This window comes from Brachybacterium sacelli, assembly GCF_017876545.1.
Taxonomy (GTDB): Bacteria; Actinomycetota; Actinomycetes; order Actinomycetales; family Dermabacteraceae; genus Brachybacterium; species Brachybacterium sacelli.
Genome location: NZ_JAGIOD010000001.1, coordinates 1,197,361 through 1,253,582, shown reverse-complemented (window position 1 = coordinate 1,253,582; position 56,222 = coordinate 1,197,361). Strand labels below are relative to the sequence as shown.

Sequence of the window (56,222 nt, the reverse complement as noted above, 5' to 3'; positions counted from 1 at the left end):
CAGCCGTTCCCCACCCTGCCCTTGACGGACCCCGACCTCCTCGCCCTGCGCGACGTCGGGTCCCTCGCCGACGTGAAAGCCGGAACCATGACTCAGGAAGCACTCGCGAGCATCATCGCCTCGCAGGACCGCCCCCCGCGACCCGACCGGGAACCGCAGCCGCGCACCGTGCACGGCGACACCGTCGTCACCGATCACGACTGGCTGCGCGCACGGAGGTCCCCCGACGTGGCCGCCCACCTCGAGGCCGAGAACGCGTACACCGATGCACGCCTCGCCCACCTCGGCCCGCAGATCTCGGAGCTCGCCGGGGCCCTCGCGGCGCCGCGCACCGACCTGGAGTACGAGGTCCCGGTGCGGTCCGGCTCCTGGTGGTACCTCGACCGACCGCTCCAGGACGAGCACGGCGCGGACCTGTCCCTGTCGCGGATCGCCGTGGAGCACGTCCGGATCGGCGCCGACGGAACCCCTGTCGTCCCGCTCGGCGAGCCCCTCGAGCACGAGGAGCTGCTCCTGGCGAGCCGCCGCCGCGTCCCCGGGTTCGCACTCAGCACCGCGCAGGACGTCCTCGCCCGAGCCGAGCTCTCCACCGGCGGCTGCCATGTCATCGTCACCGATCTGACCAGTGGTGACGTCATCGATCGTGCAGTCCGTGAGGCCGGGGCGGACCTCGTCCTGTCCCGCGACGCGCAGTGGCTGCTGTACACGCACCTCGACGACATCGGCCGCAGCCACCAGGTCCGGCGCCATCGGATCGGCACCGCGTGGGAATCGGACGAGGTGCTGCTGGAGGAGACCGACCCCTGGGCCGTCCTGGAGATCGGCCGGTCCCGGGACGGCTCGAGCCTGATGGTCCGCTCGCAGTCCCTCGCGACCACCGAGACCTGGCTGCTGGACCTGGCGGCCCCGACCGGCCCCCTCCACAGCCTCACGGGCCGCCGCGACGGCGCGCACCCGATCCTCGAGCACGCCGGCGACCGGCTCCTCGTGATCGACCAGGACGAGAGCGGCCGCGACGTGCTCGGAGTCGCCTCCGTGCCGGGGTCGGGCGGCTCCCCCGCCCCGCGGACCCTGCTCACCGCCCGCGACGGGGAGCAGTTCGAGGCCGTCGAGGCCTTCGCGGGGTTCGCCGCCCTCCAGGTGCGCGCGGAGGGCCTGCCCGGGGTGCGGATCATGCGCCGACGGGCCGACGGCAGCTTCGACACCCTCGACGTGCGGGAGCTCGGCCATGGCGGGCAGCTCGACGCGGTGCGCCTGGACGCCAACCCCTCCTGGTCCCAGAGCACGGTGCGCTACCGGCTGGACAGCCTGCTGACCCCGGCCACCCTCGCCGAGGCCGACGTCGCCACGGGGGAGGTCACCGTGCTGCACCAGGCCACGGTCCCGGGCTTCGACGCGAGCCGGTACCTCGAACGGCGTCTCTGGGCCACCTCGGCCGACGGGACCCAGGTGCCGATCTCCCTGCTCGCGCGACGCGAGGTGCTCACCGACGGCCCTGCCCCCGGCCTGCTGTACGGCAGCGGGGCGTTCGGGACCTCCCTCGACCCGGCCCTGGACCCGGGCGCCCTGGCCCTGGCCGATCGCGGTCTCGTGGTCGCGATCGCGCACGTGCGCGGCGGTGGGGAGATGGGCGAGGACTGGCACCTGGCCGGCCGGCAGCTCGAGAAGTGCGCGTCCTTCGACGACTTCGTCTCCTGCGCCGAGCACCTCAGCGCCACCGGCTGGGTGGCCGAGGGTCGGCTCGGAGCCTCCGGCGTCGGTGCCGGTGGCCTGCTGGTGGCCGCGAGCGCGAACCGGTCCCCCGCCGCCTTCCGCGCGATCGTCGCCGGCACCCCGCTGGTGGATCCGCTGGCGACGCTCCTGGACCCCGAGGTGATGCTCACGCTCGAGGAGTGGATGGAGTGGGGCGATCCCGTCGAGGACGAGGCCGTCTACCGCCGCCTGCGCGGATACAGCCCCGCGGAGAACGTCCCGGCCACCGAGTACCCCGCCGTGTTCGCCTGGACCGCGCTCGAGGGGGCGGACGTCCCACCCGCCGAGGCGGCCGTCTGGGTGGCCCGGCTGCGCGACCGGGTCACCTCCGATCCGGCCGAGCGTCCCGTCCTGCTCCGCTGCCTGCCGACCCTGCGGGGCGAGGCCGTCGAGGTGCACGCCGAGGCGCTGGCGTGGCTGCTCGACCAACTCGACGTGCCCGGGATCCGGGCCTGACCGGCCCACGGGAGGCGGCGCCGACGACGTCGTCGCCTCCCGTGCGGCCCCCCGCGCGCCGCTACGCTCGAATCATGACCGAGCAGACCACCACCGCCCCCGTCCCGCCCCGTCGCCCCCGCGAGCGCACCTTCCACGGCGACACCGTCGTCGACCCCTACGAATGGATGCGGGACACGTCGGATCCCGAGGTGATCGCGCACCTGGAGGCGGAGAACGCCTATGCCGATGCGCGCACGGCGCATCTCGCGGACCTGCGCAGGAGGCTGGTCGAGGAGTTCGTGGGCCACACGCAGGAGACCGACCTCAGCGTGCCCGTGCGGCGGGACGACTGGTGGTACATCTCCCGCACGACTGCCGGCGACGACTACCCCGCCTTCACCCGCGTCCGCGACACCGGGTCCCTGCCCCGGGTGGAGCCGGGCGAGCTGCTCGAGGGCGAGCAGGTGCTGCTGGATGCGCAGGCCGAGGCCGCCGGCTCCGAGTTCTACTCCCTGGGCGGCCTGGCTCCCTCCCCCGACCACGACCTGCTGGCCTACGCGGTCGACACCGCGGGCGACGAGCGGTTCACGATCCGGATCAAACACCTGGCCTCGGGGAAGATCCTCGACGAATCGGTCACCGGCGCCGGCTACGGGATCGCCTTCTCCACCGATCAGCGGTGGCTGTTCTACGCCCGGGTCGACGACGCCTGGCGCCAGCACCAGATCTGGCGCCACCGGATCGGCACCCCCGCCGGGACGGACGAGCTCGTGCTCGAGGAGGCCGACGAGCGGTTCATGATCGGCTTCGATCGCTCCCGTGACGGCTCCACGCTGGTGATCCAGGCCGGGTCCACCACGACCACCGAGGCCTGGACGCTGGACCTGGCGGATCCGACGTCGGCCCCGGTGCCCGCCGGCGGCCGCCGCGAGGGCGTGGACTACACGCTCGAGCACGCCGGGGACCGGCTGCTCCTGGTCCACAACGACGGCACGAGAGGATTCGCCCTCGCCCAGGCGAGCCTCGAGGACCCGTCGACCTGGACGGACCTCCTCGTCGCGGACGAGGGGGAGCGACTGCTCGCGGTCGAGGCCTTCGCCGGCTTCGTGGCGCTCGAGCTGCGCAGCGCGGGACTGGCGAGCGTGCGGATCATCCCACGCGCTGCGGACGGGTCGCTGCTGACCGAGCAGGCCACTGACCTCGACCACGGCGGGGAGCTGGACACCGTGGAGCTCGACGCCAACCCCGGCTGGGACCGCACCACCGTGCGCTACCACCTGACCAGCCTGCTCACCCTCGACACCGTCGCCGAACGGGACGTCACCAGCGGTGAGACCTCGATCCTCAAGGTCACGCCGGTGCCGCGCTACGACCCGTCCCGCTACGTGGAGCGGCGCGAATGGGCCACCGCCGACGACGGCACGGCGATCCCGCTGTCCCTCGTGGCGCGGCGGGACGTCGAGACCGACGGCACCGCGCCGGGCTACCTCTACGGCTACGGCTCCTACGAGGTCTCGATCGACCCCTCCTTCGTCCCCACCCGGCTGTCGCTGCTGGACCGTGGCGTGGTGATCGCGATCGCGCACGTGCGCGGCGGCGGCGAGATGGGGCGCGACTGGTACGAGCACGGGAAGCTGCTGACGAAGAAGAACTCCTTCAGCGACTTCGTGGCCGCTGCGACGCATCTGACGGAGACCGGGCGGGTGGACCCGGGCCGTCTGGCCGCGGAGGGCCGCAGCGCGGGCGGACTGCTGATGGGAGCCGTCGCGAACCTCGCCCCCGGGCGGTTCCGGGCGATCCTCGCGGGAGTGCCCTTCGTCGACACGCTGACCACGATCCTGGACCCCTCCCTCCCGTTGACCATCGGGGAGTGGGAGGAGTGGGGCGACCCGCTGCACGATCCCGCGGTGTACGAGTACATGAAGGAGTACACCCCGTACGAGAACGTGCGCGCCGTGGAGTATCCGGCGATCTTCGCCGCGACCTCGCTGAACGACACCCGCGTGTTCTTCGTCGAGCCCGCGAAGTGGATCGCCCGCCTGCGCGAGACGGTCACCTCCGACCAGGACCGGCGGCCGATCGTGTTCCGCTGCGAGATGGTCGCCGGGCACGGCGGGCGCTCCGGCCGGTACCGCAAGTGGGAGCAGCGGGCCGACGAGCTCGCCTGGCTGCTGGACCAGATCGGGGCGACGCAGCTGCTCAGCTGACCAGGTAGCCCCCGTCGACCGGGACGTCCACGCCGTTGACCATCGAGGCGGCCCCGGAGGCGAGCCAGACCGCGACGTCGGAGACCTCGTGGGGCTGGGCGAAGCGGTCCTGCGGGATGCGCGCCAGCATCGGGGCGGCCTTGGCCGGCTGATCGCCCCAGACCGTCCGCCCCATGTCGGTGAGGACGACGGTGGGGCAGATCGAGTTGGCGCGCACCCCGTGCGGTCCCAGCTCGAGGGCGAGGGTGCGCGTGGCCATCACCAGGCCGGCCTTGGCGACGGAGTAGGCGTAGTGCTCAGGCAGGGGGCGCAGCGCGGCGGCGGAGGCGATCGTGACGATCGCCCCGCCGCCCGAATCCGCCATGGCTGCGCCCGCGCGGGCGGCCAGCAGGGACGGGGCCCGCAGGTTGATCTGCAGGGTCTCGTCGAAGTGGTCGGTGCGCAGCTCCTGGATGCTCTCCGGATGGGAGATCCCGGCGTTGTTGACCAGCACGTCGAGCCTCTCGGGCCCGTCCAGCACGTCAGAAGCCTGCTGCCAGAGGCGGTCGGGCACCTCGGGATCGGCAAGATCCGCCGCCAGTACGGCGGCACGCACCCCGTGCTCCTCGGCGAGCCGCCGGGCGGGGCCTTCGAGCGCCGTGGCGTCGCGGGCGGTCAGCACCAGGTCGGCGCCGGACGCGGCATAGGCCCGGGCGATGTCGGCCCCGATCCCGCGGCTGGCCCCCGTGATGAGGGCGCGACGGCCGGTGAGCGGGCGGGCGGGATCCTCGAGGTGCGACATCGCCCCAGGCTACTCAGAACGCCGGGATGGCGGCGCCGTCGGTGTAGGTCTCCTCGATGAAGGTCCTGACCTCGTCGCTGTGCAGCAGCTCGTCGAGCTTCACGATGCCGGGGTTGTCCTTGTCGGCCTCGCGGCACACCAGCATGTTCGAGTAGGGGCTGTCCTCGCCCTTCTCGAGCACGATGGCCTCCTCGGCGGGCTTCAGCCCGGCCTCGAGGGCGTAGTTGCCGTTGACGACGCCGGCGGCGAAATCGGAGAGGGTGCGCGGGATCTGCGCGGCCTCGAGCTCGGTGAACTCCAGGTTCTTGGGGTTGTCCTCGATGTCCGAGGTGGCCGCCTCGACCGGGTCCACGCCCTCGGCGAGGGTGATCACGCCGTTGTCGCTGAGCAGGCTCAGGCCCCGGCCGCGGTTGGCGGGATCGCTCGCGATCGCGATCTCGTCACCGTCCGCGAGCTCGTCGAGGCTGGTGATCGACTCGGAGTACAGACCCATCGGCTCGACGTGCACGCCCTCGAAGGCATGGAAGTCGTACCCCTTCTCCTCCTCCTGGGACTCCAGGAAGTTCGGGGTCTGGTAGAAGTTCGCGTCGAGGTCGCCGTCGTTCAGCGCCTGATTGGGGATCTGGTAGTCCTGGTACGGGGTCATCGACAGCTCGAGGCCGGCATCGGCGGCGAGATTGTCCTGCACGAACTGGAGGATCTCCGCGTGCGGGGCGGGGGAGGCGCCCACCTCGATCGTGGTGACGCCATCGACCTCCTCGGGGCCCTCGGGCCCGCCCGCGCCGCAGGCGGCCAGGGCGAGGGCGCCGAGGCCGGCGCCGGAGACGGCGAACAGGGTACGACGGGGGAATGCGGTCATGAGGATCTCCTGGGTGCAGAGGGGCGAGGTGTCAGGACTGCCGAGCGCGGTGGTCGACGGCCTTCGCGGCGAAGGAGCCGAGGCCCTGGATGGCGATGACGATGACGATCAGCAGCACCACGGTCGCGACCATCACGACGTTGTCGTAGCTCTGGTAGCCCATCCGGGTGGCGAGGTCGCCGAGGCCCTTGCCGCCGACCACCCCCGCCATGGCGGTGTAGCCGACCACGGCGATCGTGGTGGTGGTCAGCGAGCCGATGATGCCCGGCAGCGCCTCCGGCAGGAGCACCTGTCGGATCACCTGCCAGCGGCTGGCGCCCATCATCTGGGTGGCCTCGATCTTGCCCGCGGAGATCTCCCGCAGGTTGATCTCGATCAGCCGGGCGAGGAAGGGGATCGCCGAGATCGTGAGCGCGAACATCGCCGCGTTCGGCCCGGTCACGCGTCCCACCATGAAACGGGTGACGGGGATCAGGGCGATGATGAGGATGATGAACGGGAAGGAGCGCCCCACGTTCACCACGAAGCCGACGACGCGGTTGACCCAGCGGGCGAGGGCGCCGTGGGACTTCTCCGTCTCGAACAGGAGCACACCCACCGGCAGGCCCACGACGGTCGCGAAGAGCATCGTGCCTGCTGTCATGTAGAGCGTGATGAGGGCGTTGGACCACAGGCTGGTATTGGAGTCCCAGGTCGTGAACACCGGGTTCTGGAGCCACTCCATCAGGCGGTCACCTCCTTGGCCACGACGCCCTCGGCGTCGAGCTCGCGCAGGAAGGCGTCCAGGCCCTCTCTGCTGATGGGCTCGCCGGAATAGTTGCGCAGGGCCAGCTGGACCCGGCCCACCTGCCGGCCGCTGATGGTCTCGATGATCCCGGCGACGATGCTGGCGCGGGCGCCGTGCTGCGCGGCCAGGTGCACCAGGTCCTCACTGGTGCGGAAACGGCCGGTCTCCCCGTAGTCGCAGTTCACCAGGAGGGCGTCGATGCCGGTCGGAGCGGGAGGCAGCGGGATCAGCTCGCCGGCGAGCGGGCCGTGCGGATCGGCCGTGACCTCGAGCAGGTCGCCGCTCTGGGAGACGCGGCCCTCCTCCAGCAGCGTCACGGTGTCGCAGACCTCGCGCACCACGGCCATCTCGTGCGTGATGATCACGACGGTGATGCCGAGCCGCTCGCGCAGATCGCTGATCAGCGTCAGGATCTGGCGCGTGGTGGAGCCGTCGAGAGCACTGGTGGGCTCGTCGCACAGCAGCACCTTGGGCTCGGCAGCCAGGCCGCGGGCGATGCCGACGCGCTGGATCTGGCCCCCGGAGAGCTGAGCGGGATGGTTGTGCTCGCGGCCGGTCAGGCCCACGAGGTCCACCAGCTCCGCGACCCGCTGCTGACGCCGGGCACGGGGCACCCCGGCGATCTCGAGCGGATGGGCGATGTTCTGGGCGGCGGTGCGGGAGTCCAGCAGGTTCGCGTGCTGGAACACCATGCCGATGTTGCGGCGGGCGGCGCGCAGGGCGGTGCCCTCGAGCGCGGCCACATCCGTGCCGTCGACCTCGACCCGGCCCGAGGTGGGCTTCTCCAGACCGGTCAGGCAGCGGATGAGGGTGGACTTGCCGGCGCCGGAGCGGCCGACGATGCCGTGGACCCGGCCGGCGTCGAGGTGGAGATCGATCCCGTCGAGCGCGACGACGGGGTCTCCCCCGCCGGGTGCGGGAAAGACCTTCGTGAGGCCATCGAGAGTGATCACCCCGGAAGTCAAACACCCCGATCGGCCTCTGCCGGAGCAGTTGTTCATCGGGAGAAACAAACGTCACAGGATCGGGACGCCCGGTGTGGACGCGGTCACGCCCGGGCGCGCGTCACCCGGGACTCGTCCCAGACGGGCGCGTCGGACTCGTAGACCTCCGCGTCGCCGCCGAAGACCAGGAACCGGTCGAAGTCCCGCACGAACCAGCGGTCGTGGGTGACGGCGATGACGGTCCCCTCGAAGGTGTCGAGCGCCTGCTGGAGCGCGTCGGCAGATTCCAGGTCGAGATTGTCGGTGGGCTCATCGAGCAGCAGCAGGGTCGCACCGCCGAGCTCGAGCAGGAGGATCTGGAATCGTGCCTGCTGGCCCCCGGAGAGGGAGTCGAAGGTCTGCTCGGCAGCGCGGGCGAGCTCGTACCGGGCCAGCACCCGCGCAGCCTCCTCCCGCGGCCTGCCGGCGCGGTGCTCGTCGCCGCGGTGCAGGATCGACAGCAGGGACCGGCCCGAGAGGTCGGCCCGTCCATGGGTCTGGGCGAACCAGCCGGGGCGCACCCTGGCCCCGAGACGGGCCGTGCCGGTGTGCTCCACGGGGTCGATCGGCACGTCCGAGACCGGCAGGTGCTCGGGTGCGGGATCGGAGCCCCCGGCGGCGAGCAGGCGCAGGAAGTGGGACTTGCCCGAGCCGTTGGAGCCGAGCACGGCGAGGCGGTCCCCGAACCGCACCTCGAGATCGAAGGGGAGCATCAAGTCGGTCAGCTCGAGCCCTTCGCAGATCACCGCGCGCTTGCCGGTGCGGCCGCCGCGCAGTCGCATGCCGAGCTTCTGCTCCCGCGGCTGCATCTCGGGCGGTCCGGCCTCCTCGAAGCGGGCCAGCCGCGTCTGCGCCGCCCGGTACCTCGAGGTCATGTCGGAGTTGTAGGCGGCCTTCTGCTTGTACATCTGCACCAGGGCCCGCAGCTTCGCGTGTTCCTCGTCCCACCGCCGCCGCTGCTCCTCGAGGCGCTCGAACCGCGTCTCGCGCGCTTCCTGGTAGCTCGCGAAACCGCCCGGATGCACCCAGGAGGTGTTCCCGGCGGCGCCCAGCTCGAGCGTGACGATGCCGCTCGCGGTGCGGGCCAGCAGCTCGCGGTCGTGGCTGACGTACAGCACGCTCTTGCCGGACTCCACCAGCTGTTCCTCGAGCCAGCGCTTGCCGGGCACGTCCAGGAAGTTGTCCGGCTCGTCCAGCAGCAGCATCTCGTCCCGGCCGCGCAGCAGGGCCTCGAGGGCGAGCCGCTTCTGCTCCCCGCCCGAGAGCGACTGGACGGACCGGTCCCGGCAGCCCTCGAAGGTGGCGCCGAGCGCCGCGATGGTGCAGACGTCCCACAGCACCTCGGCCTCGTAGCCACCGGCCTCTCCCCAGGTCGCCAGGGCCGTCGCGTACTCCATCTGGGCAGCGGTCGAGGCGGTCTCCGGCATCGCGGCCATCGCGCGCTCGGCCCGGTCCAGGGCCGCGGCGGCTTTCCGGATGCCGGGCGGCGACACCGCCAGCAGCAGGTCGCGCACCGTGCCGCCGGAGAGGAACTGGCGCATGATGCCCAGCGATCCGTTCCGGGTGACGGCGCCGGCATCCGGGGCCAGGTCGCCCATGACGATGCGCAGCAGGGTGGTCTTGCCCGCACCGTTGGCACCGATGAGGGCGATGCGCGCCCCCTCCCCCACCCGGAAGGAGACGTCGCTCAGCAGCGGCCGGCCGTCGGCCAGCGTGTAGTCGATGCCCGCGATGTCGAGGTGTGCCATGCGCCCAGGTCTATCCCATCCTCGCCCGTCACGTCATGGGAATTGTCGGTGCCTCAGGGCTCGTCGGGCCGACGGATGTGCACGTCGAGGCCGCTCTCCCCGGGCCGGACGTGATCGGCCAGCTCCCATTCCTCGGTGTACTCGCCGGTGAACTGCGGCCGGTAGGCGATGGGCGGTTCGGCGTAGAGCCCGTCCAGCCTGCGACGCAGCCGCTCGGCCACCTCGGGCACGTCATCGCCCCTGAGGTGATCGGCGCCGGGGACGGCGAACGGGGCCAGCACGTCCAACCCCGTGTAGGCGAGGGTCCCGTGCAGCAGCCCGAACATGAGCTGGTGGAACTCGCCGCTCTTGCCGCGAGGTCCGATCGCTCCCGGGCGATCGCCGAGGGTGATCGCGGTAAGGGCGCGCACGCCGCGGAAGGGACCGTTCTCGAAGCGCAGACGCTCGCCGCTGACGGGGTCCGTGCCGAAGGCGAACCCGGAATGGAAGACCCGATCGAACCAGCCCTTCATGATGGCCGGCATCCCGTACCACCACAGCGGGAACTGCAGCACGAGCGCGTCGATGCCGCGCAGCTTCTCCTGCTCCTGGGCGATGTCCTCGGGCAGTCGCTGCTCGAGATAGGCGCGACGCACGGAGGAGACGGGATGGAACGGCTCGCCGTCCCGGGCGAACGGCTCCGGTGCGAGGACGGGATCCCAGCCCATGGCGTAGAGATCCGATTCGACCACCTCGACGCCGCGGGCTCGCAGGTGAGCGATGCCCTCCTCGCGCAGATGCACGGTCAGGGATTCCCGCGAGGGATGGGCGCTGACCCAGAGGACGCGGTGCGCGGTCGTGAGGTGACGTGCGGTCTTGTCCGGTTCGGTCATGTCTGGATCGGTCATGTCTCGTGCGGTCATGGCACGAGCGTGACGCGAGATCGTAGACTTGTGAAGTACTGACAATCCGGTCCGGTACGGCCATCCTCGGCCGTCAGCGGCCGTCCCGACCCAGGAGACGACGATGAGACCAGTCGTTCAGCAGGCTCGGCGCGTGTGCCCGGTGGAGGTCGCGGTAGCCGTGCTCGGCGGATCGTGGAAGCTCTCGATCGTGAACGCCCTCCTGGAGCACGGCACGCTGCGAACCTCCGCGCTGCGCCGGGAACTGACCGGTGTCAGCGAGCGCACGCTCACCCGGCAGCTGCGCGAACTCGAGATCGACGGGATCCTCGCCCGCACCGTCCACCCCGAGGTGCCACCGCGGGTCGAATACTCCGTGACCGAGCTCGGTCTCACCCTCGAGGACATCGTCGAGGCCATGAACACGTGGGGCCGGAGGATCGAGGAACGCCTCGAGTCCTGAACCCACCGACGAGCCCTCAGGAGGAGAGCTGGCCGCGGTACCGGTCGGCGAGAGCGGCCGGCCAGTCGGTGAAGGTGATCAGGGTGTCGTCGGCGTGGGTGAGCTGGTCGATCGAGCCCACCCGCGGCAGGTCGCGCAGTGCTCGATCCCCGATCGAGGCGACGCTCGCCTCGATGTACTCGGGAGTGTTCAGCACCGGGTACGGGCGCACGGCGTCGGCGATCCCCACCGCGAACGGCTCGATCCGCGGGCCGACGCGGTCCGTGATGCCGAGTTCGTCGTGCCGCTGCCCGAGGAGCAGGAGTGCCCGGTCCGTCGCCTCGTCGCCCGCGTCCAGGAGCGGGCCGAGGTCCCGGGCGGCGCCGAGGCTCTCGAAGGCGCGACCGAACCACTTCGCATAGGGCCGGTACTGGCGCTCCTGCAGGAACGCCATCTCCATCATCAGCTCAGTCAACCGCGCGGAGAGCAGACGCGTGCCACGGCGGTCGGAGGTCTCCCGGGTGCGGGCGAGCAGCGGGAGGACCTGGCCGATCAGATGCCACTGACAGGCGAGCATCCACCGCCAGACGTCGGTCGGGTACCAGGCGAGGCCCTCGCGCAGCCGCGTCACGTCCTGCAGGTCGTCATGGAACACCTCCCCGGCGATGAGCTGGCGCAGGTGCTGCTGAGGAATGGCGAGCCAGTCCGCGGGACCCGCCGGGGCGGGCGGGACCGCCGGCAGCCGGGTCGACATCCACAGGGCGAGCGTGGTGATCTCGAGGTGGTCGGTGACCCGGCCCGTGTCCAGGGAGAACCAGCTGGTCGGATGCCCCCGGTGCTGCGCGGGCAGGGATGCGCGGACCGCGCGGGCGACCCGGTCGACGTCGGGGACGTCGACGAACAGCTGCAGGCGCGGTCCCCATTCGTGATCGCGTGACCGCTCGTCGTCGAAGCCCTGCACCTCCGAACCCTCCCCGAGGAGACAGGCGGCATGGGGACGGTCGACCAGGGGAGCCACGATCTCCTCGTAGAGGCTCCGGGCCAGATCCAGTCCGGGGACGAAGTCAGCCATGCGGGCGAGCTTAAGCACGACGGCAGACCGGGGCACGGGAATATCGGACGTGCCGACGACCGCTGACATTTCTCATGGGCGACCGATGCCCCGGCGCCCTACTGGTCGGCGACGGATTCCGGGAGGATGGAGGCATCATCCACCGCACGCCCCTCCGATAGGCTCCCGACCAGGTCGTCCGCCGCGCCGGCCTCCGCGAGAGGACAGACGTGAACACCCCCACCGGTCGCCAATGGAGTGCCTTCTACCTCTACACGGCGTGGTCGCTCGTCGGTGTGCTGGTGGTCGTCCCGTTGGCCACGGCGATGTTCCTCGGCATACGGATCCCGGTCGTGCTCGCCGTCCACCCGTTCGCGACCACGGTGCTCGTCGCGCAGATCGCGATCGGAGCCTGGTCGGGCTCGCGGGCGCTCGCGACCTGGTCCGCGGCCGACTCCCCCATCGGTCGGGACCGCTGGGACCTGCCCCGGGTCGGCCGCCTGACGGCGGACGTATCCCTGCTGGTCACCGCCGCGGTCACGGGTGTGATCGCGGTGATGGTGCTGGTGACCGGTGCGGATCTCCGCCTGTTGCTCGTCTCGCTCGCGCTGCTGACCATCGTCGTCGTCATGCGGTGGCGGTGGGAGATCGGATGCCTCGGTGCTGTGCTCCTCGCGGCTCTCGTGCTGCTGCTGGAGCAGGAGGCACCTGCCGCGCTGGGCTGCGGGCTGCTCGTCGTGGCCGCCGTGCTCACGATCCGGCTCTCCCTGTGGCTGGCCGCGATGGTGCGCGAGCTCGATGAGGCCCGTGAGGCCCAGACCCAGCTCGCCGTCGCCGAGGAGCGTCTGCGTTTCGCCCGCGACCTGCACGATGTCACCGGACGAGATCTCTCGGTGATCGCCGTGAAGTCCGAGCTGGTGGCGCAGCTGGCCGAGCGGGAGGACCCCCGCGCCGCCGAGCACGGCCGCGAAGCCGCCCAGATCGCCCGCGCCTCCCTCGCCGAGATCCGCGCTCTGGTGCGCGGGTACCGGGAGGCGGACCTCGCCACCGAGCTGCGCGGCACCGCGTCCCTGCTGCGCTCCGCGCACGTGCGGGTCACGGTCGACGGGGACGCCGAGGACGTCCCGCCCGCACTGGCGGACACCGCCGCCTGGGTGCTGCGCGAGGGCGGCACCAACATCCTGCGCCATGCCGACGCCACCGCCGTCACCATCGCCCTGGACACGCACGGCATCACCCTGGTCAACGACGGAGCCCACGGCACCGGGTCCGTGCACGAGGGCAGCGGCCTGACCGGAATGCGCGAACGCCTCCATGCCGCCTCCGCCCTGACCGTCCGCCGCGAGGACGACACCTTCACGCTCGACGTCCGCTTCGACACCACCGGAGGTCCCCGATGACCGAGAGTCCCGCTCCACTGCGCGTGATCCTCGTCGACGACGAGAACCTGATCCGCTCCGCACTGGCCACGATGCTCTCCCTCGAGGACGACCTCGACGTCCGCGGGGAGGCCGCGACGGTCGCGGCCGGGATCGCCCTGGCGCGCGGCGAACAGCCCGACGTGGCGGTGGTGGACCTGCAACTGCCCGACGGCGACGGCCTCGAGATCTGCACCCGCCTCGCCGAGGTCTCCCCCGCCACTCGCTGCCTGATCCTCACCTCGCACGCTCGCCCCGGCTACCTCAAGCGGGCCCTGGCCCAGGGCGTGCTCGGCTTCCTGCCCAAGACCACCTCGGCCGATCAGCTCGCCCGCGCGGTGCGCTCGGTGGCCACCGGGCGCCGGGTGATCGACCCGGAGCTCGCCGCGGAGACCATCTCCTCGGGGGACTCCCCACTGACCCCACGGGAGGCCGACGTCCTCGAGTACGCGGCCGACGGCGCCGCCGTGGAGCAGATCGCGCGCCGCGCGCACCTGGCCGAGGGCACGGTGCGCAACTATCTCTCCAGCGCACAGGCGAAGCTGCAGGCGGGGAACCGTCACGAGGCGGTAGCGCTCGCACGCCGGCAGGGCTGGATCTGACTCAGCCGGCAGCTCCCTCGGCGAAGCTCGCCGCGACCACGGTGGCGACGTCGATCGGCTCCGTGTAGGTGATCTGGCCCGCCTCGATCCACGCCGACTGCATGGCCGCGAGCTGCTCGGGCTGCGGCGCGAGGTCGGGCAGGTAGGAATACATCGGTGACGCTTTCAGCACCTCGATCTCCTGCCCCAAGGTGTCGGCGAGGATCTGGTAGACCTCGTCGGTCTGCTTCCCGTCGGCAGCGAGCTCCTTCGCCCCCTTGGCGAGCGCGGTAAAGAAGGGCTGGGCGAGGTCGGCGGCCAGGAAGGTCTCGGAGTACAGCACCCCGGTGCCGGTGGTTCCCTCCTTCGGCACCGCGAGCGGGGAGGCGACGCCGGCCTCCTCCATGGCCGTGGAGAACGGGGCCGACGGGGTGGCGGCCTCGACGGAGCCGTTGGTGAGCGCGGGCTCCTGGTCGGGGGTGGAGAGGTTGGAGACCTCGACGTCGTTCAGTGTCAGTCCGCCCTCCTCGAGCATCGCCGCGAGCAGGTAGCCGCCGGTGGCGCCCGGGCCTCCCGCCACAGCGACCTTGCGACCTTCGAGGTCGGCGACCGAGGTGACCGCGCCGTCGTCGATCAGCTCCTGGCTCACCTCGAGCGCGGTGGGCGATTTCTCGGGGTCGCCCGGGGAGATCCCCATGGAGCCGACGACCTTGAAGGTGAGCCCCTGGTCGAGGGCGTTGAACATGCCGGCGCTGAACCCGGCGGCCATCACGTCGAGCTGGTCGTTGGACAGCATCGGGATGCCGTCCTGACCGGATTTCAACGGCGTGAGCTCGAGGGTGATGCCCTCGTCCTCGAAGTAGCCCATCGCGTCGGCGACATACACCGGCGCGAACAGGGAGGACGGCACGTGACCGACGCGGACGGTGCCGTCGCCGGAGCCCGATCTGGTGTCGGACTCCTCGCCGGTGATGGCCGGGCCGCAGGAGGCCAGCACTCCCCCGACGGCGGAGGCGGAGGCGAGGGACAGGAGGGTGCGTCGTCGCATGAGGGGTTCCTAGGACGGAGGGATGGCGGTGGCGGGTTCAGCTGCTGCGGCGCCAGGGCAGCAGCAGCTTCTCCGATCGGCTGAGCAGGGTGGTCAGGACCGCGCCGATGATGCCGATCACCAGCAGGCCCACGTACAGCTTCTCCGGGATGAACAACTGCCAGGAGTTCCAGATCAGATAGCCGAGTCCGGTGGTGGAGGCACCGGTGAACTCGACGGCGGTGACCACGACGACCGCGGTGCCGGTGGCGGTCCTCAGCCCGGAGAACACGAAGGGCATCGCCCCGGGGAGCACCACGAAGCGGAAGCGGGCGAACCCGGTGGCGCCGTAGGCCGACCCGGCCTCGAGCAGCTTCCGATCGATCGCCCAGACGCCCGAGACCGTGTTGATCTGCATGATGAAGAACGTCGTGATGAACACGGCGATGATCTTGGGCAGCTCGGTGGGCCCGAAGATCATCAGCAGGATCGGGAAGATCGCGATCTTGGGCAGCGGGTACAGCGCCGAAAACAGCGGGCCCAGCGCAGCGTTCAGTGCGCGGGAGGATCCCATCAGCAGACCGACCACGATGCCGACGATCGCGCCGAGACCGCCCCCGACCACCAGGCGCATGAGGGTGGGGCCGGTGTGCTTCCACAGCTCGCCGCTGCGGATCATCTCCGCGCCCGCGGCGAGGATTCGGGTCGGCGGCGGGAAGAACCGCGGGTCAATGATCAGGGCCCTGGCGCACACCTCCCACAGCACGATCAGCACGATCGGGGCGGCGATCGAGAGTGCGAGGTCACGGGAGCGCAGGCGCTTCTCCTGAGCCCGATGGGCCCGGGCCGCCTCGAGCGTGCGCTGCTCGCGGTCGGCCGGACGGGACGCGGCGGCGGCGGAACTCATGCGGACTCCTCGGCGGTGCGGACGTCGTCCCGGAGCAGGTTCCAGATCCGCGAGCGCAGCTCGCCGAACTCGCGGGTGCGCTCGATGTCGACGCAACGGGGTCGTTCGAAGGGGACGGTGATGTCCTCGCGCAGGGTGCCAGGTCGTCCGGACATGACGATGATGCGGTCGCCCAGGATGATCGCCTCGTCGATGTCGTGCGTGACCATCAGGACGGTCTTGCGCTCCTGCTCCCACAGGGCGACGAGCTCCTCCTGCATGAGCATGCGGGTCTGGGCGTCGAGGGCGCCGAGCGGCTCGTCCATGAGCAGCACCGGCGAGCCGGTGGCGAAGGCGCGGGCGATCGCGACGCGCTGGCGCATGCCGCCGGAGAGCTGATGCGGGTAGGAGCCGGCGAAGCTCTCCAAGCGCACCCGCTGCAGCCAGTCACGAGCGACGTCCTCTCGCTCCCGTGCTCCCACCCCGGTCATCCGCAGGCCGAAGGCGACGTTGTCCAGCACGGTCATCCAGGGGAAGACGCCATGCTCCTGGAACACGAATGCCGCGGGCACGGGATGCTCGGCGCCGCTCGTGGCGACCTCGCCGACGGTGCGCTCCTCGAGTCCGCCGAGGATGCGCAAGAAGGTCGACTTGCCGCAGCCCGAGGGGCCGACGATGCAGGTGAAGGATCCGGGTTCGAGGGTCAGCGAGAAGTCCTCGAGGGCCCAGACGGGCTCGGCGCCGGAGAAGAAGACCTTCGAGACGTCCTGTGCGACGACGGTCGCCTGGTCGGCTGATTGCATGGGCACTCCTCCACCGTCCAGCGGCGGAGTCGACGGCAGGCGGTGCGGCACTCGGGACGGGTGGGAACGGGACGGCACCACTGTAGGCAAACGGCGACAGATCATCCCGTGCTTCCCACGACACGGACTCCCCATCGGCCGCACGCCACCTCATTTCCTTTAATGCTGAACTATATCTAGGATGGCAAGGACATCCCGGGGCGAGGACGCCCCCGAGGAAGAGAAGGAGTTCCCATGAAGGCATGGCAGTTCGAAGGCACGGGCAAGCCCCTCGCACTCCACGAGGTGGAGGAGCCGACGGCAGGACCGGGCGAGGTCATCGTCGAGGTCAAGGCGACCGGCGTCTGCCACTCCGACGTCTCGACCCTGGACGATCCCGGTTGGATGACGCTCTTCCGGAAGGGCCTCCCCCGCACCATGGGCCACGAGTCCGCGGGCGTCATCACCGAGGTCGGCGAGGGCATGGAGGCGTGGAACGTCGGCGACCGCGTCGGCCTCTCACCCCTGACCGAGGAAGGTGACGCGCTCGGCTACGGCGCCTGGGACGGCGGCTTCCAGCAGAAGATCCGGGCCACCGAGTTCAACCTGGTCGCCCTGCCCGACGAGGTCCCCTTCGACCTCGGCGCCATGGCGACCGACGCCGGTTTGACCGCCTATCACGCCATGGTCGCAGTGGGCGGCGCGAAGGCCGGCATGAAGATCGGGGTCATCGGCCTCGGCGGCCTCGGGTACATCGGCGCCCGCGTGGCCTCGCTCCTGGGAGCAGAGGTGTACGGCGCCGAGGTCACTCCGAAGACCCGCGAGCTGAAGGACGAGATCGGACTGGTCGAGGTCGCCGAAAGCATCACCGCCTTCCGGGACGAGCGCCTCGAGCTCATCGTCGACTACGCGGGCTTCGGCACCACGACCTCTGAGGCGATCGAGACCCTCGCCGAGTTCGGCACCCTGGTCCAGGTCGGCATGGGCCGTCTCGAGTCGACCATCAACACCTACCCCCTGATCACCGAGCAGCTCCGGATCAAGGGCTCGAAGTCCGGCACGCGCGAGGACTTCGCGGGCGTCTACGAGCTCATGAAGGACGGTTCGCTGACCCCGCCGATCAACCACATCACCCACGCCGACATCCCGGAGGCCATCGACAAGCTCCGCGAGGGCGGTGTCATCGGCCGGTTCATCGCGATGTACGCGGAGTGATCGACGACCTCATCGCCTCAGGTCCGTCGGGCCCGGAAGAACTCGCGCAGCAGATCTCCGCACGCCCGCTCGCGCACGCCCGTGATCAGGTCGACCCGGTGGTTCAGCCGCGGTTCGCGGACCAGGTCGAACAGGGACCCCGCGGCCCCGGCCTTGGGATCCGGGGCGCCGACGACCAGGCGCTGCACTCGGGCCAGGACGATCGCGCCGGCGCACATGGTGCAGGGCTCGAGGGTGACCGCGAGCGTGCAGCCGGTGAGGTTCCAGCGACCCGTCTCCCGGGCCGCCGCGCGCAGGGCGAGGATCTCGGCGTGGGCAGTGGGGTCCTCGTCGGCCTCCCGGCGGTTCCCGGCGGTGGCGAGCACCTGCCCGTCGGGGCCGACGACGACCGCGCCGATGGGCACGTCCGCCGGCTCTCGGGCGCCAGCCGCCCGCGCCTCGTCGATCGCCAGGCCCATCAGCTCGTCATCGGTCATGGGGCCATTGTCGCCCGCCGCCAGGTCACCTCATGCGCGCTCGCCCACCAGGGCGTAGCGAGCTTCGAGGAAGGCCTCATTGCGCCCGTACTCCCGCAGCTCCAGATCGAAGCGGCCGCCGAGCAGGGGCCGCCCGGCACCGAGCGTCACCGGGGCGATCGAGACCATGACCTCGTCGAGCAGGCCGGCGCGGGCGAACTGGGCGACGAGGTCCCCGCCGCCGACGATCCATACGGCACCGTCCCCGGCCGCGGCTTCGAGGGCGGGGCGATGCTCCTCGGGGGTGCCGGAGAGGATCGTGACGTCCTCGGTGACGGGCTGGAGGTCGCGGTGGGAGAACACGAAGGTCGGTCTGTCGTAGGGCCATGCACTCCCTCCTTCCCCGGAACCGCCCTCGTGGCGGAGGACCCACTCGTAGGTCGTGCTGCCCATGACCAGGGCGCCGACCTCTGCGTAGAAAGTGTCGTAGTCCAGCAGGCTGCCCTCGCCGAGCGGCTGGGACAGCAGCCAGTCGAGGCTGTCGTTCTCGTCGGCGATGAACCCGTCGAGCGTGGTCGCGGTGTAGTAGAGGTACGTGGGGCGGGTCATCGTGCTCATTCTCCGATCTTCCTGCGGTGCCACAGGATGGGGTCAGGGTCGAGGTGTCGGGCATCGAGGGTCAGGCCGGCGTCGGCGAGCATCCAGCGCAGGAGCTGGCGACGGTGGGTCGAGAACGTCAGCTCGTGGGCGACGATCTGGGAGAGCAGGAACGACTCGGGCGGATCGCAGAGCGCGTCGATGATCGAGTCCTGCCAGGCTCCGCGGCGTTCCACGTCCCGCACCATCGCCAGCCAGCGCGGGGAGGTCCGATGGTGCCGGGCGAGGAGCTCGGGGACGTCGTCGGCGCCGCCGAGGTCCGGGGCACTCTCCCCCGCGATCGATGCGAGCCACGGCTCCTTGCTGACCACGAGGTGATGCACCACCTGCGCGATCGACTCGTCGGCACCGTCCCACTCCCGCAGGAGGCTGCCGGGCAGCCGCACCGCGCGGTAGACGTGCTCCGGGAGGTCCCGCGCCAGCTCGAGCAGGGCGTCGATGTCGTCCAGATCGTGCTCGACCAGGAGGGCCAGCACGTCGCCCGAGGACTGCTCGCGGATCCGGCCCGCCTCGACGTACAGCACCGTCGGGGAATGGAAGTGGATGCCGTTGGGTGAGGGCAGCCAGTGCCCGCGCTCCGCACGCGGCGGCAGGTCCGAAGGGGCGCAGCCGTAGGCACGGCGGAACGCCCGGGAGAAGCCCTCGACGGAGTCGTAGCCGGCGGCGAAGGCCGCCTCCGTGACGGGGACGCCGCCCTGCAGGGTCCATGCGGCCTGCTCGAGGACCACGCGCCGACGGATCGCCGCCGGCGTCTCCCCCGCGCGGGACCGCACCGTGCGATGAAAGTGGAACGGCGAGAGATGCGCCCCGGCGGCCATCTGGTCGAGGGAGGTGTTGCGGTCGTCGAGCACCGCGTCCAGGAGGCGCCGCATCGGGTCCGTCGAGCTCATGGATCCAGTATCCGCGGGCGACGGCCCTCGCCGCTTGACCGGACTTGCGCACTCTCGCCGGCGGCGTGAGAACCCCCTCGCCGGGGGACGGCTCGCCCGGGGCACGACGCGTCGGCCCGGGTGCTCCGGTAGATTCTCCCCCATGCGCGTCCTGGAGATCGATCACCCTCTCGTTGCCCACAAGCTGTCGGTGCTGCGCAATCGCGCCACCCATTCCTCGGTGTTCCGCCAGCTCGCCGACGAGCTGGTGACCCTGCTGGCGTACGAGGCGACTCGCAACGTCGCCGTCGCTCCGGTGGAGATCGAGACCCCGGTGACCACGGTGACCGGCACCCGCCTGACCAACCCCAAGCCGATGGTGGTGCCGATCCTGCGGGCCGGGCTCGGCATGCTCGACGGTCTCACCCGGCTGCTGCCGACCGCGGAGGTCGGCTTCCTGGGCATGGTCCGCAACGACGAGACCCTCGAGGTCACCACCTACGCGAACCGCCTGCCGGAGGACCTCTCGGACCGCCAGTGCTTCGTGCTGGACCCGATGCTCGCCACCGGTCACACGCTCATCGCGGCCTGCGAGTACATCCACGAGCGCGGGGCTCGGGACATCACCTGCGTGACCCTGCTGGCCGCCCCGGAAGGTCTGAAGGCCATGGAGGAGCAGATCGACCCGGCGATCGACCTGACCATCGTCACCGCAGCGGTCGACGAGAAGCTCGACGACAACGGCTACATCGTGCCCGGCCTGGGGGATGCGGGCGACCGCCTCTTCGGGGTCGTCGACTGATCGACGCGCTGCGAGGCACGAGCGGCAGGAGATCAGCCAGGCAGCACAGACTGATCGACACCCGGAGCAACGAGCGGGTGAAGACTGAGCGCGACGCCGCCCTCGCCGCGACGGCAGCCCCGCTCTCGCCGCCGTCGTGGTCCACCGCACACCACCACCAGGGGGACGCGGCCCCGGACGACATGACGCTCACGGCACGCGAGGAGGCCGCCGGGCTCGCCCTGCCCGAGCGGTCATAGGCCCTGGTCACCGCCGAGCAGCGCCGCCTCGACGTGGCGGAGCCCGAAGCGCGGGTCGGACAGCACAGTCGCCATGAGGACTCGCTGCTCGTGCTGCGCCGTATCGGAATGTGAACACCTTCTTGCCCCTCGGGACCGAACCCGGCATGCTCTGGGGCATGACGTCGATCGCCACGCGCTGCGAGACCACCCGCCGGGTGGTCCGCTCCGCGATGCGCCCGATGATGTCCATGATGATGATGCCGATGATGCATCGTCAGCCGAGCCTCTGAGCGCTCCAGACACCTCCGGGGTCGGCTGACAGGAGCCGGCCGGAAGGCGCGGGCTCCAGGTGCTACCGGGAGCACACCCCTGAACGATCCGCCATCTGGCGTCGATCCCAGGGATCCCGGGCCCACCAGCCGCCGCGCACCTCGCGCCGCCCCTCGGAGAACTTCCATCATGACCATCGCCCTGGATCGTCCCACCACCTCTGACCACACCACCCCGGCCCGAAACCTGTACCGCGTCGGCGGTACCGCCCCGCGTCCCCAGGCCACGGAGGAGGGTGTCACCGTCACGGTGTCCGTCACCCTCCCCGCCGGCACCGGTGACGTCGAGGCCGCCCTGATCGCCGACGACCTGCGCACCCATGCACAGCGCCTGACGGCGACCCGCGACGGCCGCACCACGGTCGGGGTCTCGAACCCCAATACCTTCGCCGCCACCGGCTCCTCGCGCTCGAGCGCCCGCACGCTGCCCCCGCGCGGCCAGGGATCGGTGGCGGTGAGCCCGCTGCGCCCCCGCCGTCCCGGGGTCGTCTCGCCGAACTCTCCGGCCCGCAAGGATGCCGAGACCGCTCGGCGGCGGGCCCTGCGGGCCACCGCCGTCAGCCCGGCCAGCCCGTCGGTCGCTGTCGAGGACAGCCTGGTGATCGATCTGTTCGGTCGCCGCGTGCGGATCGACGGGCACGACGTGGACCTGACCTACAAGGAGTTCGAGCTGCTCGCCGAGCTGTCCCGCAACGCGCGCCGCACCATCTCCCGCGAGGAGCTCATGGAGTCGGTGTGGGCGGAGGCGCCGTCCGACACCGGTGAGCGCACGGTCGACGTCCACGTGCGTCGCGTGCGCACCAAGCTCGGCCGCTACCGCCGGCTGATCTCCACCGTCCGCGGGGCCGGTTACCGCCTGGACCCGGGCAGCGACGTCGCGATCCTCAGCTCCTGACAAGGGAGCCCCACGGTGCGCCCTGCTTCGTCGGCAGGGCGCACCGATGTTGCAGGACTGCCACGAAAAAGGACGAGCGGCCCGGAGCACTCAACCGACATCGTCGGGGGCTCACGGACCGCTCGTCAGGCCTGTCGTCCGTCAGGGGTGGGTGCGGGCGAACAGGCTGGACGGGCTGCCATAGGTGGGGGAACCTGGCGTAGTGCCCGTCCGGCCGCTCCCCATGAGGGGGGTCTTGAGGAGCGACACATCTCTTAAGTTTTCAACGTACTCATCGTTCAGCCGGGACTCTACCAGCCCGATCCGAGGACGACGCCCCCGATCGTCGAACGCCGTCCCCGCCGTGGGCCCCTCTCGACCTCTCGGGCCGGGAGCTACCCGTCGCGACGACGCGTTCCCTCTGAGTCTAGGCCCTCTCCGCTCACATGTAAACGCGGCGGGGCCCCGTGTTTTCGCAGGTGACATGCAGGAAAGATGAAGCCGCGCACAAGTGCCACCGAGCCTCAGCCTCCGTCATGGAAGGACAAAAACCGAAGGCGGCGGGCCGGATCGCCCGGCGCTCCCCGGTCACCTCGACCCTCTGTGCGGCCTTCCCGGCAACCAGCGCGAACTCAGGATCGGGGCCTGCATTCACCCGCGCCCCAGAGAAAATGTGAGGACCGTCGCATCGTCATGCGGCTTTCGGGGCCGGCGATCCACCTCCAGCGCGTCCTCTGCTCGACGCAGCCGACGCACCACGCCTCGGGGGTCGGTCTCCAGCGCCCGTGCGAGCGTCACGTCGTCGTACAGTCCGAGCAGATCGACCGCCCGGGTGATGCCGTCGGACACCAGATGCGCGGAGGCCAGGGAGGACAGCGGGGTGCGCCCGACGAGTGCCTGGGCGGCGGCCTCCTCCTCGTGCCGGGCCACCCAGAATCCTCCCGGGGCGTTGCGCCGGGCCTCGATCGACTCGGCGGTGGTCTCGGTGCGGACCACCTCGTCGATCCGCAGGTCGCTGATCCGCTCGGCCCTGCCGTCGCGGTGGCGCAGCAGCAACGCGGAGTCGCACAGCACCAGGTGCTCGAGATGGTCCTCGCGCCGCCGTGCGGCGACCACGGTGGCCGAGGGGCTGCCGGCGGCGAGGTCGCAGTCGCCCACGTGGAGCGCACGGACCGCGGCGATCGCCCCGGCGAGCGCCTCCCGCAGAGTGATGGCGGGATCCTGGGCCCGGGTGAGCAGGTGCGCGGCGAGGGTGTGGGAGAACCAGGCGACGTTGTGGCGGCAGCCTGCGCGGAATCGTTGCGGGACCCCGGCCCCGTCGAGCAGCACCGCCACATCGCCGAGCATCCCGGCTGCGTCCTCGTTCGCCGCGGCGCCGGCAGGGTCGGAGAACAGGAGGGTGGGCACAGCGCCACTGTAGGCACGAACCGCGGGCGCGGACGTCGGACGCACGAGGGCGATGCGCCCGTAGAGTGGGCGCGAACCATGTTGTCCGACCTCCTGGGGCACGGACGCAGTCCAGGATCTGAAGGGGAAGCATCAATGATCGCGCAGGCGCGGATCACCTCCGACACCACTGCCACCGTGCATCTCGCCGACGACACCGTGGAGGTCACCGGTGCCGACCTGCCGGAGATCAGGGATCGGGTCAAGCAGGTCTTCATCACGGCGGCCCGCACCGGGGAGGATGCGGTCGATGTCGTGATCGTCGAACCAGATGTGCGTCATCACCTGCGGGTCGAGCCGACCGGGCGGATCGCCGGCCGCGAGGCCGATGACCGCCCGCCGTACGGTCCGGCGATCGACGACCCGCTGATCGCGCCGCCCGGCGCGGGCCTGCCCACCGACGACACGGTCGACCTCAGCTCGATCGATCCCGAGGCGCTGACCACTGCGGGCTCGGGGACGACCACCGGGGAGCATGCCGCGGTGCTCGAGGACGAGACGGGCGAGCTGTCGGCAGCGCACTCCCATCGCGCCGGTCGTCGCCGCGCCGCCGCGATGCCTCCCTCGACCGCTCCGGAGGGCACCGGGTCCTCCGCCTCGGCGCAGTCCGCACCGTCGGTCCCCTCGCCCTCGTCGGCATCGTCCCCATCTTCTGCATCGTCTGCATCGTCTGCATCGTCTGCATCGTCTGCATCGTCTGCATCGTCCGGCCCGCCGGCCACCCTGACACCGGTGCCCTCGCCCGTGGCGCCGGCCGACAAGCGTCCGCTGACGGCGCGCAGCACCGCTGCCGAGGACCCCCGCCCCACCCTGCAGGACCTGCAGAGCGAGACCGCCAAGCCCGAGAAGGTGAAGCCCACCCGGGGATTCCCGGGTTTCGTCACCCGCCTGACCGGTGGGGCCATCGCCCTGCGCCCCAATGCGCGCGAGCGCCGCGAGACCGAGCGGCTCGAGCGCATCCGTCGGCCGCTCGAGGGCCCGCGCAACATCGCGGTGGTGAACCTCAAGGGCGGCGCCCACAAGACGACCGCCTCGCTGATGATCGCCGCGACTCTCGGCGTGACCCGCGGCGGCAACGTGCTGGCCTGGGACAACAACGAGACCCGCGGGACCCTGGGCTGGCGCGGCGTCCCGTCGGACCACCACCGCACCGCGGTCGACCTGCTGCACGACATCGACCACCTGCGTGCTCCCGAGGCGACCAACGCGGACCTCGACCCCTACGTGCGCCCCCAGGGCGACATGCGCTTCGACATCCTCGCCTCCGACGAGGACCCGGGCTCGGCCGCCTCGATCGACGGCCAGGCGTTCGGCGAGCTCAACGACGCCCTGTCGCGGTTCTACCGGATCAAGGTCATCGACACCGGCAACAACGTGCGCGCCTCGAACTGGCTGGCAGCGGTGAAGGACGCCGATCAGCTGGTGATCGTCTCCACCGTCCGGGAGGACACCTTCAACGCGGCCGCGTGGATGATCGACGAGCTGCGCGCGACGGGTCTGGCCGAGCAGGTGGACCACGCGGTGACCATCCTGTCGCACTCCTCGAAGGGGAAGTTCGATCCGACCCTGCGCAGCCGGCTGCTCGCCCACTTCGGCGCCCACACCCGGGTGGTCGCCGAAGTGCCCTACGAGCAGCAGTTCGTCGACGGCTCCCATCTGGAGTGGTCGCGGATCGCGCCGAACACCAAGGAAGCCTGGCTCGACGCGACGTCGCTGATCATCGACGGACTCTGAGCCCGGCGGCGGAGCGCGGCGAAGCACTGTCCACAGCCCCGGGCCCGCCCGCGCGGACGTCGGGCCCGGGGCCTAGGCTGGAGCCCATGCCCACCCGTCGCCTGAGCCTCGTCGTCGACGACGACCTGGGGCCCGCGCTGTGGGTGCGCGAGCAGACCGGGCCAGGGCGCTCCAAGGCTCTCGAGGACCTCACCGAACTGCGCCGCGAGGCACCCGCCGGCCTCGCCGAGGCGCTGGCCGACGCCCCGGACCAGCTGCGTCATCGCATCCGGGTCCCCGGCCGCGACGGCGACCGCCGCGTACCCGCCCTGCCGCTGGCCGGCACGTCCCTGACCTCTCTGGTCGGTGCCGCCACCGCCCTGCTCGAGACTCGTTTCGGCGAGAACTTCGCGGAGAATGTCTCCGCGCTGCTGGCCGAGGGCGCGGCCGCGCGGCTCGACGGGGACCTCGTGGCGATGCCGGACCTCATCACCGCGATCGTGCTCGACGTGCGCGCCCGGGACCTGGTCGACAGGCGCGCGATGCGGGTGCGGGCGACGGAGCGCTTCGGGCGCTCCGTGCTGCAGTGGCGGGCCCCGGAGCAGGACGCCCCCCTGATGCTGCACGCGCTGGTCGACGGCCGGTCCCGGGCCGCCTTCGCCGCGCATCTGCGCTCCGCGGAGGCCCCCGGAACGGACCGCTACGGGGTGCTGTGGGCGCTCGCGGACGACGGGGAGCTGCGCGCCGACCTGCCCGCCCAGCGCCGGATCACCGCCGCCTTCGACGCCTTCGTCGACTCCGGCCGTCCCGGGGTGAAGCTCCGCTCCACCGACAGCGAGCTGGTGGTGCGCCTGTTCCAGCCGCCGGTGGGCACCGCCTGGCCGCTGCAGACCTGCCTGCGCGAGACCGACGGCACCGTCCATCCCGTCGCGGACCTGCGGGCGGTCGGCGACCTCACGACCGCAGGCGCCGCCGAGGCCTCCGCGGCGGTGATGCGACGGGCTCCGACCGTGCGCGGCGCCGCGGTCGACGAGACCGGCGTGGACTGGCTGCTGACCACCGCGGAGGCGGGCGAGTTCCTCTCCCGCGACACCCCTGCCCTGGAGGAGGCGGGGGTGACCGTGCTGCTGCCGCGCGACTGGACCAAGCAGCGCACCACGCTGCGCCCCCAGGAGGCCGAGGAGGACGCCGAGGGCGAGAAGAAGGCCTCCGGGGTGGGGCTGGGGTCGATGGCCTCGTTCCGCTGGCGGGTGGCGGTGGGCGAGACCGAGCTGACCGAGGCGGAGATGGAGGAGATCCGTGAGGCGCAGAGCGAGCTGGTGCTGCTGCGCGGCCAGTGGGTACGGCTGGACGCCACCACGCTGCGCGCCGCCGAGCGCTTCCTCGACGCCTTTGCCGCTCGCACCCGCGATCAGCGGCTGCGCACCGGGGACGACGGAGCCGAGCGTCCCGCACCGGCCGCCCGCTCCGGGACCGCCTCGACCCCGGCGGCCCCGGAGCTGCCGCCCGCGCCGGTCGAGGTCTCCGGACAGGCACCCTGGATCGAGATCTTCTCCCTGGCCCTGTCCCCCGAGGCGCGCGACGTCGACTTCGGGCTCGGCGCCCTCTACGCCGGTGGGCACAACGGCCTGGCGCGGCTGATGCCCGGCGGCAGCGGCGCCCGCCCCTACCCGCAGCCGCGCTCCCTGGAGGCGTCGCTGCGGCCCTACCAGCTCGACGGCCTGAACTGGCTGTGGGCGCTGGACCAGCAGGGCCTGGGCGGGATCCTCGCCGACGACATGGGGCTCGGCAAGACGATGCAGGTCCTCGCCCTGCTGTGCCGGGAGCGCGAGGGCACCGACCCCGCCGCGGACGGGACGCCTCGCATCGGCCCCACGTTGCTGGTCTGCCCCATGTCCGTCGTCGGCGCCTGGCAGCGGGAGGCGGCGACCTTCGCCCCGCATCTGGCCGTGCACGTCCACCACGGCGGCACCCGTCTGCGGGACGAGTCCTTCGTGGCCGGCGCCGCGGACCTCGACCTGGTGATCACCACGTACTCGCTGCTGGCGCGCGACCTCCCGGTGCTCACGGCCGTGGCCTGGCACCGGATCGTGCTGGACGAGGCGCAGCACGTGAAGACACCCGGCGCGCAGGTCACCCGGGCCGCCCGCAGCCTCACCGCCCCGCGCCGGCTCGCCCTGACCGGTACCCCGGTCGAGAACAAGCTCGGCGACCTGCACTCCCTCATGGAGGTCGCGAACCCCGGCCTGCTGGGCAGCGCGAGCAGCTTCAGCGACCGGATCGCGACCCCGATCGAGGAGGAGGGCGACTCCTCGGCGCTGAGCCGGCTCAAGCTGGTGACCGCGCCGTTCATCCTGCGCCGCGTGAAGACGGACCGCGCGATCATCAAGGACCTGCCGGACAAGATCGAGCTCTCCCGGGTGGTGAACCTGACCCCGGAGCAGGCGGGCCTCTACCAGGCGTTGGTGGACGAGCTGATGGTCCAGCTCGACGGGGCCGACCAGACGTCCCGTCGGACCCTGGTGGTCTCGACGATCACCCGCCTCAAGCAGGTCTGCAACCACCCCGCCCACTATCTCGGGGACGGCTCACCGCTGGTGCGGGACGGCCAGCACCGCTCCGGGAAGCTCGAGCTGGTCGACGACGTGCTGGAGACGGCCTTCGCCGAGGGCGAGAAGGCCATCGCCTTCACCCAGTTCACCACCTTCGGCCACCTGCTGGTGCCGTACTGGCAGGAGCGCTTCGCGCAGCTCGGGCTGGACGTGACCTTCCTCCACGGAGGGGTCTCCAAGCACGACCGCGACCAGATGGTCGCCGAGTTCCAGTCCCAGCGGGAGCGTCCCGGGCTGATGTTGCTGAGCCTGCGCGCCGGCGGCACCGGTCTCACCCTCACCGCCGCCAACCACGTCGTGCACCTGGACCGCTGGTGGAACCCGGCGGTGGAGAACCAGGCCACCGACCGTGCCTTCCGCATCGGGCAGCGGCGCGACGTGAGCGTGCACAAGCTGGTCAGCGCCGGCACAGTGGAGGAGAAGATCGACTCCCTGCTCGAGGACAAGCAGGCTCTCGCGGACCTGACGATCAGCCCCGGCGAGGACTGGCTGTCCGACCTCGACGACGACCGCCTGCTGAACCTGCTGAGCCTCGAGGAGGACGACGGATGAGGGGGCCGACATGAGCATCCGGCTTCTCTCGCGACGCGGCGCGATCGGGAAGAGCTGGCACGCGGTCGCCCTGCGCGACGCCGCCGAACGGCTGCTCGGGGTGGGGCGCGCCGGCAGCGGGAAGGCCGACGCCCGCGCCGGCCGCGTGCAGTGGCTCGACGTCACCACGGGGGTCGCTCGTGGTGACGTCCTCGATGCCGACGGCGAGCTCTATCGGGCCCGGCTGGACCTTCCCGCCTTCCCGTCGGACGATCGTGAGGAGTTCCTGCGCATCGCGCGCGCCCGCCCCGAGTTGCCCGCACGGCTCGCGGGCGGCGACTATCCCGAGGAGTTCGAGCGGGAACTGGCCGGCTCCGAGCTCTCGCTGCTGCCGCGAGGAGCCGCGGAGCTGTCCCACGACTGCTCGTGCCTGGACTGGCCCGGTCCCTGCCGTCACGTCGCGGCACTGGTGTACGTGCTGGTCGAGACGGTCGACGACAAGCCCGTCCACCTGCTGACCCTGCGGGGGCTGACGCTCGAGGACCTGGTCGCTCCGAGGGAGGCGGCCTCTCCGCGGCGCGCAGAGCCCGGCGAGGAGCACGACGGCGGCGCGGCGGACGGCAGCGGGGAAGCGAACGGCGATCCCTCGGACCCGGTCCCCGCCCCCTACGACCCCACCCGCACCGACCCGGCGCTGCTGGCCGAGGTGATCGGCGCGGACCCGGCCCGGATCATCGCGAGGTTCTACGGGTCCGCCGCCGCAGGCGACACGCAGACTGATGTGGGGTAGGCAGTGCGCGCAGACTCAGGCCCACCAGCAAGACGATTTTGACACGATGCGCAGGAAATGTTGCGATGCATGTGCATCAACAGCAAGCAGTTGCGAACAAAGAGGTTGGTCATGAACGCGAACAGGTTCCTCGCCGCTACCGTCATCACTGCGGCCGCGCTCGCCACAAGCGGGGGGGATTGCGACTGCGGCTGAGCCTGGCTCAGCACACGCTGCCGTCTCCTCGCAAGAGTCTTCCGGGGTCATCACCGCCTCCGAGACTACTGACCAAGGTCTCGAAGTCACCATCAGCGTTGACACCAACAACAAGCAATTGATCATCCAGCCCGAGGGGCAAGAGGCAACCCATGTTGCCCTCACTGATACAGCCCTTGAGGAAATCACCGGAGTTGCTTCCACTGGAGCAATCAACCCGATGGTCTCGAAGGAGACCTGCGCAAACCTCCTATCCGGAGCGGGGTACGCTAACGCGGTCGTCTGGGGGCTCGCGGCGGCCATCAGCAGTCCGACTATCGCTGGAGCAGTTATCGCAGCCTCCGCCGGGCTGATCACCTCCGCCATGATCACGGAAGCCGGCCGCCTGTGCTGAACTCTCTTGCGCACACGAGGAAGGTGACCACATGATGACAGTGCACGCCTTCAATCATCGATGGACGAATACGCCCGTCGCCCAGCGGATTCTTCTATGGCTGGCGATCCTCTTCGGGTTCCTGGGCGTGCTCAACGCCGCCATCTTCCTGACCGACATGACTGGGCCGACAGTGAAGACGTACCAATGGGCGGCCGCCGTGGGTCTCGCCGTCGCCGTAAATGCCGTCTACTGGCTGTTCGCCTGGCGGGAGGGAACGTTCCGGAGGGTCGGCCGAGTGCTGCTCGCCGCCGCCCTGCTGCTGTGCACGTTCTTCGCCCTCTATGCCGGACTGCAAGGGGTCCTCGCGGGGTACCTCGGCGTCGGGTTGCTCGACGCCTGAGCCAAGGCGGGAGCAGCGGCGGTAGCCACACGCTCCCAGTGCCGAGGCGGGCTCGTCCGATCCATGAACGGAGGTCGGGCGCGAGGCACGACGCCTGGGCCCGATCCGCCCGCCCGGGGTGAGATCCGCCGTCTCTGACGCCCTACAGTGGCTCCCATGTCCAGCACGCCTGCCGCTCCCGCCACCCTGCCCGAGTCCACCCGCGCCGAGATCAGCGCACTGTTCTCCGACGCCGTCTACGGCCACCGCACCGCGGGGGTCACCTGGGCCGTCGTCGGCGGGCACGCCCACGACCAGGCCGTGCTCCATCACGGCGCGGCCGGGCAGCGCGAGCTCGACGCGGGAGAGTCCGCGGCGGGCTCGGCCCCCATGGACCGGGCCACGATCTCCCGGATCGCCTCGATGACGAAGTCCTTCACCGCTGCGACGCTGCTGGCCCTGCGCGATGAGGGCAGGCTGCGGCTGGATGATCCCGTGGCCCGCTACGTGCCCGAAGCGGGGGCAGCCTTCGACACCGCGGCCGATGATCCCGAGATCACCCTGCGCGATCTGCTGACCATGGGCGCCGGCCTGGTCACGGACAATCCCTGGGGAGACCGCCAGGAGTCCCTCACCCGCGAGGAGTTCGCCGCCCTGCTCGCCGGCGGGCTCGGCCACACCCGCCGCCCCGATACCGGCTTCGAGTACTCCAACACCGGGTACGCGCTGCTGGGCCGGGTGATCGACGAGGTCACGGGCTCGGACTACACCACGCAGATCCGTCGGCGGTTCCTCGAGCCGCTCGGCATGGTCGACACGGCCTTCGACACCGAGGCGCTGGACCGCGCGCGCCTGGCCACCGGGCACCGGATCGGCGATCGCACCGATGCGACGCGCTTCGAGCCGGTGCCGCTGGACCACCCTGGCGTGTACGGCGCGATGGCCGGCCTGTTCTCCACGGTCGACGACGTCGCGGCCTGGGTGCGCTTCCTCGCCGCCGCCGACGCCCCCGACTCCGCCGCACGCGACCAGGCGCTGCTGTCGACCACCTCCCGCCGCGAGATGCAGCAGCTGCGACGCCACCACGCGCTGCCCGCCCTGCCGGTCGGCGAGGACGGCACCTCCCCCGGCTTCGACCGCATCCGCGGCTACGGCTACGGCCTGGTCATCGAGCACTTCCCGGACCTCGGAGAGGTCATCTCCCACTCCGGCGGCTACCCCGGCTACGGCTCGTTCATGGTCTGGCACCGGGCCAGCGGCGTCGGGGTGGTGGCGCTGGCGAACTCGAAGTACGCCCCGGCCACGCCCCTGTCCCTGCAGACGCTGCGGATCCTGCAGCGGGAGGTCCCCGGGCTGCTCGAGGGGCCCGAGAAGCGGGCCGCGCCGCGCACCCTCGCGGCCGCCTCGGCGGCGCTGACCTGGCTGCGCACGGACGACGACGCAGTGGCCGACGCCTGGTTCGCCGACAACATGGATCTCGACACCTCGCGGGATGAGCGCCAGCGGCGCCTGGACTCGGCGCTCCACGCCGCCGGGCTGGATCGGTCCGCGCTGGATTACGTGCGCGCCGAGGCGGCGACGGTGATCAGCCCGGCGCAGCTGCGCTGGCGCATCCCGGGCCGCGGCGAGGGCTCCCCGTCGCTGCGGATCGACCTGCTGATGGACCCGCGACGCGAGGCCCTCATCCAGTCCCTGGACACCACGGCGGTCGCCGCCGCCTGAATCACCGGGACCCCGGCGGCGGGATCAGGCGAAGGCGTAGCCGGTGCCGTCGGCGGCGCGGGCGCAGGAGAGGTAATCACCCTCGGGGGTGAGGGCGATGACCCCCTCGTCCCGCTCGGCGCACTCCTGCCCCGGTGCGACCTCGGCGAAGGCGGTGTCGATGCTGCTGACCGGCGGGCCGTCGTCGAAGGAGGCCGCGGAGCTCCGCGGGAAGATCACCAGCAGCGTGATCGCCACGATGATGCCGAGCACCACCGCCGCCCCGATGCCGAGGCCGACCGCGATCAGCGTGCTGCGGTTCCGCGGCCCACCCTGACCGGTGAAGGTGCCGGTCGGGGCAGCGGTGAAGGTCTGCGGGGTGGACTGCGGCGAGGCCTGCTGCGGTGTGGTCTGCGCACCCGGCACGCCCTGGGCCCATTGCGGCCCGGTCTGCGGCGAGGGCGATCCGGAGGAGAATCCCTGTTGCACCTGGCCGGAGCGGATCGCCTCCATCGAGGAGGCGGCGACCTGCGGGGCGGGGCGCTGGGGCCTCACGGCGCCGGGGGCGTTCTCCGGCAGCGGGTCCAGCGTGTCCTGGAACTCGAGCGGAGCCCCGTCGGCGTGCGTGAGCGGGTAGCCCTGCGGCACCCGGGGCAGGTCCCGCCGCACCGACTCCGCGTCCTCGTACCGCTGGTCGGGCTGGGGTGCGACCAGCTTGCGAAGCACCGCCGACAGCTTCGGGGTCACCCCGCGCAGGTGCTGGGAGAGCTCATCGGGCCGGAAGGCGCCGTCGTGCAGCTTGATCTGCCCGTTCAGGGCGACCAGGGCCACCACACCTGCGGCGTAGAGGTCGTGGGAGGGCGCGGGCTCCGCCATCGAGAACAGCTCGGGAGCCATGTACCCGGGGGTGCCGTTGACCATGCCGACGTGGGTGAAGCGCACGTCGGACTCGTGCACGGCGATGCCGAAGTCCGCCAGGCGCGAGACCGGGAAGGCCCGACCCCGCGGCTCGAACATGATGTTCGCGGGCTTCACGTCCCGGTGGATCCACCCTTCGGAGTGCACGTGCGCGAGGCCGTCGAGCAGCTGGTCGAGGATCACCACCACCGCGGGCTCGGAGAGCTTGCCCTTCTTCTTCACGATCGACTCGAGAGTGCCGCCGGAGACCAGCGGCATCGCGATCACGACGTGCTCGTCCTCCGCGCCCCAGCCGTGCGGCGTGAGCAGATGGGGGTGGTCGAAGCTGACCCCCTTCTCGCGCACGAAGCGCATGAGGTCTGCCGAGTCGCGCTGGCGCAGCACCTTAGCGGCGCACAGCTCCTCGGTCTTGGAGTCCCAGGCGCGCCACACGGACCCTGAACCGCCCTTGGCGATCAGGTCGATGAGGGCGAATCGCCCGACGATCACATCAGCCATAACCGCCTCAGCATAACCGCCCACCGGCGAGGAGCTATGCTGGCCGGGATCTCTGTGGACCCGGGAGCGCCCCCGGGCCCTACGCGCCGTGACCGGATGGGGGTTGCCGTGGTCGTCGGAGCACCGCTGGAAGGCGATTCCTTCTGGGACCCGATCGCCTTCTCCTGGCCCCTGTTCGGCATCCTCCTGGCCATCGTCGCCGTGCTCACCATCGGCTTCGTCGTGTGGCTGGTGCTGCAGCCCGAGGAGCCCGACCACGACACCACCGATCTCGTCGACAAGGCCACCGAGCACGACCGCGACCGCGCCCGCACGATCCGCCGGCGCCTCGATGCCGACTCCGGACGAGCCGACACGTCCGAGCCCGAACTGCGATGACGTCTCGTCGCCTGCTGGTGCGACGACGCGGCCTCGCCGGGCTCGCCGCCTCCGGGACCGCCCTGCTCGCTGCGGGCTGCGGCCCGACCGGCCCCGCCACCGCCGAGCAGGTGCCCCGCGACCCGCTCGCCTCCCTGGACGAGGCACGCTGGGACGGCCGCTCGCTCGAGGACGTGCTCGCCCTGCCGCTGGCCGGTGACGCCGCAGAGCTCGAGACCTGGGCCGATCTCGGGGCCGAGGACGCCGCCGTCGACCCCGCCCGGCGCGCGCTGACGGACTTCCTCGCGGTCGCCTACCTCTCCCCCGAGGCGCTGCACGGCCTGGACGACGCCGAGGCCCGCGCGCGCATCGAGGCGGCCGCCCCCGCCTACTGGCAGGACGTCCTGGCGGAGGCCTGGGACGGTGGCGCGCGGCATCTGTACGCCTTCGCCCTCGCCGAGGGCTTCGCGACCGTCGGCCGGCCCGCCCTGGCGATGGCCTGGTTCCGTGGGCAGCGCGACGACACGCCCCTGCTCCTGCTGGGCGGCACCCTGGCCTGGTCCGTGCTGGACACCCGGACCCATGCCGTCGGCGTGATCGCCTACCGGCTCGGCGTCGTCGCCGATCTCGCCGCCGACGGCACCGCCTCGACCGCGACCATCCGCGTCACCATCCACGGCCTGGACGGCTGTGCGATCCAGGACCGCGGCGGGATGGTCGTGCCCGCGCTGGGTGAGGAGGCCGAGCAGCGCACCGCGCAGCAGGCCACGATGGACACGGTGATCGCCTCGCCCCGGGTCGTCCGGGAGGACCTGCTGGACCCCGACTCCACGGCCTTGGCCGGCGACGACGCCACGAACGTGCTCTGCAGCTGAGGGAGGCGGACCCGCCGGCGGAGTCAGACGCCGCGCCGGCTCTCCCCGCGCAGGGCGTCCCACCAGCGGCGCAGCAGGCTCGGCGGGGGCGGGGTCAGCCGGTCGCGCAGATCATCCAGAGCGGGCGCCGCGTGCCGGATGTGGTGGGCCCCGTCGTGCAGCGCCGGAGGCGCGGGACGGCCGGCCACGTCCTGCGGGGAGATCTCGAGGGCGAAGGCGATCCGCACCTCCCGGTGCCCGTCCCCGTCGATGATCACCTCGAGCCCTTCGGGCTGCGCGCCCATCTCCTCGGTGATCTCGGCGCGCAGGCGGGTGAGCGCCGCGTCGAGGCGGTCCGCGGCCCGCTGGTCCTCGCGCACGGAACCGGCCACGGGGAACGCGACCAGGTTGCCGCCGACGTCGACGACCGCGTCGATCACCTCGTGGACTCCGGCCTCGCGCCCGCCCTCGCGCAGCATCAGCTGCTGGAGCACGACCCGCAGCGTGCCCTCCGAGACGTGCGTGATCAGCAGGTCACGGAGCTCGGTGAGGAGCGCCGGGCTGCCCTCCCAGAGCGCGTGCTCGCCGCCTTTCGGCGCGGTCGGCGTCATGCGACGTGCACCCGTCCGGTCACCGGCCGGCCCCCGCCCACTGCGCCCAGCCGGCGTAGCTGCCCTCGAGCTCGGTGATGTCGTACCCGGCGCGTCGCAGCGCGGAGGAGACCACCCCGGCGCGCAGGCCCGACTGGCAGTAGACGACGATGCGGCCGCCGGCGGGGAGGGCGGACAGCTCCCACAGGGCGCGCCCGCCGTGCAGCTGCTGGGATCCCGGCACCGCGCCGCTCGCGTGCTCCTCGCGGCCGCGCACGTCGAGCACCAGGTCATGCTCGTGCGCGGCGAGGTCGGCGGGAGCGACGGTCCCGGGCACGAAGGACGCGAGGCCCTCGACGGAGGTGATGTAGCCGTCGACCGTGTCGATCCCGACCCGCAGCAGGTTGTCCCGCAGCTCCTCGGCCTGCGCCGCGTCGCGGGCCAGCAGGATCAGCGGGGTGGACTCGCGCTCGGGGTCGTAGCTCCAGGCGGCGTAGGTGGAGCGGTTGGTGGCGGCGGGAACGGTCAGCGCCCCGGCCACGGCGCCGCGGCGGACGTCCTCGAGGCCGCGGGTGTCCAGCAGCACGGCCCGTCCGTCGGCCAGTCGTTCCGCGGCCGCTGCGGGGTCGAGCTGGGCCGGCGGCGCGGCCGGGCCGCGCACGGCGGGCCCGTCGCGGTTCTGTCGTTTCATCCGGGCGAAGTAGGCGTGGGCCTCGGGTTGGCCGTGCAGCAGACGGTCCACGAAGGCGTCCTCGTCGTCTCCCGCCACCAGCGGCGCCCACCAGGCGAAGCGCTTCTCGTAGCCGACGGTGGTGGAGGGCACCGCGCCGAGGGACTTCCCGCAGGCCGAGCCCGCCCCGTGGCCGGGGAAGACCAGCAGGTGGTCGGGCAGCGTCACGAAGCGGTCGCGCAGGGAGGCGAACATGGCGCGGGCCGAGTCCTCGCGGGTGTCCTCGCCGCCGGCGACCTCGTCGAGCAGGTCGGGCCGGCCCAGGTCGCCGGCGAAGACGAAGTCGCCCGAGAGCAGGTAGCCGGGTTCATCGGTGACGCCGCCGTCGGTGATCAGGTAGCTCAGGTGCTCGGGGGTGTGCCCGGGCGTGAACAGGGCGCGCAGGCGCACCTCGCCGAGGACGATCTCGTCCCCGTCGTGCAGCACGTGCGCGTCGTAGCCGTAGGACCAGTCGGTCCCGCCGTGCCCGGAGACGTGGATCGTGGCGCCGGTGGCGGCGGCGAGCTCCCGGGTGCCGGAGAGGTAGTCGGCGTGGATGTGGGTCTCGGTGACGTCGGTGATCCTCAGCCCGTGCTTCGCGGCGAGGTCGAGGTAGTCCTGCACGTCGCGACGGGGGTCGACGACGACGGCGCGGCCCGCGTCCGTCGAGGCGATGAGGTAGCTGGCCTGCGCCAGGTCGGTGTCGAAGAGGCGTTCGAGCAGCACAGCGTCCTCCTGGGGTGATCGCGGGGGTCGGGATCAGTCTCGCATCGTGGCCCTGGGAGTCAGGTCGCCGCCGTGATCGCGACGGCGTCGTGGATCGCTTCGATCTGCGTGCGGCGGGCGGCCTGCGCGGCCGGGCCCTCGCCCGCGACCGCGACCATGTGCCCCTCCCCGGGGACCTCGAGATATCGGACGGTGCCGCCGGCCTCGGTGATGCCGGCGTGCAGCCGGCGGGAATCCTCGACCACCATGTCCTCGCTTCCGGTGACCAGGTGCACCGGCGGCAGGGAGCCGAGGTCCCCGAGCAGCGGGCTGAGGCGCGGGTTCTCGACCGGGACGGAGCCGGCGTAGAGGCGGGCCGCCGTGCCCAGGAACCCCTGCGCGTCGATCTGCGGGCGCAGGTCCGCCCACAGGGACTCGAGCAGGAGCAGGGCGGGGGTGTCCCTGCCGGCGCGGGCGAGGGACTGGGTCACGGCGAGCGCGAGGCCGGCCCCCGAGCTGTCCCCGGAGAGCACCCAGCTGCCGGGGCGCAGCTGCGAGTCCTGGGCCATCGTGTCGATCGCTCGCAGGACGTCCTCGATCGCCGCGGGATAGGGATACGTCGGAGCCAGCCGGTAGTGGATCATCGCGGTGGCGGCGCCGGAGCGTCGGCCCACCTCTTCGAGCCACTCCCAGTGGACCTTCGTCTCCCCCGCCACGTAGGCACCGCCGTGCAGGTGCACGATCGTGGCGGTCCCCGCGAGATGGCGGTCGATCCAGGTCACCGGGATGCTCCCGGGCCGGCGGCGCTCCACCCTGCTCGGGGCCGCCACGGCACGGGGCGGCAGGGTGGGGCGCTGGGAGGCCAGGATGCGCAGCGTGCGGACGATGCTCATGAGGGCATCTTCGCACGATTCGCTGTGCAGGCCATGGCGTTGTTCCGGAAGACCTCAGGCGGTCAGTTCGTCGTCGACCACCCGCGGCAGCGCCGCCCGGTAGCCGAAGACGGCCAGGGCCAGCCCGCTCAGGGCTAGGAAGCCGAGCACCAGCGGGATCGACCCGGTGGCATCCAGCAGGGTGCCGGCGACGATCGGGCCGATCGCGGCGAGCACGTATCCGCACGGCTGGGCCATGCCGGACAGGCGGGCGGTCACCCGGGCCGAGCGGCTGCGGGCGGGGATCAGGGCGATCGCGGTGGGGAAGGCGAAGCCGCCGATCCCCAGGATGCAGGCCCACAGCAGGGGGCTCGCCGAGGGCGCCAGCCAGAAGCCCAGGTAGCCGGTGGTGGTGAGCAGGCCGAAGCTGCCCACCAGCCAGGGCAGGCGACGGAAGCGGGCGATGACGGTGGGCATGACGAGCCCGCCGACGATGCCCCAGCCGGAGATCACGGCCACGGTGATCCCGGCCCGTGAGGCCGAGAGCCCGGAGGAGGTGAGGATCTGCGGGAGCATGCCGAATTGGGTGTACGCGTTCGTGGACTGCAGGCCGAACATGATCGTCAGTGCGAGCGCCGTGCGCGAGCGCAGCAGCGAGCCGGGCAGATCGCCGCTGGGCGGGGCCGGCGGGAAGTCGTGCCCGGCACGAGTGAGCACCACCGCCCAGACGATGACGGGGATCACGGCGAGCAGGCCCCAGAACTGGAGCGAGTCGCGCCAGCCGTCGGCCGCGGCCCCTGCCAGGGGCACGGCCAGAGCCGCTCCGGCGGATCCCCCGACCGCGAGGACCACGCTGTACAGGGTCATCAGGCCGACGGTGCGCGAGCCGCCGTGCTGCTTGATCCAGGCGGGCACCACCACGTTGCCGAGCGCGGGGCCGACGAGGACCAGCAGGGACAGGGCCAGGAACGCCCCGAATCCCTCGGCGGCGGGCCGCAGCAGCAGCCCGACGGTGACCAGCACGAAGGAGGCGACGACGGTGCCGGTCAGGCCCAGCCGGCGCGAGATCGGGACGGCGAGGAAGCCGAGCACACCGAAGGCGAGGCAGGGCAGGGCGGTCAGCAGCCCGGAGGCGATCGCCCCCTTGCCGTAGGCGGCGACGACGTCCGCCATGAGGGGGCCGACACTGGTCGCACCGGGGCGCAGGTTCAGCGCGACGAGACCGACGGCGAGGACCGCGAGCAGCCCGCCGACGGCGATGGCGCGCGTCGGCGCGGTCTCGTCCGCCGGGGGCGGGTTCTGCGGGCTCGGGCTGGTGCTCACCGGTCTCTTCTACACCTCCCGCGGCGGGATGGGCCATCTGTTGCCCCGTATGTCACCGATCCATGGCCGACGCGGGGCCCGTGAGGGGTGGGGTGCCTCTCGTTCGGGGGCGTGAGGGGGCTGATCCGCCGTCCTGGACATCCCCGTCGGCCCAGCGGGCTCTACTCTGGTGCGCGGCCCGGTCCGCGCGTCGGCCCGGGCGTCCCCCGCCGGCTCCCAAGGACCCCCATGACGACCGCCTCCTCCGCGCTCGAGACGCCCCGCACCCATCCCGTGGATCAGGTGCCTCCCCCGGCCCGCCTCACCGTGCTGTCGATCCAGCACGTGCTGGCCTTCTACGCGGGTGCGGTGATCGTGCCGCTGCTGATCGCCTCAGGGCTGGGGCTGACGGCGGAGCAGACGATCCACCTCATCAACGCCGACCTGTTCACCTGTGGCATCGCGACGCTGATCCAGTCGGTGGGGTTCTGGAAGGTGGGCGTGCGCCTGCCGATCATCCAGGGCGTGACCACCACGGCGGTCAGCCCGATCATCGCGATCGGCCTGGCCGCGACGGGCGGCGAGGGCGGCGTCGAGGGCCTGCCGATGATCTACGGCTCGATCATCGTGGCGGGCCTGTTCACGTTCCTGGTCGCGCCGTACTTCGCGAAGATCCTGCACTTCTTCCCGCCGGTCGTGATCGGCACGGTGCTGACGACGATGGGCATCACGCTGCTGGGCGTCTCCGCCGGGGACATCACCAACTACGCCGAGGGCGTTCCCGCCAGCCGCGACATCCTCTACGCGCTCGGAACCCTCGGGATCATCGTGCTGGTGCAGCGGTTCTTCCGCGGCTTCCTGGGCACCATCGCCGTGCTGCTGGGGCTGGTGATCGGCACCGCCGTCGCGCTGCTGCTGGGCGACACCTCCTTCGGCGGGGTCACCGAGGCCTCGGCCTTCGGGGTGACCACGCCCTTCTACTTCGGCGTCCCCACCTTCTCCCTGACCGCGATCGTCTCGATGATCATCGTCATGCTGATCACCATGGTGGAGACCACCGGTGACGTCTTCGCCGCCGGCGAGATCGTCGGCAAGCGGATCCGCCCGAAGAACATCTCCGAGGCGATCAGGGCCGACGGTCTCTCCACCCTGCTGGGCGGCGTGCTGAACTCCTTCCCGTACACCTGCTTCGCGCAGAACATCGGCCTGGTGCGCCTGACCCGCGTGAAGTCGCGCTGGGTGGTCGCCGGGGCCGGCGTGATCATGATCGTGCTCGGCGTGCTGCCGAAGGCCGGCGCCGTGGTCGAGGCCATCCCCTCCCCCGTGCTCGGCGGCGCCTCGCTCGCGCTGTTCGCCTCGGTGGCGCTCGTCGGCATCCAGACCCTGTCCAAGGTGGATCTCACCGACAATCGCAACTCCGTCATCGTCGGCACCTCACTGGGCCTGGCGATGCTGGTCAGCTTCAAGCCGGACATCGCCGGGGTGTTCCCCGCCTGGGCACAGGTGTTCGTCTCCTCCGGGGTGACCGTCGGCGCACTCTCCGCGATCGTGCTGAACCTGGTGTTCTTCCACCTGGGGTCCCAGCGCGGCTCCCTGGTCACCACCACCGCGGCCGGCGAGCGCATCGGCATCGACGCGGTGGGCGAGATGGACCGCGAGACCTTCGTGACCACCTTCGGCTCCCTGTTCAACGGCTCCACCTGGCCGCTCGAACGTGCCTGGGAGTCCCGCCCCTTCGCCGACGCCCCGGCACTGCGCGCCGCCATCGAGGACGCGGTGCTCACCGCGGACCGCTCCGAACAGGACTCGCTGGTGGCCAGCTACCCGGACATGGCCACCCTGATCACCGCCGACGAGGAGCAGGCCGGCGCCATCAGTCAGGACGTGGGCTCCTTCGCGCTGGAGAACCTGACCGACGAGGACGTCGCGGCCGTGCGCGACCTCTCGGCCCGCTACGCCGAGAAGTTCGCCATGCCCTTCGTCGCCTACCTGGGCCGCACCGATTCCTTCGCCACGATCATCGCCGAGGGCGTGCGCCGGCTGGACCATTCCCCCGAGCACGAACGCCGCGTGGCCCTGACCGAGGTCGCCGAGATCGCCGGGGACCGCTTCGGGATCATGGTCGCCGACGCCAACCCCATCGGCACCGCCTGGGCGAGGAAGTTCGAGTCGCTGCAGTGAGGTGAGGCGAGGCCGGCCGGGGCCCAGCCGTACCGCCGAGAGATCGGCGGTCAGCGGCCACACGCCGCTTTCGCGCGCCCGGGAACCCCTCGGCCGCTCAGTGGTCCGTGGTCGCCTTCTCGGAGCCGGCGCCGGTCATGGAGCGCACCTCCATCTCGGCCTGCTTGAGCTCGTTGCGCTCCGAGGAGGTCACCGACCCCAGCCAACCGAGGAAGAAGCCCAGCGGCACCGAGATGATCGCGGGGTTCGTCAGCGGGAACCAGGCGAAGTCCGCTCCGGGGAACATCGCGTCCTCCGCACCGGAGACCACCGGCGAGAAGAGGATCAGCACGATCGCGCTGAACAGGCCACCGTAGATGCTCCACACCGAACCGCGGGTGTTGAACCGCTTCCAGTACAGGGAGTACAGGATCGAGGGCAGGTTCGCGCTGGCGGCGATCGCGAAGGCGAGGGAGACCAGGAAGGCGACGTTCTGCTCGGCGGCGAGGATGCCGCCGACGATCGAGACCGCCCCGATCACCAGCGCGGTGCGCCGTGCGACCGCGACCTCCTTCTTGGGGTCCGCCTCCCCGTGCTTGAGGACGCCGTTGTAGATGTCGTGCGCGAAGGACGCGGAGGCGGTGATCGTCAGCCCGGCCACCACGGCCAGAATGGTCGCGAAGGCCACCGCGGAGATGATGCCCATCAGCACGGTGCCGCCGACGGCGTAGGCGAGTGCCGGAGCCGCGGAGTTGGAGCCACCGGGAAGACCCTCGATCGTGTCGACGCCCACCATGTAGGCGGCACCGAAACCGAGCACCAGGGTGCACAGGTAGAAGAAGCCGATCAGGGCGATCGCCCAGACCACCGAGCGTCGGGCCTCCTTCGCCGTGGGCACCGTGTAGAAGCGCATCAGCACGTGCGGCAGGCCCGCCGCGCCGAACACGAGCGCGATCGCCAGGGAGACGAAGCCCAGCTTCGAGGAGCCCGTGGCCCCGTACTGGAGCATCGGCTCGAGGATCGCGGTGCCGTCCGGGTGGGAGTCCACGGCCTTTCCGAGCACTGCCGAGAGATCGAAGCCGTTCAGGGCCAGGATCCACACCGTGGTGATGCCCACGGCGGTGATCAGCAGGACCGCCTTGATGATCTGCACCCAGGTGGTGCCCTTCATCCCGCCGATGAGCACGTAGAGGATCATCACGACGCCGACCACCGCGATCACGATCGACTGCCCGACCCGGCCCTCGATCCCGATCAGCAGGGAGACCAGCGCCCCGGCACCGGCCATCTGTGCCAGCAGGTAGAAGAAGGTGACGGCGAGGGTCGAGGTCGCGGCGGCCGTGCGCACGGGCCGCTGCCGCATCCGGAAGCTGAGGACGTCGGCCATCGTGTACTTGCCGGTGTTCCGCAGCGGCTCGGCGACGAGCAGCAGCGCGACCAGCCACGCCACCAGGAAGCCGACGGAGTACAGCAGCCCGTCGTAGCCGTAGAGGGCGACGGCGCCGACGATGCCGAGGAACGAGGCGGCCGAGAGGTAGTCGCCCGCGATGGCGATGCCGTTCTGCCGCCCCGAGAAGGCGCGGCCGCCGTGGTAGAAGTCGCTGGCCTTCGTGGTCGTGCGCGAGACCCGGATGACGACCACCAGGGTGACGACGACGAAGACGAGGAAGATCGCGATGTTCAGGATCGGGTTGCCGAACTCCATCACTGACCCCCTTCCAGCTCCTCGCGGATCCGGGTGGCGACCGGGTCCAGCGAGCGGTTGGCGTGGCGGATGTACAGCCAGGTGATCAGGAAGGTCATGAGGAACTGGCTGAGCCCGAACACGATCCCGAGGTTGAGGTTGCCGAGCAGCTGGATGGACATGAAGCCCTCGGCGTAGGTGGACAGCAGCACATAGGCCAGGTACCAGACCAGGAAGGCGACGGTCATCGGGATCGCGAAGCCACGGAAGCTGCGTCGCAGCTGGGTGAACTCCTGCGATCTCTGCACGGCGAGGAACGATTCGGGGCTGATGTCGTCGAGATCGACCGGATCCGACGCGGGACCTTCAGGTCCCGGGGAGGGGGTGGTCACGGGCACAACTCCTTCGTTCTGCTCGGCCCCGGCGCGATGGGGGAAACCCGGGGCGTGGGGCGACCGTAGCAGCAGTGATGGCCACCACACATCAGGACGACACGCTCGGCGTCCTCGTCCTCCCGGTTCGCAGGGCTCCGTGCGGGAGGAGTTTCGATCGAGGTGTGCAGGTGACCCGGTGCTGGGTCCCGGAAGTTTCGGGATCCGCAGGGAAGCGCAGGAAATCGGTGGACCCTCGCCCGCCCGGGCATGTCGCCGCGATTCCGGGGGCACCAGGACCGCTGCCGGCCCCTTCTCCCGCTCCTCCCGTGTTCTCCCGCTCCTCCCGTGGCGATACGGTGGCATCGAGCTCGGCCACGGCCGTGGCCGGCTCCCCCACCCGAGGAGGAGACATGCCCCGCACCGTCATCAGCACTGCGAGCACGACCTGGCAGGGAGACCTGCCCTCCGGCAGCGGCACCACCACCCTCGAGACGTCCCAGCTGGGCACCTTCCCCGTGCACTGGAAGGCCCGCGCCGAGGAGAGCGAGCAGGGCACGACCTCGCCCGAGGAGCTCCTCGGAGCCGCCCACGCCACCTGCTACGCGATGGCGTTCTCGAACGGCCTGGCGGAGAACGGCACGCCGCCCACCTCGGTCGACAGCTCCGCCACGGTGTCCTTCAACATCGGCAGCGGCGGGATCACCGGCATCGAGCTCACCGTGACGGCCACCGTCGACGGCCTCGACGAGACCGACTTCCAGCGCCTGGCGGAGGATGCGAAGGAGAACTGCCCCGTCTCCCAGGCCCTGAAGGGCGTCGACATCGCCCTGAACGCCACCTTGGCCTGACCGGCCCACCACCCGGCCCGCGCAGCACCGGATCCCGGACGTCCTGGTGCTGCGCGGGCTTCTCCGGACCGTGCGCGGGAGAGCTCCTCAGCGCTCGCCCACCGACACCTCGATCAGCACCTCGGCGGCGTCCCGGGCCTGCCGCGCGACCGCCGGGTCGCCGGAGATGGCCGCCGTGCTCTGGGCACCCTCGGCGAGGATCGACAGCTGATCCGCCAGCGATGCCGGTGCTCCGATGTCCGCGACGAGTCCCGCCATGTACCGCTGGAACGATGCCTTGTGCGCGCGCACGATCTCCGCGATTTCGGGGTCGTTCCCCCCGAGTTCGCCGAACGCATTGATGAAGGCGCAGCCGCGGAAGCTGTCGGTGCAGAACCATTCCTCGAGGTACGAGTAGACGGCGACGAGCCGCTCGCGCGCGCTCGGGCCCGCCGCGTCGACGCGCGCCGTGAGCGCGACCTCCCACTCCTCGTGACGGCGCGCGAGCACCGCCTTGACGATCTCGCCCTTGGACGAGAAAAGTCCGTACAGCCTGCGCAGGGACACCCCCGCTGCGGTGCGCAGCTCGTCCATTCCGACGGCGGCGTAACCCTTGCGGTAGTAGAGCTCCTCCGCCGCGGAGAGGACCCTCTGACGTGCCTCGGATTCGTCCATGGCACGAGTCTACTTGACGCAAGAACGACCGTTCTCTACGATCGTTGAGCAGAGGCGAGAACGCCCGTTCTCGCAACGGCCGAGGCCCCCACCGGGCCTCGCAGGACAAGGGAGCAGCACCATGGGCTACATCTCCGTCGGCACCGAGAACAGCACGAGCATCGAGCTCTACTACGAGGACCAGGGCGCGGGGCAGCCCGTCGTCCTGATCCACGGCTACCCGCTGGACGGCCACAGCTGGGAGCTGCAGACCCGGGAGCTGCTCGCCTCCGGCTATCGCGTGATCACCTACGACCGCCGCGGATTCGGGAAGTCCTCCCACGTCGGCAGCGGTTACGACTACGACACCTTCGCCGCCGATCTGCACACCGTCCTCGAGACGCTCGATCTCCGCGACGTGATCCTCGTCGGGTTCTCCATGGGCACCGGCGAACTCGCCCGCTACGGGCACGAGCGCCTCGCCAAGCTGGCCTTCCTCGCCTCTCTGGAGCCGTTCCTGGTGGCGCGCGACGACAACCCCGAGGGGGTCCCGCAGGACGTCTTCGACGGGATCATCGCCGCGGCGACGACGGACCGCTACGCCTGGTTCACGGACTTCTTCGCGGACTTCTACAACCTGGACGAGAACCTCGGGAGCCGGATCAGCCAGGAGGTCGTCGACGCCAGCTGGAACGTCGCCGTCTCCAGCGCACCGGTCGCCGCTCACGCGGTGGTGCCCACCTGGATCGAGGACTTCCGGGCGGACGTTGAGGCCGTCCGCGACAGCGGGAAGCCCGTTCTCATCCTCCACGGCACCGGCGACCGCACCCTCCCGATCGACGCCACGGCGCGTCGGTTCCGCACGGCGGTGCCGGCCGCGGAGTACGTCGAGATCGAGGGTGCCCCGCACGGTCTACTCTGGACGCACGCCGACGAGGTGAACGCCGCTCTGGCGGCCTTCGTGGCCCGGTGACCTCCGCGGTCAGGAGCGGGGGCGGTTCCATCGGTCGCCCCCGCTCCTGGCCCCCGGGCTCTCACGACCACGCCGGGGTTCGTCCGTCGGGCCGTCGTCCGTCGGGCCTTCGTCGGTCGGGCCGTCGACTGTCGGGCCTTCGTCGGTCCGACACTCGTCTGTCGGACCCTCCTGGTGGACTGGGGCCGGATACCCGAGCACCAGGACACTTGGAGACCGCGATGACCCTCACCCCGCCGACCCCGAGAATGTCCGAGACCGTCCCTCCCGATCCCCTCACGCGCCCTGATGCCGAGGCCCTCGGTGAGCGCATCCAACAGCAGGCAGCAGTGATCGCCGAGGCCACCTGCGAGCTCTTGCTGATGGTCGGCGACTTCGAGGCGCGCGAGGGGGTGAGCTGGTTCGTCGGTCTGAAGTCGACGGCGCACTGGCTTTCCTGGGCGTGCTCGATGTCGCCGGGCACCGCTCGGGAGCACGTCCGCGTGGCCAGGGCGCTGCGGTCGATGCCGCTCACGGTCGCGGAGTTCCGCGCCGGGCGGCTGTCCTACTCGAAGGTCCGCGAGACCACCCGGGTCGCCGATCGGGTCGACGAGGCCGTGCTCGTCGACCTCGCCCGATCCATGACCGCCTCGCAGCTGGCCCGAACGATCTCGTCCTTCCGCGCGGTCGACGGCAGCCGGCTCGGGCAGGACGCCGTCCGCCAGGCCCGCTGGCAGGTCCGTGAGGACGGGATGGTCGAGATCCGCGCGGTCCTGCCCGCCGAGATGGGAGCCGAGGTGGTCACCGCGCTCGACCTCGCTCTCGACCGCGACGGGAACGACCCCTCGGATGCCGATCCCCCGCACACGCCGGAGGCCGTGGGGGCGATCGACGTGCCGGGCGCCCAGGCGGATCGTGCCACGGTGCTCGCGGCCGGGATCACCACCACCCCGTCCCTCGAACAGCGCAAGGCCGACGCCCTCGTGAGCATCGCGCGCACTTTCCACGAGGCGGAGCCTGACGATCGCTCGGGCGAGGATCGCCACCTGGTGATAGTCCAGGTCAGCGCCGAGACGCTCACCGAGGGCGTTCCCGCGGGAACGTCACCGGCGCACGCCCCTGCCGATGAGCGCTCGGTCGAGGGGGCCAACGACACCGCGAACGCTGCTGACCCCGGCGACCCCACCCCCGTCACCCCCAGAGCTGCCGCAGTCCCCCGCGGCGTTCCCGCGGGAACGTCTCAGCAGTGCGGAGTGCTCGGCATGGGGCCACTGGAAACCCGCACCGCCGAACGTCTCGCGTGCACCGGCAAGGTCGCCGTCGCGATCACCGATGCCGGCGGCGAGATCCTCCATCTGGGCAGGTCACAGCGTCTGGCCTCCCGGGCGCAGCGTCGCGCCCTGCGCCTGCGCGACACCGTCTGCTCCTTCCCCGGCTGCCACCAGAGTCAACATCTCGACGCCCATCACATCGTCCCTTGGTCCCAGGGCGGGCCCACCGACATCGAAGGGCTGGCCCTGCTGTGCCGCCGGCACCACGTCATGGTCCACGAGGGTGGCCTGCGACTGGTGCTCGACCCCGCCAGAGCTGGGTCCCACCGCCGCTTCCGCGTGCTCGACTCCGTCGGGCGGCCGGTCCAGGCCCGCTGGCCCGCCATGTTCGAGCATCTCTCGCTCCGCGACGGCTCCGCCCCGGTCGCCACCACTGGCTCAGCGAGCAGCGCGCCCACCGGGCCGGCCGACCCCGAGAGGATCGCCGCGACCACCGGCGGCGCGGGCTTCCGGCTCGCGGACTGCGTGGACGTCCTCTGTCGCAATGTGGTGGAGCTCGCCGCCTGATCAGGCGGCCGAGGCAGAGGCATGCGAGCCTACCGGCCCGCCTCGCCGGTCATCCGCTGAAGCCGCCTCCGGAGTGCGCCATGTCCTTGAACCGTGAGTAGTGGCCCTCGAAGGCCACCGGGATGGTCTTGGTGGCGCCGTTGCGGTGCTTGGCGATGATGAGGTCCGCCTCACCGGCGCGGGCGGACTCCTTCTCGTAGTAGTCCTCGCGGTGGATCAGCAGGATGAGGTCGGCGTCCTGCTCGATCGAGCCGGACTCACGCAGGTCGCTCATCATCGGGGTCTTGTCGGTGCGCTGCTCGCTGCCTCGGTTCAGCTGCGAGATCGCGATGACCGGCACCTCGATCTCCTTGGCCAGCAGCTTCAGGGCGCGGGAGAACTCCGAGACCTCCTGCTGACGGGACTCGACCTTCTTGCCCGAACTCATCAGTTGCAGGTAGTCGATGACCACGAGCTTGAGATCGTGCTTCTGCTTCAGGCGACGGCACTTCGCACGGATCTCCATCAGCGACATGTTCGCCGAGTCGTCCATGAACAGCGGGGCGTCGGCGATGCGACTCATGGCACGGGCCATCGCCTGCCAGTCGCGGTCGTCCATCGAACCGTCGCGCATGCGGTTCATCGGCACCTGCGCCTCGGCACTGAGAAGACGCATCGTGATCTCTGTCTTGTCCATCTCCAGGGAGAAGATGACGCTGGCCTGGCCGTTGTGGATCGACGCGGAGCGCAGCACGTCCATGCCCAGCGTCGTCTTGCCCATGGCGGGGCGCCCGGCGAAGATGATCATCTGCCCGCCGTGGAGCCCTTGGGTGAGGTCGTCGAACTCGGCGAAGCCGGTGGGCACGCCGGTGACCTGACCGCCGCGGTTCTGGGTGGCCTCGATGGTGTTGAGGGTCTCGTCGATGACCTCGCCCAGCGGCAGGAAGTCCTCCGCGGCACCGCGCTCGGTGACCGCGTACACCTGGGCCTGGGCCTCGTTGATGACCTCGTCGACCTCGCCGCCGTCGGCCGCGAAGCCGAGCTGGACGATGCGGGTACCGGCCTCGACCAGGCGGCGCAGCTGGGCCCGCTCGACCACGATCTCGGCGTAGAAACCGGCGTTGGCCGCGGTGGGGACCATGTCGATGAGGTCCGCCAGATACGCACCGCCGCCCACCCGCGCGAGCTCACCGCGCTTGGAGAGCTCATCGGAGACGGTGACCAGGTCAGCGGGCTCGCCGCGCCCGTACAGGTCGATGATCGCCTCGAAGACCATCTCGTGCGCGGGCCGGTAGAAGTCGTTGCCCTGCAGGGTCTCCACGACGTCGGCGATGGCGTCCTTGGACAGCATCATGCCGCCCAGCACGCCGCGCTCGGCCGCCAGGTCCTGGGGCGGGGTGCGCTCCAGACTGCGATCCGGTCCTGCTTCGAAGGCCTCCGTAGATGTCACCGAGCCAGTGTAGGAACACCACCTGGGCGCGCGGGCACGAAGCACACCTCGACGGTGGACGAATCGGGCCTGTGGAGGAACGTTCCGAGTTGTCGGCCCCCGCTTCTAGCCTGGTTCCATGTCGCACGCCATCGCCCCGCTCGCCTCCATCTCCCTCGATTGTCCTCGCCCCGACGACCTGGCCCCGTTCTACAGCGCCCTGCTCGGGTTCGAGGAGGCCTTCGCCACCGCGGACCGTGGCGTGGTCTGTCTGTCCGGCGACGGCCCGATGCTCACCCTGATGCGGGCCGAGGAGTTCACCACCCCGCAGTGGCCGCACGGTCCGCAGCGCGCCCAGATGCACCTGGATCTGGCTGCGGAGGACCTCGACGCGGCGGTCGCCGCCGCACGCGGGATCGGCGCCCGCGAAGCCGAGTTCCAGCCCGAACCGTCGGTCTGGCGGGTGATGCTCGACCCCGTCGGCCACCCGTTCTGCCTCAGCGCCGTGCGTCCCGACTGAACTCGCTGGAGATGACCACCTACCGCGAAACGCTCACCGCGAACGGCACCGAGATCGGGGGTCAGTCGCCGAGTGGCATGCCCAGCGCGTAGGCCGCCTGGGCAAGGTGCTGGATGGCGTCGTCGAGGATGCTCACCAGGCGCGCGCCGCGGGTGACGGGCGGGTCCCAGGCCTCGTCGACGACGTCGTCGAGGTCCGCGGCGGTGACCCCCTCGAGGTAGAGATCCATGGCGTCGAGCGTGGCGTCGAGATAAGCCAGCAGCAGATCGCCGTCCTCGACGAGGACCCCGCGGGCCTCCTGGGAGCTGTGCCCGTAGCCGACGGTGTCGCCCACCGCGCCGAGGTCGAAGCGCTCGGAGAAGCCCTGGGAGGTCCACACCTGCTCGTCACCGGTGAGCCCGGCGAGCTGGGCGTCGATCTCGCGGCCGGAATGCCACAGCAGCCAGGCCACCGAGTTGTCGTGCCCTCCGGGGCGGGCGTTCAGGGAGACGGGGTTCAGCTGCGCGCGCAGCTGCGCGGCAGCATCGCGCGGGCGGGAGGTGAGATCGCGGAGGATGTCGAGGGCGTCCATGCCCCGACGTTACCCGCGACGACCGTGCGCCGAGAAGGGCGGCTCGGGGGTCGGGTCACCGCTCCTGGTGGACGACTCCCGTCGCCTGCTCGGGATGGCGCTGCAACCAGCTCTCGATGAAGGGGCAGATGATCGTGACCTGGAGCTGGGCCGCTCGCGCTTCGGCGAGGGTGGTGCGCACGAGCACGGAGGCCACGCCCTCCCCGCGGTGCGCGGGGTCGGTGACCGTGTGGACGAGCTCGATGCCGTCCTCGGTGCGCTCGTAGATCATGATGCCGACGACGTCGCCGCTGCGTACGGCCTCGAAGCGGCCCGCCGCCGCGTTGTCGCGCACGGCGATGCGCTCCTCGGGGCCGTGTGTGTGCTCGTCGGGCTCGGTCGTCATGGGCGGGGTTCCTTCCGGCCGGTACTCCCACCGTACGGCAGCGGCCGCGCGGCGACCAGGGTCATCGCCCCCGCGACCGGCAGCCCGCGCTCACGCCTCGGCGCGCAGCACCCGCAGGTCGCCCTTGCCGGTCCTCGCCTCGATCTCGAGGGTCCGCTCCGCCTCACCCGCTCCCTCGGTGGGGGTCAGCTGCACGTCGCGGTCGCCGAAGCCGGTGGCGAGCTCGAGGCGGGTCGCGGTGCCGGGGGTGACGTGGATCGTGACGTCGCCCAGTCCGCTGCGCGCGGCGAAGTGTCCGGAGGTGGCCCGCTGCACGGTGATGTCACCGACGCCCGTGGTCACCGAGACCTCCCCGGCGATCTCCCGGAGGTCGACGTTCCCGGTGCCGGTCGTGGCGGCCAGGAAGCCTGCGGCACGGCCCACCTGGATGCCGCCGGTGCCGGTGCGCGCCACGAAGTCGCCGTGGGCGGAGCCCACCTGGATGTCACCCGTGCCGGTGGTCAGTCGGGACCGCTCCTGAGCCCCCTGGTCGATCGTCAGCTCGCCCGCGCCGGTGCGGGCCTCGAGGACGGCGAGCGCACCGTGGACCGAGATCTCGCCGGCACCGTCGACGAGCACCGCTCGGGAGCCGCCGGGCACGACCACGGTGACGTCGAGCGCGCCGGTCAGGCCCTCCGCGCCGCGCACCAGGGAACGCACCCCGTCGGCGAGGCGGTCGGAGAGCGGGGTGCCGTCGCGGTTGCCGAAGGACCGGAAGAAGTCCCCGAGGTCACCGCCGACGCGCCCGAACTCGTCGGACGGGGCGTCGACGACGAGGCGGTCGTGCTCGAAGCTGATCGTCATCCGCTCGGCCAGTTCCCGCGCGGCCTCCCCGTGCGCGAAGAGCTCGACCCGGACATCGGTCCCGTGCTCGGCGCGCAGGACCACGGCACCGCGGACGTTCTGGACGGAGACGTCGATCGGGCCGGTGGCGGTGAACTCATGGCTCCTGGTGGCGGAGTTCTCGGGCGGGCCGGGGGCGGGAGGGGGAACGGGTGCGCTCTGCTGAGGCATGGTCATGACGGGTCTCCTGGGATCTCAGAGGAACCAGCCGCTGGTGCGGCCGGAGCTGCGGAAGGGGGTCGAGCGGTGGTCCTGGGCACCGGCGGCGCCCTCGAGGTGGGATCGCAGTGCCCGCACGAGGTAGGCGTTCAGGCTGAGGCTCTGCTCCACGGCGGCCTGCTCGAGGCGGGCCTTGAGCTGCTGGGGCGGGCGGAAGGTGACGCGGGCGGCGGAGGCGTCGGCCGCGGGATCCTCCCCCTCGGACTGCGGCGGGACCGGCGGTGCGGGAGGGGCCGACGGAGCCGTTGAGGTCGGCGCTGCGGGCGGGACGACCTGCACGTCGACCTCTCCTCCGCGCAGCGCCAGCTCGACGCGGCCCGGGGCGATCCCGGCCGAGACCTCGGCCGCCACCTGGGAGACGGCATCCTGCAGGGCGATCCGCAGGGCGGGTTCGAGGGAGACGGACAGCAGCTGGGCGGCGCGCTGGGTGGCCTCGTCGCCGATGGCCGCGCTGGCGGCGAGCTGCTCCTGCACGGAGCGGGTGAGGGGTCGAAGTTCCATGGCTTCATGGTGACGCCAGTTTGGTGTCACGTCAAGAGGGCATGGCGTCACATGGGCGTCGCGGCGACCTCACGTCGCAGGGCGGGGTCGCGGGGCGGGGCGCATCTGGAGCGGGGCGGGGCGGACTGCCCTCATTCGGTTCCGAGGCGGGACAGCAGCGCTTCGGTGCGTTCGAGGTCCTCGCCCCGCCCCAGGTGCGCCCAGCCGTCGCGGGCACGGCGGGCGGCGCGACGGGCGGACCGGACCTCGTCGCGATCGGCCAGCATCTGGGCATGGCGGTCGTCCACATAGGCCGCCCAATAGCGGGCGCGCGCATCGTGCCCCGCCGGAACCTGCCCGATGACCTGCATCGCCTCCCGGCGCCGATGCTCGTACGCGGCGATGTCGGCCCCCTCCTCCCCGCGCCGGAGCGCCTCGCCGACGCCGAGGAAGAGCCCCACCCGGGCGTCGACCCGGTGGTCCCACAGCAGCTCGGCGGGCAGCAGCGGGCGGCCTCCCTCCGGGCGGGCGCGGCGCTCGATCGCCTCCGCGGCCTCGCGCACCACCGCGGTCCGGCCCAGATCGAGGGCGCGGCGCAGCACCAGCGCATGGGCGTTCAGCTGGGTCGCCACCAGCTCGGCGCGCTCGTGGGCGGGAGTGGCCAGGTCTTCGGCCAGCCACCGCGACTCATGGGCCAGCCGACACAGCTCGGCCAGGGCAGCGGGGTGGTCCGCGGTGCGCTCGTGGATGCTCGCGGCGAGCCGGGACGCCTCGAGGGCCGAGCGATGATCGCGATGCTCCCGGGCGATCTGCCGGGCCCGCTCGAGCGGGACCCAGGCCGCGTCGTAGCGCTCGGCCTGCACCCGCTGAGCGGCGACCGCGAGCAGCGCAGAGGTGCGCAGGACGTCGCGCTGCAGCGTGCGCTGGAGGGAGGCGAGCCGGCCGGCCGTGAAGGTGGCCTGGTCGGTGGCGCCCGCGGCCATCAGGGCCTGCAGCAGCCGGGTGATCAGCCCGATGCGCAGCGGCGGGTCGTCGACCTCGGTCAGGGCGTCCAGGGCGTCGAGCGCGTGGCGCGCGGCGTCGAGGGGACGGGTGACCCCGAGGGTGCGGGCCAGCACCGCGTGGGCGGCGGTCGCGGTGCGCGCGGGATCGCGCAGCGGCTCCTCGGCGTCCGCCTCCTGCTGATCGACCAGCTCCAGCACGTCGAGGGCCTGCGTGGTGGCGCCGTCGGCGTCCCCGATCGCCTCGAGGGCCTGGGCCAGGCGCAGTCGCAGGGCCGTGCCCGGATCGCCGAGGATCAGCTCGTGCACCGTCGGCAGCGCGGCGAGCGCGGCACGCAGACGCACCACGGCGCGGCGAGGGTCCACGGCGGTGCCTCGGGCCCCGTCGGCGCCGGGCAGGGTGGTCTGCTCGAGTCCGCGCACGACGGCGAGCAGCTCCGGCGACACGGCGACCTGCTCGCCGCGCCGCCTGCCGTGCGAGGCAGGAGCACGATCCTCGCGGCCGTGCACGGGGCCGCGCTCGAGCAGGACGGCGACCGTCGCCGCCGCCTGCTCACGATGCCCGCAGCGATGGAGCACGGAGACGATGTCCGTCGCATCCCTCTCGAGCTGCTGCGCATCCCCCGCGAGGACGGCGCCGTGCAGGGCGGCGCGCAGCAGGGCCAAGCGGTCGGCGGCAGGCGCAGGGGCCTCGCGGAAGGCGTCCGTGAGCACACGTGCCTCGCGGTAGCGCTCGGCGTGAATGAGATCACTCACGCGGTGGGCGGCCGCGAGGACGTCCCGCGGGGTCGGCAGTGGGAGGCCCGGCGGGCGCAATGCGATCCTCAGTTCGTCCAGGCTCGGCAGTTCTGCCTGGTCACGACGTCCCCCGGGGTCCGGAACGGAGGAAGCGTCGCTTTCGATCACAGGCCGAAATCTACCAAGCACAGCCTGGACGACCCCAGGGCGGAGGGCGGCCCATGCGATCGCCCCTGCGACTCCCTACAATGGGTGAGGCCCCGCAGGCGGACGCGTATCGCAACCGCCCTGGTCACGGCGGAGGAGAGGTGGAGCGTGATCATCGGTTCAGCAGTGAGCACGGCGCAGCACGTCCACCTCCCGCACGAGACGGCCCCGGCGACCGACGCTTTCGCCGGGCACGTGCATTTCGATCGGACCATCACCCCGGTGCTGGTCACGGACTTCGATGTCGCCGCCTTCACCCGTCGCGGCAGCGGGCGGCTCCCCGTCGACACCGCTCTGCTCGCCGCCGAGACGCCGCTGCCGGCGGATCTGCGCACCGCGCTCGGCGTGCTGCAGCGACTGGAGTCCTCGGCGCTGTCGGAATCCCGGGCGATGCTCGCCACTGCCACCGGGAACGAAGCACGGATCACCGCGTTCCTGGCGACCTGGCTGGTGGACCGGCACTGGCAGTCGCGGGCGCTGCGCGATCTGCTCACCGGCGACCACCCCGTCGAGCGCCCACGGATCCAGCATCGTCTGCACCCGCTGCGCTCGCTGCGCCGGGTCCACGTGGACCGGGTCCAGCCCCTGCTGTCCCCGTTGTGGACCGCCGTCGCCGGAGAGTCGGTCGCCGCCGGCCACATGGCGCGCATGGCGATCCAGGAGGCCTCCCTGCAGGCCGCGCTGCACGCCCTCTCGCGCCGTCTCGACGGAGAGGCGCGGCGGGTGGTGGACCTGGTGCTCAGGCGGCATCAGGCCGCAGCGGACTTCTTCACCGCCGAGGCGATCGCCCGCATCGGACGGTCCCGGGGCGAGGCCGTCACCGCGCGGGTGGTGCTCGCCCTCGGATCCCCGCTGGACGGCGGCGGCACGCCCGATGCCGACCTGCCCGCCGCCCTCACGGTGCTCGGCGCGGAGGCCCGCGACCGCGCCGCACTGCGCCGTGCCCGGTACGAGATCACCCGGCTGCTGCCGGGCCCTGCTCTCCCGGATCCCGTTCTCGCCGCCCTTCCCCGCACCGGAGCGTGACATGGCCTTCGATCTCGACCAGTTCGCCGAGACCTCCGTCCCCGTGAAGTACGAGGACCTCGATTTCGACCTCTTCGACGCGCAGCCGCTCGACGCGCAGACCCTGCGTTCGCTGCGCTACATGTGCGACGTCGAGTACCACACCTCCTGCTTCCTGCGGGACCTGCTGGTCACCCCCTCCCACCGCGAGGAGGTCGCCGGAGGCTTCATGACCATGTGGAACCGCGAGGAGTTCTGGCACGGCGAGGCCCTCGCGAAGGTGCTGGCCGCGCACGACATCGTCGTCGACTACGACGAGATCAAGGCCAAGCGGGTCAAGCTCGGCTGGACCGGTGCGCTGGGCCCGCTGAAGCAGTCCGTGCTCACCAATCTCGCCGGCACCGACTTCGTGGCCGTGCACATGGTGTGGGGTGCGGCCAACGAGCTCTCCGCGGTGGCCGCCTACCGTCGGCTCTCGGCCCTGACGGACCATCCCGTGCTCTCCCCGCTGCTGAAGCGCATCGCCCAGCAGGAGACCCGGCACGTCGCCTTCTACACCACCCAGGGCCGCGAGCGGCTGGCGGCCTCCGAGACCGCGCAGAGGATCGTGCGCCTGGTGATGAGCCGGGTCTGGAAGCCGGTGGGCAGCGGCATGATGGAGGAGTCCGAGGTGCGCCACGTGATGGGCCACCTGTTCGCCGGCAAGTCCGAGGAGCTCGACAAGCTCGACACGCGGATCCAGAAGCTCCCGGGCCTCGAGGGACTGACCATCTTCCGCAACGCCTTCTCGCGTCTCGGCATCGCCGCCTGAGGTCCTCTCCCCCAGCGCTCCGCTCTCTGTGATCCCTCTCATCGTCGGCTCATCACGGACTCATCCCTGACCGGTTCACTGCGTCGAGTCAGGCACGGTCCGCTTCGGGACCGTCCGCCCCGAGACGACACGAGGAGCCCCCGATGACGATCCTGAACGAGACCGCCACCGATACCGCGACCGTCCCCGCCGCGACTCCGGCCACGACCCCTGCCGCCGTCCCCGAAGACCTCCGCACCCGGCTCGAGCGCGCCAAGCACGCCTTCTCCACCCGCGACGTCGGTGCCTTCCTGCGCCGCGCCGAACAGATCGACCTGATCACTGAGGACCACGTCCCGCAGTCCGGCGAGGTGGTGCTGGCCCGGGTCACCTCGGTCGGGCACCACAAGCGGCTCGAGAGCCCGGTCTCCCGCCGGCAGGTCCTGTTCCCCGGCGACGAGATCGTGGTGGCCTACGGCCACCGCTACGCCGCCGACCAGTTCCTGGCCACGGTCCCCGGCGACCTCGGCCCGGCCCACCTCGCCGCCGCCGGCGGGCTCGCCTCCCGCGTTCTCGAGCAGCACGCGGCGGTCGGCTCCCCCACCGGGATCGAGCCGATCGGGGTGCTGCGCGACGCGCACGGCCCCGTCACGCTGGCCCGCGCCGCCGCGCACCACGTGGTCCGCGACGTCGCCGACCGGGCGGACCGTCCCGCCCACCGCGTGCCCGTCATCGCCGTGCTCGGGACCTCCATGAACTCGGGTAAGTCCACCGTGCTGGCCCAGCTGGCGCACGGGCTGGCCGCCGCCGGGCTGCGGGTCGCCGCCGCGAAGGTCACCGGCACCGGCGCCGGCAACGACTACAACCTGTTCCTCGACGCCGGCGCGCACCGCGTCCTGGACTTCACGGACTTCGGCTACTCCTCGACGTTCCA

53 protein-coding genes (1 of these 53 running past the window's edge) are annotated in these 56,222 nt (G+C 71.6%); 25 read left to right on the top strand and 28 right to left on the bottom strand.

What is annotated here, in order from left to right:
- Positions 1-21: 21 nt before the first annotated feature.
- On the top strand, positions 22-2,208 hold the full coding sequence (locus tag JOF43_RS05495) for a prolyl oligopeptidase family serine peptidase (RefSeq protein WP_245354024.1): 2,187 nt from the start codon (positions 22-24) through the stop codon (positions 2,206-2,208).
- Positions 2,209-2,282: 74 nt separating this feature from the next.
- On the top strand, positions 2,283-4,397 hold the full coding sequence (locus JOF43_RS05490; protein ID WP_209900096.1) for a S9 family peptidase: 2,115 nt from the start codon (positions 2,283-2,285) through the stop codon (positions 4,395-4,397).
- Here the strand turns inward: JOF43_RS05490 and JOF43_RS05485 are convergent.
- From JOF43_RS05485 to JOF43_RS05460, 6 genes are all read right to left on the bottom strand, one after another.
- Entirely contained in the window at positions 4,390-5,178 is a 789-nt protein-coding gene (locus tag JOF43_RS05485) for an SDR family NAD(P)-dependent oxidoreductase (RefSeq protein ID WP_209900095.1), read from the bottom strand. The two genes, JOF43_RS05490 and JOF43_RS05485, sit on opposite strands and share 8 nt — an antisense overlap.
- A gap of 13 nt (positions 5,179-5,191) precedes the next feature.
- Entirely contained in the window at positions 5,192-6,037 is an 846-nt protein-coding gene (locus tag JOF43_RS05480) for a MetQ/NlpA family ABC transporter substrate-binding protein (protein ID WP_209900093.1), read from the bottom strand.
- A 31-nt stretch (positions 6,038-6,068) separates the two neighbouring features.
- Positions 6,069-6,761: a methionine ABC transporter permease gene (locus JOF43_RS05475; RefSeq protein ID WP_209900091.1), complete on the bottom strand. Its 693-nt coding sequence runs from the start codon at positions 6,759-6,761 to the stop codon at positions 6,069-6,071.
- Positions 6,761-7,777 carry a methionine ABC transporter ATP-binding protein gene (locus JOF43_RS05470; protein WP_209900090.1) on the bottom strand — a complete coding sequence of 339 codons (1,017 nt, stop codon included), beginning with the start codon at positions 7,775-7,777 and terminating at the stop codon, positions 6,761-6,763. Before JOF43_RS05470 ends, JOF43_RS05475 begins: the two co-directional genes overlap by 1 nt.
- Positions 7,778-7,872: 95 nt before the next feature.
- Complete coding sequence (locus tag JOF43_RS05465; RefSeq protein WP_209900088.1) at positions 7,873-9,555, bottom strand: ABC-F family ATP-binding cassette domain-containing protein; 1,683 nt, start codon at positions 9,553-9,555, stop codon at positions 7,873-7,875.
- A 53-nt stretch (positions 9,556-9,608) separates the two neighbouring features.
- Positions 9,609-10,457 (bottom strand): NAD(P)H-dependent oxidoreductase, encoded by an 849-nt coding sequence (locus tag JOF43_RS05460; protein ID WP_245354022.1) that lies wholly within the window; start codon positions 10,455-10,457, stop codon positions 9,609-9,611.
- A 103-nt stretch (positions 10,458-10,560) separates the two neighbouring features.
- On the opposite strand from JOF43_RS05460, the gene JOF43_RS05455 reads away from it, so the two are divergent.
- Positions 10,561-10,899: a winged helix-turn-helix transcriptional regulator gene (locus JOF43_RS05455; RefSeq protein WP_209900086.1), complete on the top strand. Its 339-nt coding sequence runs from the start codon at positions 10,561-10,563 to the stop codon at positions 10,897-10,899.
- 16 nt (positions 10,900-10,915) lie between these two features.
- Here the strand turns inward: JOF43_RS05455 and JOF43_RS05450 are convergent, their stop codons facing one another.
- Positions 10,916-11,950: a DUF4037 domain-containing protein gene (locus JOF43_RS05450; protein ID WP_209900084.1), complete on the bottom strand. Its 1,035-nt coding sequence runs from the start codon at positions 11,948-11,950 to the stop codon at positions 10,916-10,918.
- Between the two features lie 209 nt (positions 11,951-12,159).
- Here JOF43_RS05450 and JOF43_RS23135 point away from each other — a divergent pair, with 209 nt between their 5' ends.
- Together JOF43_RS23135 and JOF43_RS05440 are read left to right on the top strand one after the other, a co-directional pair.
- A complete protein-coding gene (locus tag JOF43_RS23135) occupies positions 12,160-13,329 on the top strand; it encodes a sensor histidine kinase (protein ID WP_209900082.1) in 1,170 nt (389 codons plus the stop codon).
- Positions 13,326-13,949, top strand: a complete 624-nt coding sequence (locus JOF43_RS05440) for a response regulator transcription factor (protein WP_209900080.1) — start codon at positions 13,326-13,328, stop codon at positions 13,947-13,949. The genes JOF43_RS23135 and JOF43_RS05440 overlap by 4 nt, the downstream gene beginning before the upstream one ends.
- 1 nt (position 13,950) lies before the next feature.
- Here JOF43_RS05440 and JOF43_RS05435 read toward each other — a convergent pair whose 3' ends face one another.
- The 3 genes from JOF43_RS05435 to JOF43_RS05425 are packed head-to-tail and all read right to left on the bottom strand — an operon-like array spanning position 13,951 to position 16,644.
- Complete coding sequence (locus tag JOF43_RS05435) at positions 13,951-14,976, bottom strand: ABC transporter substrate-binding protein (protein WP_209900078.1); 1,026 nt, start codon at positions 14,974-14,976, stop codon at positions 13,951-13,953.
- Positions 14,977-15,013: 37 nt separating this feature from the next.
- Positions 15,014-15,862, bottom strand: coding sequence for an ABC transporter permease (locus JOF43_RS05430; RefSeq protein ID WP_209900076.1), 849 nt, complete (start codon positions 15,860-15,862; stop codon positions 15,014-15,016).
- Positions 15,859-16,644, bottom strand: coding sequence for an ABC transporter ATP-binding protein (locus JOF43_RS05425; protein WP_209900074.1), 786 nt, complete (start codon positions 16,642-16,644; stop codon positions 15,859-15,861). Before JOF43_RS05425 ends, JOF43_RS05430 begins: the two co-directional genes overlap by 4 nt.
- Before the next feature lie 234 nt (positions 16,645-16,878).
- Here JOF43_RS05425 and JOF43_RS05420 point away from each other — a divergent pair, with 234 nt between their 5' ends.
- Positions 16,879-17,838 carry a zinc-binding dehydrogenase gene (locus JOF43_RS05420; protein ID WP_209900072.1) on the top strand — a complete coding sequence of 320 codons (960 nt, stop codon included), beginning with the start codon at positions 16,879-16,881 and terminating at the stop codon, positions 17,836-17,838.
- A gap of 17 nt (positions 17,839-17,855) precedes the next feature.
- On the opposite strand, the gene JOF43_RS05415 is transcribed toward JOF43_RS05420, so the two are convergent.
- Genes JOF43_RS05415 through JOF43_RS05405 form a run of 3 tightly spaced genes read right to left on the bottom strand, consistent with a single transcriptional unit; the run spans position 17,856 to position 19,840 of the window.
- The gene (locus tag JOF43_RS05415; RefSeq protein WP_209900070.1) at positions 17,856-18,314 is read right to left on the bottom strand and encodes a nucleoside deaminase; all 459 of its coding nucleotides are present in this window, start codon (positions 18,312-18,314) and stop codon (positions 17,856-17,858) included.
- A 30-nt stretch (positions 18,315-18,344) separates the two neighbouring features.
- Positions 18,345-18,902 (bottom strand): dihydrofolate reductase family protein, encoded by a 558-nt coding sequence (locus JOF43_RS05410; protein ID WP_209900068.1) that lies wholly within the window; start codon positions 18,900-18,902, stop codon positions 18,345-18,347.
- 5 nt (positions 18,903-18,907) lie between these two features.
- Positions 18,908-19,840 (bottom strand): helix-turn-helix domain-containing protein, encoded by a 933-nt coding sequence (locus JOF43_RS05405; RefSeq protein ID WP_209900066.1) that lies wholly within the window; start codon positions 19,838-19,840, stop codon positions 18,908-18,910.
- Between the two features lie 142 nt (positions 19,841-19,982).
- Here JOF43_RS05405 and upp point away from each other — a divergent pair, with 142 nt between their 5' ends.
- From upp to JOF43_RS05385, 4 genes are all read left to right on the top strand, one after another.
- On the top strand, positions 19,983-20,621 hold the full coding sequence (gene upp / locus JOF43_RS05400; protein ID WP_209900064.1) for a uracil phosphoribosyltransferase: 639 nt from the start codon (positions 19,983-19,985) through the stop codon (positions 20,619-20,621).
- Between the two features lie 77 nt (positions 20,622-20,698).
- Complete coding sequence (locus JOF43_RS05395; protein ID WP_209900063.1) at positions 20,699-20,860, top strand: hypothetical protein; 162 nt, start codon at positions 20,699-20,701, stop codon at positions 20,858-20,860.
- Positions 20,861-20,970: 110 nt separating this feature from the next.
- Positions 20,971-21,132 (top strand): hypothetical protein, encoded by a 162-nt coding sequence (locus JOF43_RS05390; RefSeq protein ID WP_209900061.1) that lies wholly within the window; start codon positions 20,971-20,973, stop codon positions 21,130-21,132.
- Between the two features lie 169 nt (positions 21,133-21,301).
- Entirely contained in the window at positions 21,302-22,066 is a 765-nt protein-coding gene (locus JOF43_RS05385) for a winged helix-turn-helix domain-containing protein (protein ID WP_209900059.1), read from the top strand.
- A gap of 630 nt (positions 22,067-22,696) precedes the next feature.
- On the opposite strand, the gene JOF43_RS05380 is transcribed toward JOF43_RS05385, so the two are convergent.
- Entirely contained in the window at positions 22,697-23,452 is a 756-nt protein-coding gene (locus JOF43_RS05380; protein WP_209900058.1) for a protein phosphatase 2C domain-containing protein, read from the bottom strand.
- A 135-nt stretch (positions 23,453-23,587) separates the two neighbouring features.
- Between JOF43_RS05380 and JOF43_RS05375 the strand changes: the two genes are divergently transcribed.
- The 5 genes from JOF43_RS05375 (at position 23,588) to JOF43_RS05355 (ending at position 31,809) form a co-directional block, all read left to right on the top strand.
- On the top strand, positions 23,588-25,225 hold the full coding sequence (locus JOF43_RS05375) for a MinD/ParA family ATP-binding protein (RefSeq protein WP_209900056.1): 1,638 nt from the start codon (positions 23,588-23,590) through the stop codon (positions 25,223-25,225).
- An 86-nt stretch (positions 25,226-25,311) separates the two neighbouring features.
- A complete protein-coding gene (locus JOF43_RS05370) occupies positions 25,312-28,368 on the top strand; it encodes a DEAD/DEAH box helicase (protein ID WP_209900054.1) in 3,057 nt (1,018 codons plus the stop codon).
- Positions 28,369-28,378: 10 nt separating this feature from the next.
- Entirely contained in the window at positions 28,379-29,137 is a 759-nt protein-coding gene (locus tag JOF43_RS05365) for an SWIM zinc finger family protein (protein ID WP_209900052.1), read from the top strand.
- 620 nt (positions 29,138-29,757) lie between these two features.
- Positions 29,758-30,108, top strand: a complete 351-nt coding sequence (locus JOF43_RS05360) for a hypothetical protein (protein WP_209900050.1) — start codon at positions 29,758-29,760, stop codon at positions 30,106-30,108.
- Between the two features lie 156 nt (positions 30,109-30,264).
- Positions 30,265-31,809 carry a serine hydrolase domain-containing protein gene (locus tag JOF43_RS05355; protein ID WP_209900048.1) on the top strand — a complete coding sequence of 515 codons (1,545 nt, stop codon included), beginning with the start codon at positions 30,265-30,267 and terminating at the stop codon, positions 31,807-31,809.
- Positions 31,810-31,833: 24 nt separating this feature from the next.
- Here JOF43_RS05355 and JOF43_RS05350 read toward each other — a convergent pair whose 3' ends face one another.
- Positions 31,834-33,204, bottom strand: coding sequence for a serine/threonine protein kinase (locus JOF43_RS05350; protein ID WP_209900046.1), 1,371 nt, complete (start codon positions 33,202-33,204; stop codon positions 31,834-31,836).
- A gap of 36 nt (positions 33,205-33,240) precedes the next feature.
- On the opposite strand from JOF43_RS05350, the gene JOF43_RS05345 reads away from it, so the two are divergent.
- Both JOF43_RS05345 and JOF43_RS05340 read left to right on the top strand, forming a co-directional pair.
- On the top strand, positions 33,241-33,582 hold the full coding sequence (locus JOF43_RS05345) for a hypothetical protein (protein ID WP_245354021.1): 342 nt from the start codon (positions 33,241-33,243) through the stop codon (positions 33,580-33,582).
- Positions 33,579-34,436: a hypothetical protein gene (locus JOF43_RS05340; protein ID WP_209900044.1), complete on the top strand. Its 858-nt coding sequence runs from the start codon at positions 33,579-33,581 to the stop codon at positions 34,434-34,436. The genes JOF43_RS05345 and JOF43_RS05340 overlap by 4 nt, the downstream gene beginning before the upstream one ends.
- A gap of 23 nt (positions 34,437-34,459) precedes the next feature.
- Here the strand turns inward: JOF43_RS05340 and JOF43_RS05335 are convergent, their stop codons facing one another.
- From JOF43_RS05335 to JOF43_RS05320, 4 genes are read right to left on the bottom strand one after another with little or no spacing between them, the layout of a single operon-like run.
- Positions 34,460-35,026 (bottom strand): hypothetical protein, encoded by a 567-nt coding sequence (locus JOF43_RS05335; RefSeq protein WP_209900042.1) that lies wholly within the window; start codon positions 35,024-35,026, stop codon positions 34,460-34,462.
- A 19-nt stretch (positions 35,027-35,045) separates the two neighbouring features.
- A complete protein-coding gene (locus JOF43_RS05330) occupies positions 35,046-36,440 on the bottom strand; it encodes an MBL fold metallo-hydrolase (protein WP_209900040.1) in 1,395 nt (464 codons plus the stop codon).
- A gap of 59 nt (positions 36,441-36,499) precedes the next feature.
- Positions 36,500-37,312 carry an alpha/beta hydrolase gene (locus JOF43_RS05325; RefSeq protein WP_209900038.1) on the bottom strand — a complete coding sequence of 271 codons (813 nt, stop codon included), beginning with the start codon at positions 37,310-37,312 and terminating at the stop codon, positions 36,500-36,502.
- Positions 37,313-37,366: 54 nt separating this feature from the next.
- Positions 37,367-38,614 (bottom strand): MFS transporter, encoded by a 1,248-nt coding sequence (locus JOF43_RS05320; protein WP_209900036.1) that lies wholly within the window; start codon positions 38,612-38,614, stop codon positions 37,367-37,369.
- 228 nt (positions 38,615-38,842) lie between these two features.
- Between JOF43_RS05320 and JOF43_RS05315 the strand changes: the two genes are divergently transcribed.
- A complete protein-coding gene (locus JOF43_RS05315) occupies positions 38,843-40,774 on the top strand; it encodes a solute carrier family 23 protein (RefSeq protein WP_209900034.1) in 1,932 nt (643 codons plus the stop codon).
- 97 nt (positions 40,775-40,871) lie between these two features.
- Here JOF43_RS05315 and JOF43_RS05310 read toward each other — a convergent pair whose 3' ends face one another.
- A complete protein-coding gene (locus tag JOF43_RS05310; RefSeq protein ID WP_209900032.1) occupies positions 40,872-42,458 on the bottom strand; it encodes a solute symporter family protein in 1,587 nt (528 codons plus the stop codon).
- A complete protein-coding gene (locus JOF43_RS05305) occupies positions 42,458-42,769 on the bottom strand; it encodes a DUF485 domain-containing protein (protein ID WP_377783894.1) in 312 nt (103 codons plus the stop codon). The genes JOF43_RS05310 and JOF43_RS05305 overlap by 1 nt, the downstream gene beginning before the upstream one ends.
- A gap of 452 nt (positions 42,770-43,221) precedes the next feature.
- Here JOF43_RS05305 and JOF43_RS05300 point away from each other — a divergent pair, with 452 nt between their 5' ends.
- The gene (locus tag JOF43_RS05300; protein ID WP_209900028.1) at positions 43,222-43,659 is read left to right on the top strand and encodes an OsmC family peroxiredoxin; all 438 of its coding nucleotides are present in this window, start codon (positions 43,222-43,224) and stop codon (positions 43,657-43,659) included.
- Positions 43,660-43,746: 87 nt separating this feature from the next.
- On the opposite strand, the gene JOF43_RS05295 is transcribed toward JOF43_RS05300, so the two are convergent.
- On the bottom strand, positions 43,747-44,313 hold the full coding sequence (locus tag JOF43_RS05295; RefSeq protein ID WP_209900026.1) for a TetR/AcrR family transcriptional regulator: 567 nt from the start codon (positions 44,311-44,313) through the stop codon (positions 43,747-43,749).
- Positions 44,314-44,434: 121 nt separating this feature from the next.
- Here JOF43_RS05295 and JOF43_RS05290 point away from each other — a divergent pair, with 121 nt between their 5' ends.
- Positions 44,435-45,265, top strand: coding sequence for an alpha/beta fold hydrolase (locus JOF43_RS05290; RefSeq protein WP_209900024.1), 831 nt, complete (start codon positions 44,435-44,437; stop codon positions 45,263-45,265).
- A gap of 221 nt (positions 45,266-45,486) precedes the next feature.
- Positions 45,487-47,082, top strand: a complete 1,596-nt coding sequence (locus JOF43_RS05285; RefSeq protein ID WP_209900023.1) for an HNH endonuclease signature motif containing protein — start codon at positions 45,487-45,489, stop codon at positions 47,080-47,082.
- A 49-nt stretch (positions 47,083-47,131) separates the two neighbouring features.
- Here JOF43_RS05285 and dnaB read toward each other — a convergent pair whose 3' ends face one another.
- A complete protein-coding gene (gene dnaB, locus JOF43_RS05280) occupies positions 47,132-48,511 on the bottom strand; it encodes a replicative DNA helicase (protein ID WP_209900021.1) in 1,380 nt (459 codons plus the stop codon).
- Positions 48,512-48,629: 118 nt separating this feature from the next.
- On the opposite strand from dnaB, the gene JOF43_RS05275 reads away from it, so the two are divergent.
- Entirely contained in the window at positions 48,630-49,010 is a 381-nt protein-coding gene (locus JOF43_RS05275) for a VOC family protein (RefSeq protein WP_245354020.1), read from the top strand.
- Between the two features lie 61 nt (positions 49,011-49,071).
- On the opposite strand, the gene JOF43_RS05270 is transcribed toward JOF43_RS05275, so the two are convergent.
- The 5 genes from JOF43_RS05270 to JOF43_RS05250 form a co-directional block, all read right to left on the bottom strand.
- Complete coding sequence (locus JOF43_RS05270; protein WP_209900019.1) at positions 49,072-49,581, bottom strand: mycothiol transferase; 510 nt, start codon at positions 49,579-49,581, stop codon at positions 49,072-49,074.
- Between the two features lie 55 nt (positions 49,582-49,636).
- Positions 49,637-49,966 carry a GNAT family N-acetyltransferase gene (locus JOF43_RS05265; RefSeq protein ID WP_209900017.1) on the bottom strand — a complete coding sequence of 110 codons (330 nt, stop codon included), beginning with the start codon at positions 49,964-49,966 and terminating at the stop codon, positions 49,637-49,639.
- A 90-nt stretch (positions 49,967-50,056) separates the two neighbouring features.
- Positions 50,057-51,025 (bottom strand): DUF4097 family beta strand repeat-containing protein, encoded by a 969-nt coding sequence (locus tag JOF43_RS22930; RefSeq protein ID WP_209900015.1) that lies wholly within the window; start codon positions 51,023-51,025, stop codon positions 50,057-50,059.
- Between the two features lie 18 nt (positions 51,026-51,043).
- The gene (locus tag JOF43_RS05255) at positions 51,044-51,568 is read right to left on the bottom strand and encodes a hypothetical protein (RefSeq protein ID WP_209900014.1); all 525 of its coding nucleotides are present in this window, start codon (positions 51,566-51,568) and stop codon (positions 51,044-51,046) included.
- 131 nt (positions 51,569-51,699) lie between these two features.
- On the bottom strand, positions 51,700-53,454 hold the full coding sequence (locus JOF43_RS05250; RefSeq protein ID WP_209900012.1) for a hypothetical protein: 1,755 nt from the start codon (positions 53,452-53,454) through the stop codon (positions 51,700-51,702).
- Between the two features lie 147 nt (positions 53,455-53,601).
- Here JOF43_RS05250 and JOF43_RS05245 point away from each other — a divergent pair, with 147 nt between their 5' ends.
- The 3 genes from JOF43_RS05245 to JOF43_RS05235 all read left to right on the top strand — a co-directional run.
- Complete coding sequence (locus JOF43_RS05245) at positions 53,602-54,519, top strand: hypothetical protein (protein WP_342592089.1); 918 nt, start codon at positions 53,602-53,604, stop codon at positions 54,517-54,519.
- Position 54,520: 1 nt separating this feature from the next.
- A complete protein-coding gene (locus JOF43_RS05240) occupies positions 54,521-55,309 on the top strand; it encodes a ferritin-like domain-containing protein (RefSeq protein ID WP_209900010.1) in 789 nt (262 codons plus the stop codon).
- A 143-nt stretch (positions 55,310-55,452) separates the two neighbouring features.
- On the top strand, positions 55,453-56,222 hold the 5' portion of the coding sequence (locus JOF43_RS05235; protein WP_209900008.1) for a DUF1611 domain-containing protein. Its footprint extends 403 nt past the window's final position; 770 of the gene's 1,173 nt are visible here — the first part of the coding sequence; its start codon is at positions 55,453-55,455; its stop codon lies beyond the right edge, outside the window.

Coding starts and splice junctions, on each gene's coding strand:
- JOF43_RS05335 (WP_209900042.1), bottom strand. CDS start 35,026: ATGACGCCGACCGCGCCGAAAGGCGGCGAGCACGCGCTCTGGGAGGGC.
- JOF43_RS05375 (WP_209900056.1), top strand. CDS start 23,588: ATGATCGCGCAGGCGCGGATCACCTCCGACACCACTGCCACCGTGCAT.
- JOF43_RS05440 (WP_209900080.1), top strand. CDS start 13,326: ATGACCGAGAGTCCCGCTCCACTGCGCGTGATCCTCGTCGACGACGAG.
- JOF43_RS05370 (WP_209900054.1), top strand. CDS start 25,312: ATGCCCACCCGTCGCCTGAGCCTCGTCGTCGACGACGACCTGGGGCCC.
- JOF43_RS05295 (WP_209900026.1), bottom strand. CDS start 44,313: ATGGACGAATCCGAGGCACGTCAGAGGGTCCTCTCCGCGGCGGAGGAG.
- JOF43_RS05265 (WP_209900017.1), bottom strand. CDS start 49,966: ATGACGACCGAGCCCGACGAGCACACACACGGCCCCGAGGAGCGCATC.
- JOF43_RS05315 (WP_209900034.1), top strand. CDS start 38,843: ATGACGACCGCCTCCTCCGCGCTCGAGACGCCCCGCACCCATCCCGTG.
- JOF43_RS05490 (WP_209900096.1), top strand. CDS start 2,283: ATGACCGAGCAGACCACCACCGCCCCCGTCCCGCCCCGTCGCCCCCGC.
- JOF43_RS05450 (WP_209900084.1), bottom strand. CDS start 11,950: ATGGCTGACTTCGTCCCCGGACTGGATCTGGCCCGGAGCCTCTACGAG.
- JOF43_RS05430 (WP_209900076.1), bottom strand. CDS start 15,862: ATGAGTTCCGCCGCCGCCGCGTCCCGTCCGGCCGACCGCGAGCAGCGC.
- JOF43_RS22930 (WP_209900015.1), bottom strand. CDS start 51,025: ATGACCATGCCTCAGCAGAGCGCACCCGTTCCCCCTCCCGCCCCCGGC.
- JOF43_RS05405 (WP_209900066.1), bottom strand. CDS start 19,840: ATGAGCTCGACGGACCCGATGCGGCGCCTCCTGGACGCGGTGCTCGAC.
- JOF43_RS05345 (WP_245354021.1), top strand. CDS start 33,241: ATGCTGGCCGGGATCTCTGTGGACCCGGGAGCGCCCCCGGGCCCTACG.
- JOF43_RS05255 (WP_209900014.1), bottom strand. CDS start 51,568: ATGGAACTTCGACCCCTCACCCGCTCCGTGCAGGAGCAGCTCGCCGCC.
- JOF43_RS05480 (WP_209900093.1), bottom strand. CDS start 6,037: ATGACCGCATTCCCCCGTCGTACCCTGTTCGCCGTCTCCGGCGCCGGC.
- JOF43_RS05485 (WP_209900095.1), bottom strand. CDS start 5,178: ATGTCGCACCTCGAGGATCCCGCCCGCCCGCTCACCGGCCGTCGCGCC.
- JOF43_RS05275 (WP_245354020.1), top strand. CDS start 48,630: ATGTCGCACGCCATCGCCCCGCTCGCCTCCATCTCCCTCGATTGTCCT.
- JOF43_RS05355 (WP_209900048.1), top strand. CDS start 30,265: ATGTCCAGCACGCCTGCCGCTCCCGCCACCCTGCCCGAGTCCACCCGC.
- JOF43_RS05285 (WP_209900023.1), top strand. CDS start 45,487: ATGACCCTCACCCCGCCGACCCCGAGAATGTCCGAGACCGTCCCTCCC.
- JOF43_RS05435 (WP_209900078.1), bottom strand. CDS start 14,976: ATGCGACGACGCACCCTCCTGTCCCTCGCCTCCGCCTCCGCCGTCGGG.
- JOF43_RS05340 (WP_209900044.1), top strand. CDS start 33,579: ATGACGTCTCGTCGCCTGCTGGTGCGACGACGCGGCCTCGCCGGGCTC.
- JOF43_RS05290 (WP_209900024.1), top strand. CDS start 44,435: ATGGGCTACATCTCCGTCGGCACCGAGAACAGCACGAGCATCGAGCTC.
- JOF43_RS05425 (WP_209900074.1), bottom strand. CDS start 16,644: ATGCAATCAGCCGACCAGGCGACCGTCGTCGCACAGGACGTCTCGAAG.
- JOF43_RS05460 (WP_245354022.1), bottom strand. CDS start 10,457: ATGACCGCACGAGACATGACCGATCCAGACATGACCGAACCGGACAAG.
- JOF43_RS05420 (WP_209900072.1), top strand. CDS start 16,879: ATGAAGGCATGGCAGTTCGAAGGCACGGGCAAGCCCCTCGCACTCCAC.
- JOF43_RS05465 (WP_209900088.1), bottom strand. CDS start 9,555: ATGGCACACCTCGACATCGCGGGCATCGACTACACGCTGGCCGACGGC.
- JOF43_RS05240 (WP_209900010.1), top strand. CDS start 54,521: ATGGCCTTCGATCTCGACCAGTTCGCCGAGACCTCCGTCCCCGTGAAG.
- JOF43_RS05365 (WP_209900052.1), top strand. CDS start 28,379: ATGAGCATCCGGCTTCTCTCGCGACGCGGCGCGATCGGGAAGAGCTGG.
- JOF43_RS05300 (WP_209900028.1), top strand. CDS start 43,222: ATGCCCCGCACCGTCATCAGCACTGCGAGCACGACCTGGCAGGGAGAC.
- JOF43_RS05415 (WP_209900070.1), bottom strand. CDS start 18,314: ATGACCGATGACGAGCTGATGGGCCTGGCGATCGACGAGGCGCGGGCG.
- JOF43_RS05360 (WP_209900050.1), top strand. CDS start 29,758: ATGATGACAGTGCACGCCTTCAATCATCGATGGACGAATACGCCCGTC.
- JOF43_RS05270 (WP_209900019.1), bottom strand. CDS start 49,581: ATGGACGCCCTCGACATCCTCCGCGATCTCACCTCCCGCCCGCGCGAT.
- JOF43_RS05310 (WP_209900032.1), bottom strand. CDS start 42,458: ATGGAGTTCGGCAACCCGATCCTGAACATCGCGATCTTCCTCGTCTTC.
- JOF43_RS05455 (WP_209900086.1), top strand. CDS start 10,561: ATGAGACCAGTCGTTCAGCAGGCTCGGCGCGTGTGCCCGGTGGAGGTC.
- JOF43_RS05385 (WP_209900059.1), top strand. CDS start 21,302: ATGACCATCGCCCTGGATCGTCCCACCACCTCTGACCACACCACCCCG.
- JOF43_RS05350 (WP_209900046.1), bottom strand. CDS start 33,204: ATGGCTGATGTGATCGTCGGGCGATTCGCCCTCATCGACCTGATCGCC.
- JOF43_RS05475 (WP_209900091.1), bottom strand. CDS start 6,761: ATGGAGTGGCTCCAGAACCCGGTGTTCACGACCTGGGACTCCAATACC.
- JOF43_RS05325 (WP_209900038.1), bottom strand. CDS start 37,312: ATGAGCATCGTCCGCACGCTGCGCATCCTGGCCTCCCAGCGCCCCACC.
- upp (WP_209900064.1), top strand. CDS start 19,983: ATGCGCGTCCTGGAGATCGATCACCCTCTCGTTGCCCACAAGCTGTCG.
- JOF43_RS05410 (WP_209900068.1), bottom strand. CDS start 18,902: ATGACCCGCCCCACGTACCTCTACTACACCGCGACCACGCTCGACGGG.